Annotated in this window: 47 protein-coding genes (1 of these 47 running past the window's edge); 18 read left to right on the top strand and 29 right to left on the bottom strand. The window is 58.1% G+C overall.

The features are described 5' to 3' along the window. A protein-coding gene (gene serS / locus NQZ67_RS15030) for a serine--tRNA ligase (RefSeq protein ID WP_257447230.1) crosses the window boundary here: on the bottom strand, positions 1 to 1,177 show its 5' portion. 119 nt of this gene lie to the left of the window's left edge; 1,177 of the gene's 1,296 nt are visible here — the first part of the coding sequence; its start codon is at positions 1,175 to 1,177; its stop codon lies beyond the left edge, outside the window. A 393-nt stretch (positions 1,178 to 1,570) separates the two neighbouring features. Between serS and NQZ67_RS15025 the strand changes: the two genes are divergently transcribed. Further along, entirely contained in the window at positions 1,571 to 3,274 is a 1,704-nt protein-coding gene (locus NQZ67_RS15025) for a GAF domain-containing sensor histidine kinase (RefSeq protein WP_257447227.1), read from the top strand. Then, complete coding sequence (locus tag NQZ67_RS15020) at positions 3,249 to 3,914, top strand: response regulator (RefSeq protein ID WP_257447224.1); 666 nt, start codon at positions 3,249 to 3,251, stop codon at positions 3,912 to 3,914. The genes NQZ67_RS15025 and NQZ67_RS15020 overlap by 26 nt, the downstream gene beginning before the upstream one ends. 426 nt (positions 3,915 to 4,340) lie before the next feature. On the opposite strand, the gene NQZ67_RS15015 is transcribed toward NQZ67_RS15020, so the two are convergent. The 3 genes from NQZ67_RS15015 to aroC form a co-directional block, all read right to left on the bottom strand. Then, positions 4,341 to 4,877: a hypothetical protein gene (locus NQZ67_RS15015; RefSeq protein ID WP_257447221.1), complete on the bottom strand. Its 537-nt coding sequence runs from the start codon at positions 4,875 to 4,877 to the stop codon at positions 4,341 to 4,343. 49 nt (positions 4,878 to 4,926) lie between these two features. After that, positions 4,927 to 5,358: an NUDIX domain-containing protein gene (locus NQZ67_RS15010; protein WP_257447218.1), complete on the bottom strand. Its 432-nt coding sequence runs from the start codon at positions 5,356 to 5,358 to the stop codon at positions 4,927 to 4,929. Positions 5,359 to 5,503: 145 nt separating this feature from the next. Further along, positions 5,504 to 6,559 carry a chorismate synthase gene (gene aroC, locus NQZ67_RS15005; protein ID WP_257447215.1) on the bottom strand — a complete coding sequence of 352 codons (1,056 nt, stop codon included), beginning with the start codon at positions 6,557 to 6,559 and terminating at the stop codon, positions 5,504 to 5,506. Between the two features lie 110 nt (positions 6,560 to 6,669). On the opposite strand from aroC, the gene NQZ67_RS15000 reads away from it, so the two are divergent. Then, a complete protein-coding gene (locus NQZ67_RS15000) occupies positions 6,670 to 7,557 on the top strand; it encodes a LysR family transcriptional regulator (protein ID WP_257447213.1) in 888 nt (295 codons plus the stop codon). Positions 7,558 to 7,726: 169 nt separating this feature from the next. Beyond that, positions 7,727 to 8,281 carry an NADPH-dependent FMN reductase gene (locus NQZ67_RS14995; RefSeq protein WP_257447211.1) on the top strand — a complete coding sequence of 185 codons (555 nt, stop codon included), beginning with the start codon at positions 7,727 to 7,729 and terminating at the stop codon, positions 8,279 to 8,281. Between the two features lie 52 nt (positions 8,282 to 8,333). Here the strand turns inward: NQZ67_RS14995 and NQZ67_RS14990 are convergent, their stop codons facing one another. The 4 genes from NQZ67_RS14990 to NQZ67_RS14975 form a co-directional block, all read right to left on the bottom strand. Further along, complete coding sequence (locus NQZ67_RS14990; protein WP_257447208.1) at positions 8,334 to 9,050, bottom strand: hypothetical protein; 717 nt, start codon at positions 9,048 to 9,050, stop codon at positions 8,334 to 8,336. 32 nt (positions 9,051 to 9,082) lie between these two features. Then, positions 9,083 to 10,099: a DUF1835 domain-containing protein gene (locus NQZ67_RS14985; protein WP_257447205.1), complete on the bottom strand. Its 1,017-nt coding sequence runs from the start codon at positions 10,097 to 10,099 to the stop codon at positions 9,083 to 9,085. Positions 10,100 to 10,194: 95 nt separating this feature from the next. After that, entirely contained in the window at positions 10,195 to 10,728 is a 534-nt protein-coding gene (locus NQZ67_RS14980) for a YceI family protein (protein WP_257447201.1), read from the bottom strand. A 182-nt stretch (positions 10,729 to 10,910) separates the two neighbouring features. Continuing rightward, positions 10,911 to 11,144, bottom strand: a complete 234-nt coding sequence (locus NQZ67_RS14975) for a hypothetical protein (protein ID WP_257447198.1) — start codon at positions 11,142 to 11,144, stop codon at positions 10,911 to 10,913. Positions 11,145 to 11,376: 232 nt separating this feature from the next. On the opposite strand from NQZ67_RS14975, the gene NQZ67_RS14970 reads away from it, so the two are divergent. The 6 genes from NQZ67_RS14970 to NQZ67_RS14945 all read left to right on the top strand — a co-directional run bounded on the left by NQZ67_RS14970 (position 11,377) and on the right by NQZ67_RS14945 (position 18,920). Next, complete coding sequence (locus NQZ67_RS14970) at positions 11,377 to 13,548, top strand: multicopper oxidase family protein (RefSeq protein WP_257447195.1); 2,172 nt, start codon at positions 11,377 to 11,379, stop codon at positions 13,546 to 13,548. A gap of 62 nt (positions 13,549 to 13,610) precedes the next feature. Then, positions 13,611 to 14,114 (top strand): hypothetical protein, encoded by a 504-nt coding sequence (locus tag NQZ67_RS14965; RefSeq protein ID WP_257447192.1) that lies wholly within the window; start codon positions 13,611 to 13,613, stop codon positions 14,112 to 14,114. Between the two features lie 63 nt (positions 14,115 to 14,177). Next, entirely contained in the window at positions 14,178 to 14,672 is a 495-nt protein-coding gene (locus NQZ67_RS14960; protein ID WP_257447190.1) for a hypothetical protein, read from the top strand. 69 nt (positions 14,673 to 14,741) lie between these two features. Then, on the top strand, positions 14,742 to 17,030 hold the full coding sequence (locus NQZ67_RS14955; protein ID WP_257447187.1) for an ATP-binding protein: 2,289 nt from the start codon (positions 14,742 to 14,744) through the stop codon (positions 17,028 to 17,030). A 276-nt stretch (positions 17,031 to 17,306) separates the two neighbouring features. Next, positions 17,307 to 18,047 carry a futalosine hydrolase gene (locus NQZ67_RS14950; protein ID WP_257447184.1) on the top strand — a complete coding sequence of 247 codons (741 nt, stop codon included), beginning with the start codon at positions 17,307 to 17,309 and terminating at the stop codon, positions 18,045 to 18,047. Between the two features lie 12 nt (positions 18,048 to 18,059). Further along, positions 18,060 to 18,920 carry a 1,4-dihydroxy-6-naphtoate synthase gene (locus NQZ67_RS14945; protein ID WP_257447182.1) on the top strand — a complete coding sequence of 287 codons (861 nt, stop codon included), beginning with the start codon at positions 18,060 to 18,062 and terminating at the stop codon, positions 18,918 to 18,920. A 101-nt stretch (positions 18,921 to 19,021) separates the two neighbouring features. Here the strand turns inward: NQZ67_RS14945 and NQZ67_RS14940 are convergent, their stop codons facing one another. After that, complete coding sequence (locus NQZ67_RS14940) at positions 19,022 to 19,348, bottom strand: ArsR/SmtB family transcription factor (RefSeq protein ID WP_257447179.1); 327 nt, start codon at positions 19,346 to 19,348, stop codon at positions 19,022 to 19,024. After that, complete coding sequence (locus tag NQZ67_RS14935; protein ID WP_257447177.1) at positions 19,349 to 19,783, bottom strand: SRPBCC family protein; 435 nt, start codon at positions 19,781 to 19,783, stop codon at positions 19,349 to 19,351. It lies immediately after the preceding gene. Positions 19,784 to 20,020: 237 nt separating this feature from the next. Between NQZ67_RS14935 and NQZ67_RS14930 the strand changes: the two genes are divergently transcribed. Both NQZ67_RS14930 and NQZ67_RS14925 read left to right on the top strand, forming a co-directional pair. Beyond that, positions 20,021 to 20,599 carry a beta-class carbonic anhydrase gene (locus tag NQZ67_RS14930; RefSeq protein ID WP_257447175.1) on the top strand — a complete coding sequence of 193 codons (579 nt, stop codon included), beginning with the start codon at positions 20,021 to 20,023 and terminating at the stop codon, positions 20,597 to 20,599. A gap of 93 nt (positions 20,600 to 20,692) precedes the next feature. After that, positions 20,693 to 21,463 carry a hypothetical protein gene (locus NQZ67_RS14925; protein WP_257447172.1) on the top strand — a complete coding sequence of 257 codons (771 nt, stop codon included), beginning with the start codon at positions 20,693 to 20,695 and terminating at the stop codon, positions 21,461 to 21,463. 80 nt (positions 21,464 to 21,543) lie between these two features. Here the strand turns inward: NQZ67_RS14925 and NQZ67_RS14920 are convergent, their stop codons facing one another. The 9 genes from NQZ67_RS14920 to NQZ67_RS14880 form a co-directional block, all read right to left on the bottom strand. Then, entirely contained in the window at positions 21,544 to 23,310 is a 1,767-nt protein-coding gene (locus NQZ67_RS14920; RefSeq protein WP_257447169.1) for a glycoside hydrolase family 2 protein, read from the bottom strand. Positions 23,311 to 23,333: 23 nt separating this feature from the next. Further along, complete coding sequence (locus NQZ67_RS14915; protein WP_257447166.1) at positions 23,334 to 25,349, bottom strand: alpha-L-arabinofuranosidase family protein; 2,016 nt, start codon at positions 25,347 to 25,349, stop codon at positions 23,334 to 23,336. Between the two features lie 212 nt (positions 25,350 to 25,561). Then, complete coding sequence (locus NQZ67_RS14910) at positions 25,562 to 26,455, bottom strand: carbohydrate ABC transporter permease (protein WP_257447164.1); 894 nt, start codon at positions 26,453 to 26,455, stop codon at positions 25,562 to 25,564. 16 nt (positions 26,456 to 26,471) lie between these two features. Beyond that, a complete protein-coding gene (locus tag NQZ67_RS14905; RefSeq protein WP_257447162.1) occupies positions 26,472 to 27,428 on the bottom strand; it encodes an ABC transporter permease in 957 nt (318 codons plus the stop codon). A 33-nt stretch (positions 27,429 to 27,461) separates the two neighbouring features. Next, positions 27,462 to 29,063 (bottom strand): extracellular solute-binding protein, encoded by a 1,602-nt coding sequence (locus tag NQZ67_RS14900; protein ID WP_257447159.1) that lies wholly within the window; start codon positions 29,061 to 29,063, stop codon positions 27,462 to 27,464. 121 nt (positions 29,064 to 29,184) lie between these two features. Further along, positions 29,185 to 30,810, bottom strand: a complete 1,626-nt coding sequence (locus tag NQZ67_RS14895) for a response regulator (RefSeq protein ID WP_257447158.1) — start codon at positions 30,808 to 30,810, stop codon at positions 29,185 to 29,187. Between the two features lie 3 nt (positions 30,811 to 30,813). After that, positions 30,814 to 32,622, bottom strand: a complete 1,809-nt coding sequence (locus tag NQZ67_RS14890) for a cache domain-containing sensor histidine kinase (RefSeq protein WP_257447156.1) — start codon at positions 32,620 to 32,622, stop codon at positions 30,814 to 30,816. A gap of 30 nt (positions 32,623 to 32,652) precedes the next feature. Further along, complete coding sequence (locus NQZ67_RS14885) at positions 32,653 to 33,510, bottom strand: AraC family transcriptional regulator (RefSeq protein ID WP_371825308.1); 858 nt, start codon at positions 33,508 to 33,510, stop codon at positions 32,653 to 32,655. A gap of 210 nt (positions 33,511 to 33,720) precedes the next feature. Next, complete coding sequence (locus NQZ67_RS14880; RefSeq protein ID WP_257447154.1) at positions 33,721 to 40,110, bottom strand: Ig-like domain-containing protein; 6,390 nt, start codon at positions 40,108 to 40,110, stop codon at positions 33,721 to 33,723. Positions 40,111 to 40,391: 281 nt separating this feature from the next. Between NQZ67_RS14880 and NQZ67_RS14875 the strand changes: the two genes are divergently transcribed. From NQZ67_RS14875 to NQZ67_RS14865, 3 genes are read left to right on the top strand one after another with little or no spacing between them, the layout of a single operon-like run. Next, positions 40,392 to 40,850: a hypothetical protein gene (locus tag NQZ67_RS14875; protein WP_257447152.1), complete on the top strand. Its 459-nt coding sequence runs from the start codon at positions 40,392 to 40,394 to the stop codon at positions 40,848 to 40,850. Position 40,851: 1 nt separating this feature from the next. After that, positions 40,852 to 41,301: a hypothetical protein gene (locus tag NQZ67_RS14870; RefSeq protein WP_257447150.1), complete on the top strand. Its 450-nt coding sequence runs from the start codon at positions 40,852 to 40,854 to the stop codon at positions 41,299 to 41,301. Positions 41,302 to 41,318: 17 nt separating this feature from the next. Beyond that, complete coding sequence (locus tag NQZ67_RS14865; RefSeq protein WP_257447148.1) at positions 41,319 to 41,513, top strand: hypothetical protein; 195 nt, start codon at positions 41,319 to 41,321, stop codon at positions 41,511 to 41,513. Positions 41,514 to 41,642: 129 nt separating this feature from the next. Here the strand turns inward: NQZ67_RS14865 and NQZ67_RS14860 are convergent, their stop codons facing one another. The 10 genes from NQZ67_RS14860 to NQZ67_RS14815 all read right to left on the bottom strand — a co-directional run bounded on the left by NQZ67_RS14860 (position 41,643) and on the right by NQZ67_RS14815 (position 53,377). Then, positions 41,643 to 42,839 carry an anhydro-N-acetylmuramic acid kinase gene (locus tag NQZ67_RS14860; RefSeq protein ID WP_257447146.1) on the bottom strand — a complete coding sequence of 399 codons (1,197 nt, stop codon included), beginning with the start codon at positions 42,837 to 42,839 and terminating at the stop codon, positions 41,643 to 41,645. A gap of 86 nt (positions 42,840 to 42,925) precedes the next feature. Beyond that, the gene (locus NQZ67_RS14855) at positions 42,926 to 43,843 is read right to left on the bottom strand and encodes an N-acetylglucosamine kinase (RefSeq protein WP_257447144.1); all 918 of its coding nucleotides are present in this window, start codon (positions 43,841 to 43,843) and stop codon (positions 42,926 to 42,928) included. Between the two features lie 521 nt (positions 43,844 to 44,364). Then, entirely contained in the window at positions 44,365 to 45,507 is a 1,143-nt protein-coding gene (locus tag NQZ67_RS14850) for an exo-beta-N-acetylmuramidase NamZ family protein (RefSeq protein WP_257447142.1), read from the bottom strand. 228 nt (positions 45,508 to 45,735) lie between these two features. After that, entirely contained in the window at positions 45,736 to 46,440 is a 705-nt protein-coding gene (locus NQZ67_RS14845) for a PIG-L deacetylase family protein (protein ID WP_257447140.1), read from the bottom strand. After that, on the bottom strand, positions 46,440 to 47,411 hold the full coding sequence (locus NQZ67_RS14840; RefSeq protein ID WP_257447138.1) for a GNAT family N-acetyltransferase: 972 nt from the start codon (positions 47,409 to 47,411) through the stop codon (positions 46,440 to 46,442). Before NQZ67_RS14840 ends, NQZ67_RS14845 begins: the two co-directional genes overlap by 1 nt. Positions 47,412 to 47,522: 111 nt before the next feature. Beyond that, a complete protein-coding gene (locus NQZ67_RS14835) occupies positions 47,523 to 48,383 on the bottom strand; it encodes a carbohydrate ABC transporter permease (RefSeq protein WP_257447136.1) in 861 nt (286 codons plus the stop codon). An 18-nt stretch (positions 48,384 to 48,401) separates the two neighbouring features. Beyond that, positions 48,402 to 49,304 (bottom strand): carbohydrate ABC transporter permease, encoded by a 903-nt coding sequence (locus NQZ67_RS14830; RefSeq protein WP_257447134.1) that lies wholly within the window; start codon positions 49,302 to 49,304, stop codon positions 48,402 to 48,404. A gap of 152 nt (positions 49,305 to 49,456) precedes the next feature. After that, positions 49,457 to 50,908, bottom strand: a complete 1,452-nt coding sequence (locus NQZ67_RS14825) for an ABC transporter substrate-binding protein (protein ID WP_257447131.1) — start codon at positions 50,906 to 50,908, stop codon at positions 49,457 to 49,459. A 56-nt stretch (positions 50,909 to 50,964) separates the two neighbouring features. Then, complete coding sequence (murQ, locus tag NQZ67_RS14820; RefSeq protein WP_257447129.1) at positions 50,965 to 51,879, bottom strand: N-acetylmuramic acid 6-phosphate etherase; 915 nt, start codon at positions 51,877 to 51,879, stop codon at positions 50,965 to 50,967. A 634-nt stretch (positions 51,880 to 52,513) separates the two neighbouring features. Then, positions 52,514 to 53,377: a MurR/RpiR family transcriptional regulator gene (locus NQZ67_RS14815; RefSeq protein ID WP_257447127.1), complete on the bottom strand. Its 864-nt coding sequence runs from the start codon at positions 53,375 to 53,377 to the stop codon at positions 52,514 to 52,516. 217 nt (positions 53,378 to 53,594) lie between these two features. Here NQZ67_RS14815 and NQZ67_RS14810 point away from each other — a divergent pair, with 217 nt between their 5' ends. From NQZ67_RS14810 to NQZ67_RS30370, 3 genes are all read left to right on the top strand, one after another. Beyond that, the gene (locus tag NQZ67_RS14810; RefSeq protein WP_257447125.1) at positions 53,595 to 54,881 is read left to right on the top strand and encodes a 6-phospho-beta-glucosidase; all 1,287 of its coding nucleotides are present in this window, start codon (positions 53,595 to 53,597) and stop codon (positions 54,879 to 54,881) included. A 14-nt stretch (positions 54,882 to 54,895) separates the two neighbouring features. Continuing rightward, positions 54,896 to 55,897: an N-acetylglucosamine kinase gene (locus NQZ67_RS14805; RefSeq protein WP_257447124.1), complete on the top strand. Its 1,002-nt coding sequence runs from the start codon at positions 54,896 to 54,898 to the stop codon at positions 55,895 to 55,897. An 810-nt stretch (positions 55,898 to 56,707) separates the two neighbouring features. Continuing rightward, positions 56,708 to 57,010: a hypothetical protein gene (locus NQZ67_RS30370; protein ID WP_306812883.1), complete on the top strand. Its 303-nt coding sequence runs from the start codon at positions 56,708 to 56,710 to the stop codon at positions 57,008 to 57,010. Positions 57,011 to 57,671 lie beyond the last annotated feature (661 nt).

The raw sequence follows: 57,671 nt of genomic DNA, 5'->3' as shown, positions 1-57,671 counted from the left end.
AGATGCGCGGGCTCGCGACCGCCGTATTGTTGAGCGTATGGCAGAAGCGCAGCTTGCCATCCTCGTCGCGATAGCGGATGTTCGCCCGGCGCGCCTGGAAGTCGCCCAGGTTCGACGACGAATGCGTCTCGCCATACGCGCCGCGGCTCGGCATCCACGTCTCCAGATCATATTGCTTGTAGGTCTTCTGCGACATATCGCCGGTACAGACCGCCACTTGTCTATAGGGCAGCTCGAGCTTCTGCAGCAGCTCCTCGGCATTGGCCGTGATCTCCTGCAATAGCGCCTCCGACAGCTCGGGATCCGCGCGGCAAATGATGACCTGCTCCACCTTGGCGAATTGATGCACGCGGTACAGCCCGCGCACGTCGCGCCCCGCCGAACCCACCTCGCTGCGGAAACACATCGAAGCGGCCGCCAACCGGATCGGCTGGTCCATCTCCACCACTTCTCCCGCGTAATACATAATGAGCGGCACCTCCGACGTGCCGACCAAATAGCGGTCTTCTCCTTCGATTCGATAAGCCTGATCCCGCGCCTGGGGAAAATACGCCGTTCCCGCCATCGCCTCTTCTCTCGCCATCAGCGGCACTTCCAGCGGCGTAAAGCCTTTCTCCATCAGCAAATCCAAGGCAAGCTGCTGAACGGCCCTGTGCAGCAAGACGCCCGCGCCTCTCAAATAATAGTGCCGGCTGCCGGCCGTCTTCACGCCGCGCGGCACGTCGATCAAGCCATGCAGCTCTCCCAGCTCAAGATGGTCCCGCGCCGCAAAATCAAATACCGGCGGCTCGCCGACCCGCTTCAGCTCCACGTTATCTTCGTCCGACCGCCCGACCGGCGTATCCGGCGACACGACATTCGGCACCTGCTCGTATAACGCGGCGAAGATCGACTCGGCCTCGCGCAGCTCGCCCTCCAAGACCGCTAACCTGCCGTTTACGTCCTTCATCTCCTCGCGCAACGGTCCCGCTTCTTCGGCCCGCCGTTCGGTCATAAGCCGCCCGATCTCGCCCGACAGCCGGTTCCGCCTCTCTCTAAGCGCATCCGTCTCCTGCTTCAGCTTACGCTTCTCCTCGTCTCTAACTAGCAGCTCGCCGATCGAAACGGCGATTCCTTTCCGATCCGCCGCCAGCTGCACCTCATCCGCATGCTCTCTGATCCATTTCATGTCCAACATGTTCACCGCGCTCCTTTTTTTCGAATTGAAAAAAACACAAAAAGCGCCCTCATCCCAATGGGACGAGGAGCGCTTCTCTCGCGGTGCCACCCAAATTAACCGGACCTGTGCACGGGCCCGATTCTCTTGTCTCCGCTGTAACGGGCGGAAGTCCGGTAAACTTAGGAAGGCAAGCGGCTGTTGCGCCGGCTGCTTGCCTCTTGACGAGAACGCCTCCGAGTTGGATGCTCTTCAATGGCATAATGTCCGTATCGAATTTTCATGTATGATAGCATATGCCGCGATATCGGCGCAAGCGAGCCGTTCTGGCAAATTTTCCTCGCGCCGCTCTTTCGTCCTCCGCCCGTTTCGCGATATAGTGGGTGTACACGAGTTGTACGGGAGGGTTTCCCTATGAATAACATTTCGCATATTCAAGAGCTGACCACGATGAGGACGATCGCCGAGACGCTTAATCAATCGAATTGCATGACCACGATGCTGGACGCGGTGCTCGAGAAGCTGCTGGAGGTGACGGGCCTGCATTTCGGCTGGATTTTCCTCATGGACGAACATGACGAATTCGCCTTGGCGGCCGACCGCAACCTGCCTCCCGCGCTGCTTCACGACGATAGATCCCTCGTGCGGTGCGGCTCCTGCTGGTGCGTGGACAAATATTTCGAGAACCGGCTGAAGGACGCCGTTAACATCATGAGCTGCCGCAGGCTCAGTCAGGCCAAAGCCGAGGGGCTGCGGGACACCTGCGGCTTCACCCATCACGCGACGGTGCCGCTGCGGATCGGGGGCCGGAAGTTCGGGCTGCTGAACGTCGGGTCTGCTGGAAAGGATCATTTCCAGGACGAGGAGCTGGCACTCCTTCAGGCGGTCTCCTTCCAGATCGGCGTGGCCGTCGAGCGAATGCGGCTGCATCAAGCGGAGCAACGCAGGGCCGAGCAATTCGCCAAGCTCAGCGTATTCAGCCGGCAGCTTCATCAGGCGGTCAGCACGGGAATCGCCCAGGTGCAGCTGGCGGAGAAGGCCGCTTCGCTGCTTGCCGAGCATTTCGACTGGCCGGCGGCCGTCCTGCTGGAACGTGCGGGAGGACAGTACCGCGTGCAGGCCATGCATGTGGAAGGGGAGCCGGTGCGGACCGTCGTCAAGCTGTCCCAGCAGGCGGTACGCGCCTTAAACTCGATTTCGAAAACCACCCGCAGCGAGGAGCTGCAAGCTTCCGAGCTGGCCCCGCATCTCCCGGGCTGGTCCACGACCTCTTCTCGCGCCACAGCTGTCTGGGCTGCGCCGGTTATCCCTTACGTCGGACAATCGGAACGGCTGCTTCTCGTCAGCTCCTCGCAGCCGGCTTTCCTCGCGCGCGTCGAGAGCGAGGTGCTCGAAGCCGCGGCCGATCATATCGCGGCGGCAATGGATCACGCGCGTCTGGAGGAGAACCGCCGCGAGCTGGTCCGCGTCGAAGAGCGGAACCGCCTTGCCCGCGATCTGCATGACTCCGTTTCCCAGATGCTGTTCTCCCTCTCCATGTCGGCCAAAGGCGCCGAGGCCATGCTGAACGAGCAAGAGTGGGAAGCCGCACGGGAGACGCTTCGGGAGATTACGGGCGTATCCAAGGATGCGCTGAAAGAAATGCGTTCGCTGATCATGCAGATGCGTCCAGCCAATCTGGATGGGGGCGTAGCAACCGCGCTTCGGGAGTACGGCCGGCGTCTCGGCATCGACGTCAAGCTGAAATGCAACGGCTGCATGCGGCAGCTGCCTTCCGCCATCGAAGAAACGTTGTGGAGAATCGGGCAAGAGACGCTGAACAATGTCGCCAAGCATGCCTCTACCGATCAAGTAGATATGGCCTTGTACGTGCATGGCAGCGATCTCGTATACGTAGCGAAGGATAACGGCGAGGGCGCAGACCTCGAAGAAGCTGCCTCTTCCGGCGGAAGCCTCGGGCTGTCCATTATGCGCGAGCGGGTGGAGGCGGCGGGCGGACGGCTGAAGCTGACCAGCTCTCCCGGCCAAGGCATGCTCATCGAGGCGAGCTTCCCCCTCTCTCCAGCCGATATAGGAGGTATAACGGTAGAAGATGACGATACGAATTTTGATAGCTGACGATCATAAAATGGTGCGAAGGGGCCTTCAGCTGTTCCTCTCCTCGCAGAAGGACATCCAACTGGTCGGCGAAGCCTCGAACGGCCAAGAAGCCTTGGAGCTGGTCTCGGCGCTCGCACCCGACATCGTGCTGATGGACATTCACATGCCCGGCATGAGCGGAATCGAGGCGACGCAGCGGTTAACCGCCTCGCATCCGAACGTGAAGGTCATCGTGCTGACCTCCTTCACCGACCAGGACCACGCCCTTCCCGCGATCCGCGCGGGGGCCAAAGGCTACCTGCTCAAGGACCTCGAGCCCGACGAGCTCGTGCAGGCCGTGCGCCGGGTGCACGAGGGCAAGGTCGAGCTGCATCCCGACGTGGCGGGCCAGCTCATGAATCAATACGTGAGCTTGTACCAAGGAAGCGCGCCTGCCGCGGAGGAGCAGATGGAGAACGAGCCGCTAACGAAGCGCGAGCTGGAGGTGCTCCGCCTGATCGCCTGCGGCATGAACAACCGCGCCATCGCCGAAGCGCTCGTCATCACGGAGAAAACGGTCAAAACCCACGTCACCCACATCCTCGGCAAGCTGGACCTCGAGGACCGCACGCAGGCGGCGCTTTATGCGGTCCGGCATGGGCTGGATAAGGAGGGGTGACGGCTGGCGCCGCGGCTTGCCGCATTGCAGGCCTGGCTGGGGCGGTGTGGCTTCGGGGGGCCGGCGGTGCCGCTTGTCTCGGCGAGGATCGTGAGATGGGGCGAATGAAATGTTTAATAGCGGAGTGACGATCTCGCTGCGGCTCCATTACTAGCGGAACTCACAGACCTTATTAACGCTAAAAGCCGCAATTCTGGATTGTTACGGAACTACACGCCCTTATTCATCCAAATGACCCTCTTCCACTATCAAAATGGTGCAAATAACGGCGGGCAGTTCCGTTAGGAGCCACAAACCGCCAGAAATCTAGCGAATAGCGTCTGTGAGTTCCCTTAGGATACTTCATTCTGCAGCTCAGTGGTTATATCAAACGGTCACGTCATAGGTTAGACAACCGCCCGGCACTCCCCAAGCACCGTCGCCCGCTCACTTCCGCAGCGCTCCGCGCTGCAAGACGGCAACAAGCACGATAATCCCCAGTCCGCAAAAAACAGCTAACACTGCTTGAGCCGCCGTCTTCCCCGTTCCGGCTCCGTCTCCAACGTCCGCCCCGGTTCCCGTCTCCGGCCGAGTCGTCTGAGCGGTCAAGACGTCGCCTTCCTCCCGCACATAGATGAGTTCGATTCCCGCATCGCGGAATATTTGCTCATGAGAGTCGTACCACGGGCCCGTACGACCGCAAAGATTCATGCGGAGCTCGCCTTCGCGCTCGGCCCCGAACACGAGATAACGTTCGCCGACCTCGAAAGGATCCCAGCCGTTATCGTAGATCTCCATTTCCGGTCCCGTAACGCCTTTCCACGCTTTCTCCACGCGGAAGACGGCGAGCCCCTCCTGATTGGCCTTGAGCACCTTTCCCATGAACACGACGGAGCTGCTCCCGAGCTCCTCTTCTACAGGCGGAGGAGGCGCGCAGGACAAGGCATCGGCAATCGGAGCCGCATGAACAAATGCGCCAATCACCACAGCCGCCAGCAAGAGCGTCCACGCCGGTAACCGCCGAATCCGCAGCCTACTCAATCCACTGCACCGGGCCGATCACGTGAAACCGGTCCCCCTCTTCGCTTCGGAACGCGTCCATAATCCGGTTATACGTAAAGTCCTTCATCGGCCGGGGCAGATCGTCCACCGCAAAGTAGCCGCACTCCAGAATTTCCGGCGAACACGGCTCCGGCTGCCTCGTGCCATCATGGCGCGCGCGGAACACAAAATGATGCATGTCGTACCGCGGATCGTAATAGATGCCCGTCAGTTCATCGGCAGCTGCGACGATCCCCGTCTCCTCCAGCACCTCTCTCTGCGCCGTCTCCTGCGCGGATTCGTTCGCTTCCGCTTTGCCGCCGGGCAAATCCCAGTTCAGCCTGCCGTAGCTGTGTCTCACCAGCAGTACTCGCCCTTCCGAATCCGTTATAATAGCCGCCGCCCCAATGAGCTTGTTTGACATGCATGAGTCCCCCCTGCTTCCATTTCATTTAACACCCCTAGAGACGTTGCCAATTGGAGAAAGGTTACCCTTAAGTGCGCGCACGAAAAAAAAAGCGGGGCAAGCGCGGTCTCATCCCGCTCTTGCCCCACAGCCGTTGCCAATCTTACCCCATCATCGCCGCTTGGCGTTTGTAATGATCCTCCAGCACCAAGCAGGCCATCGCCTCCACGACGGGAATGATGCGAGGGCAGATGCTCGGATCATGCCGGCCGATCGTGCGGATCTCCTGCTCCTCGCCTCTCACGTTCATCGTCTGCTGCGGCAGGGAGATGGAAGAGGTCGGCTTCACCGCTACGCGGAACACGATCTCCTGCCCGGTGCTGATGCCGCCGATAATGCCGCCGGCGTTGTTGGTGACGAAGCCGTCCGCGTTCATCTCGTCGTTGTGCTCGCTGCCCAGCATCTCGGCCGCCGCGAAGCCCGCTCCGAATTCGATGCCCTTGACGGCGCCGATCGACAGCATCGCTTTCGCCAGCTCGGCGTCCAGCTTGTCGAACACCGGCTCCCCAAGTCCTGGAACTACGCCGCGAATCCGGCATTCCACGATGCCGCCGCAGCTGTTCCCTTCGGCCGCGAGCTGCTCGACCCTTTTCACCATCTCTACGGCCGCAACCGGATCGCAGGCGCGGACCGGATTTTTTTCGATCGATTGCTCGTCGAAGGTTTGGCACTTAATGCCGCCCAGCTCTTTGGTGTACGCCACGATGCTCACGCCCCTGCGCTCCAGCAGCTTGCGCGCCACGGCGCCTCCGGCAACCCTTGCCGCGGTTTCCCTGCCGGATGCCCGTCCGCTTCCGCGGTGGTCGCGGATGCCGTACTTCTGCAGGTAGGTGAAGTCCGCGTGTCCCGGACGGAACGCCTGCTGGATGTCCGAGTATGCCTCCGGCCGCATATCATGATTGTGCAAAATAACGGCAAGGGGCGTGCCCGTCGTTTTCCCTTCGAATACGCCCGACAGAATATGCACGGTATCCGACTCTTTACGCGGCGTCGTTACCGAGGACTGCCCCGGTTTTCTGCGGTCCATCTGCACCTGAATGTCTTTCTCGTCAATCTCCACGCCCGGCGTTACTCCGTCGATAATAACGCCGATCGAAGCGCCGTGCGATTCTCCGAATGTCGTAATTCGGAACGCGTCTCCAAATGTATTGCCTGCCATGCTGCCACTCCTCATTTCGTTGTTCTTTTCTATTATTCCAAGTATAATCCATGTAATGAAATAAGTGAAATTGCATTTTCCGACTCTTGCGATAGAGGTGATCTATACCAATGTTTCAACTTGAGTGGTACCGCATCTTCCTGCACACCGCCCGGAGAGGCAACCTGACGAAGGCCGCGCAGGATTTGCATATAACCCAGCCGTCCGTCAGTTATGCGGTGAAGCAGATGGAGGAGGCGCTGGGGCTTAAGCTGTTCCACCGGTTGTCCAAAGGCGTGGAGCTGACCGAGGAGGGGCGCGTGCTGATGAAATACGTCGAGCAATCCTTCTCGCTTCTGGATGCCGCGCAGAGGCATCTGCACGACCTGAAGCAGCTGACGGAAGGGGAGATTCGGATCGGGGCAAGCGATTCGTTGATCAAATATTTGCTCCTGCCCCAGCTGAACGCGTTCCATCGCGACCATCCCGGCATTCGCATCCGGCTGACCCCCGGCAAGACGCCGGAAATCGCGCGCAAGCTGAAGGAAGGGCAGATCGATCTGGCGATCGTCAGGCTCCCCATGGAAGACCCGATGTTGAACGTCCGGAAGCTGGCGGAGCTGGAGGACTGCTTCGTCGTCGGCGAGGCCTACCGCGAGCTTGCGGATCGGATCTTGACCGTCCGGGAGCTCGCGAAGCTGCCCATGCTCTCCCATTCTCCCGGCAGCAGCACGCGCATCTTCGTCGAACGGTGGTTCGCCGCGAGCGGGCTGACCGTCAATCCCGATATCGAGCTTGGCAGCATCGATCTGCTGACGGAATTCGCCAGGCTGGGCTACGGCGTCGCCTTCGTCCCGCGTCCGTTCGTCGAAGCCGAGCTGCAGTGCGGCCAGCTGTTCGAGCTTCGGCTGGACGCCTCCCTGCCGCCACGCAGCATCGGCATGGCCATTCGGAACGACACGCCGCTGTCCATTGCCGCGGAGCGGTTCGTAGCAATGCTGATAGACCGCGAAGGGTAGTTTTACTTACCTATTCTGCTCCCTCTCTCAGACTATAGTCGTATTCGCCTCCGACCGGAGGATGGCGTCCCCCCGCGCCAAAATCAACCAGAAAGACGACGCGGCGCCTTCCTGCGGCATGGTACGATAAGGTCAGATCAAGGAACAACGATTGAAGGGATGATTCGATATGAACGTTATGATTATTGCCGGAAGCAACCATAAAGCAGCGACAAGCACGCGCCTGGCCGAATATGTGAGGGACGTCATCGCAGGGGAAGGCCACGAGGCACAGCTGTTCGACCTGTACCGCAAGCCGCTGCCGTTCTATTCGCCGGACGGCGGCTACGGCAGCGAGGAGCTGGCGCGCGTCAAAGAACTGCAGCAGGGCATGAACGCGGCCGACGCGATCATCCTCGCGACGCCCGAATATCACAGCGGCATCTCCGGCGTGCTGAAGAACGCGCTTGACCATCTGGGGCAGGATCATTTCCGCGGAAAGGCCGTCCTGTCGATGAGCTCCGCCGGAGGTGCGGTAGGCGTAAGCTCGCTGACGCAGCTGCAGACGATCGTGCGCAACCTGCACGGCATCAACTCGCCGGAATGGGTCTCCATCGGGGGAGCGCAGCGCAACTGGTTCGCGGAGCCGCATACGGACAACGAAGGAGGCGGCGGCGAAATCGTGGAACGGATCAAGCGGGTCGCTCGCTCGTTCCTCGACTTGGCGGCACGCGTCCGGGGTTAAGGAGCATAGGGAAGGGGAGCCGGACATGGTCCGGCTCCCCTATTTTTACTAGTCATGGCTGCTGCCCCCCTCCCGGTCGGACAACATCGACGGATAACGGGGTTCCTTCCGTATCCATGTCGCCGTCGCTCACATGCCTAATTCGTCCCGCAATATATTGGCCGTCTGCCTCCTCATACTCCACTTCCAAGTAACCCGCGTATTGCTCCGCTCGTCCATCGCCGATTCTGACGCTGCCGATCAGCTTGCCGTCCGCCACTTTATAATGGATCCAATCCTCGTAGTACGGTTTCAAATCGCCATATTGAGATGCCTCATAGAGCACTTTCTCTCCGACATACACTTTCTTGCCCGAGAATATCACCGACTCGTTAATAATCTCCTGCACGGGCCGAACCTTAAGCTCCTCTAATTGATTGTCTAAAACATGGGCTTCCGAGAGGACGATGCCCGTGCCGTGATCATGAATGGTAACCACCACTGTTTCCCCAAGCCCGTCTTGATCGATATCCGCGTCATAGATGACCGGTTCTCTAAGCGAGCTTTGTTCCCATGCGTAAGGCCCCGCTTTCCTTCCGTTCCGCTCGATCGTAAACTCGGATATGCGATCTCCCTGCTCCGATAGCCGCCCGCTCACCCTGATATCGAACGGCTCGTTGATATACTCGATTCTCGCTCCAGCTTCCGAGTCCTCCACCGCCATGATGGAGGGACTTCCGCTGTATCCGGCAATCATAAACCCAACGAGAAAAAGCAATAGGTGAAGCATGGAATGACACCTCCGTCCGAATGTCGCTAATCTTATTGCCCGAACCCCGCCTTGATCACGAACCCATTCTCCGCATCCCAACGCCAGCCATTGCTCGTGCGTACGCATACGCCGCCCAGCCACTCCGTTCGCTCCTTGTACTCCAGCCAATCCATTCGTCCGGCAAGCACGTCTTGTCCTAGGGCCGTCATGCGGAGTGCGGCGCCTGAGAAGTCCGGAGCAGGACCGCCATAGCCGGGCAGCCGCAGCGGCGCTTCCTCCAGCGGCTCCAAGAGAGGCGCCTCCCGGCCGATCATGCCAGACAGCCAGTGCCAATATTCCAAGTCGCCGAGACCTAGCAAGCTTAGCCGCCCGCTCACCTCCTGAAACAAAGGGATAGGCTGCCCGATCCCGCTAGCCACGGCTTCCAGCGTCGCCTGCTCGATGCTTCCCAGTCCGTTCCGCGACGAAGGCAGCCTCGCGAGATGCGCGCGGAAGGCGGCATCGGCATAAGGGAGCGTGGACGTATCGCTCTCCAGCAGCCGCATTAGCGCAGCCGGCTCCGACGACGCGTACGCTTCCCACAGCCGCGAACCGAGACGCAGCATCCCATCGCTCACGGGAATCCGGCTTCCGAGCAGCCCCGCCAGCTGCGAAGGCTCCAGCTCGCCAAGCCCGCGGAACGCCGGCTTGCCGGGATATTCTCCGATGCAGATCAAACTCAGCTTCGACATGGTCTGCCCTCTGGCTGCTCCCAGCCTTTCGTACCGGTGAAGCAGCAAGCTTAGCATCGTCTGGTCGAACAGATCATGCTCGAACCATAAGACGATCTCGCCTTGAAACTCATCGGCCCATCTCTCCTGCTGCTCGCAGAACCGTAAATATTCCGCCTGCGGAATACCCAGCGTCTCTTCCAAATAATCCGCGCGAAGCTTCCGGTGTGCCGGTTTCTCCATCTCCGCGAACGCGGGTCCGTGCGTATAGATCTCCCGCCATACGAGAATATCGCCTTCGACTCCGGCCCGCTTCAACTTCTCGCCCACGACGTCTCCGTTCACCAGATGCAGCATGTCCCGCCTCATCCCCTTTCATATAACCAAATTATAGCAAACCCAAATAAAAAAGGACCAACGGTTTATTCCCGTCAGTCCTTCCTTCTGCCTTATTAACCTTGCTGAACCGCTTCGATCTCGAGCGAAATTTTCACTTCGTCGCCGATCAGAACGCCGCCCGTTTCCAGCGCCGCGTTGTACGTCAGGCCGTAGTCGCTGCGTTTGATCGCGCCCGTCGCGCTGAAGCCTGCTTTCTCGTTGCCCCATGGATCCTTGGCCGCGCCTTCGAACGTTACCTCGAAAGTCTCGGAACGCGTTACGCCGTGCAAAGTCACGTCGCCTGTTACCGCGTATTCGCCTTCGCCCGTTCTCGCGATAGCAGTCGCCTTGAAATCAAGCGTCGGATACTGCTCGACGTCGAAGAAGTCTGCCGTCGTCAAATGCGCGTCGCGGTCTTTGTTGCGCGTGTCGACGCTGCTCAGATCGATCTTGAACGAAATAACCGCGGATGTCAGGTCGTTAGGATCCGCCTCGATGTTGGCCTCGAATGCGTGGAACGTGCCCTTCACCTTCGCGATCATCATGTGTCTAACCGAGAAATCCACCGCGCTGTGCGATGCGTCGACTACCCATTTTGTTTTTGCCATGTTTACCAGCCTCCGTTTTCATGTTTGCTTACATTTAATTATTAACTAACTTTTATTTATAAACTTATCTTAATCTAAAGATATTTCATTGTCAACACCTTTTTGTGCCAAAAAAAACCGCCGGCTATCGTTCATGGGAACGACCGCGCGGCGGCTTTGCTTCTATTTGAAAATCGTAATGATTATTCCGCTTCTTCTTCAGAGTCTTGCTCTTCGTCCGCTTCAGCCTCGGCTTCTTCTTCCTCCGACGCCGCCGCTTCTTCAGCCTCTTCTTCTGCTTCCGCTGCGCCCGCAGCTTCGGCAAGGGCCTCTTCTTCAGCCTCTTCTACCGCTTCTTCCGCGGCAGGGGCATCCTCCGAGATCAATTCCACGATTTCTTCGGCGCTCTCTTGAACAATTTCTTGTTCTTGGCTCATACTTCTCACCTCCTACCATTTAGTACCTTAATTGTAGCGCTTTCATAGATGATGGTATAGAGGTGTAAAATGTCGTTTCATAGGAAGTTTTCGACTGGAGGCCGCGTTTTTGCCGGGTACCGCAGGTCCCCCGACCGAGGTCTAGGGCGAGATGCGTCTGTCGAAGGTTACCAGCCCTCCGCTCTCAGGATACGATAGATAACGAAAGATACGAACGGGAGGAATCGCCAAGGTGATTAGTTTGTTAATCCACATCGAGCAAGCTTCTCTTGTGCTGCTGCTCATCATCGGCTTAATAGGTGCCAATAAAGCGTCCAAGCTCATTTACAGCCGATCCGAAAAAGAACTGAACCGGAAAGCGCGCAAGCTTCGATTATGGGCCGTTCTCCCGACGGCGCTTGCCTTGATTGCAGCCGGCTCGGACATCGCCCTCGCATCGAACGCGCATCCCGTCTTCTGGATGGACCGTTTGCTCCTCCGCGCTCCGCTCGCGCTGCTGGCGGTGTCGGCATTATGGTTGTTCGCTTGGCCTAGACTTCGCATGCTCCTGCAGCGAACGAACGCCAAGACCGAGCATGAGCTGGATACGGCGCGCAGAAGGCATGCGACCGACCCGGCGCTTGTCGTCCCTTTCAAGCTGCTGGCCTTGATCGCGGCGGGCAATATCTACTTCGTGTTGTCGCCTCCGGTGCCGTTCCGCTGGTTCGAAGCCGCCTTGCCTTTGACGGCGCTCGTGTTCTTCGGCACGCTGCTGTGGATGCACCAATCCAGCCGCAACGGCGCAGCAGCCGCTTCCGCCAACGTCACGGTTTACCGCCCCTGGATCAGGCGGGCGAAGGTGACCGGCGCGCTCGCGGCGGTCGGCGCGATGCTGAGCGTCCCGCTTCTGCTCGCGATGGACGGCAGCCGCTTGCCCGGAAGGCTCAGCATGACGGCCGGCACGCCCGAATACGGCATGGTCCGGAACGAGCAAGGCAAGCTGGTTCAAGCGAACGCTCCCGCTGGCTCCCATGACCATGCTCATGCCGCTATTCATGCGAACGCGACAGTTCCGGCGGCTGGCCCCGCGAACGCGGATACCGCGACGCAAACGTTGCTGTCCGTAACCGAGCTGTCCGGACCGAAGGAAGGCGAGGCGGATCGGCGTTTCGAGCTCACCGCCAAGAAGGCAAGCGTGAGGCTCAGCTCCGGCAAGACGGTGGAAGCATGGACGTACGACGGCCAAATTCCCGGACCCGAGCTTCGAATGCGCCAAGGCGAGCTGATCGAGGTAACGTTGCGCAACGCCGACATCGAAGCCGGCGCCACGCTGCACTGGCACGGCCTGGACGTACCGAACGCCGAGGACGGGGTAGCGGGCGCGACGCAGGACGCCGTCATGCCCGGCGAATCTCACACCTATCGATTCGTGGCGGAGCAGGTCGGCACGTTCTGGTACCACTCGCACCAGCACTCCAAGGAGGCCGTCGAGAAAGGTTTATTCGGAGCCCTTGTCGTAGAGCCGGCCGAGCCAGCGCCTCCCCCTCCTGGCGAAGACATCATCGTGCTGACCCATAATTGGGACGGCGCGGGAACCGCCGTCGGCAGCTTCGACACGCTGCAGCGCAAAGCGGTAAAACCGGGAGAGCAGGTAAAGCTTCGGCTGATCAACACCGACAATTGGGTTCGCCGCGAGTACGCGCTGACCGGCGCCAGCTTCCGCGTGACCGCGGTCGACGGCGTCGATCTGAACGAGCCGCAGGAGCTCAGCGACGTCAAGCTGGTGCTGACGACGGGCGGCAGGTACGACGTCGCCTTCACGATGCCGGACCGGCCGGTCTATCTAAGCGTGGACGACAACCGCGAGCTTGGCCTTCTCCTAAGTCCGGACGGCAGAGGCGAGGCACCGGTGGTGGCGCAATCAAGCGAAACGTTTGATCTAACCCATTATGGCAATGCGGCTCCGACTCCGTTCGATGCCGACAGCCGCTTCGACCGGGAGTTCAAAATGATTCTCGACAATCGCTTCGCTTTGTATAACGGAGTACCGGCTCTCTATGATACAATCAATGGGAAAGTATTCCCAGAAACGCCCATGTTTATCGTGAAGGAGGGCGAGCTGGTCAAAACGACGATTATTAACCGCAGCGCGGTTGACCATCCGATGCATCTTCACGGCCATCACATGCTGGTGCTGTCGCGTAACGGCGAACGGGTGACCGGCAGCCCATGGTGGTCCGATACGCTGGACGTATCGCCAGGCGAAGTATACGAGGTCGCGTTCCTTGCGAACAACCCGGGATTGTGGATGGATCACTGTCACAATCTAGTCCACGCCGCGGCGGGCATGACGATGCATCTCATGTACGAAGGGGTCGCTTCCCCGTTCGAGATCGGACTCGAGGCGCATAATCACCCGGAGTGACCGGTTTATTTTGAAAGCTATCTCTAATCCTATATACTAATGAGAAATGGAGTGTTATTCAGATGAACATTAAATCGATAGGCGGCGCGGTTCTGCTGCTGCTCGGCATCATCCTGCTGCTGAATCAGGGGGAAACATTCGGCCCCGCGCAAATTTTCGGCATGTTCTGGCCCACGATTTTCGTCATTCCGGTCGGCCTGTTCTTCCATTGGCTGTACTTCGGCATGACCGGCCGCAAAGGAGTCGGCCTTCTTATCCCAGGAGGTGTTATCTTCACGGCCGGCTTGGTCTGCCAGGCTTCCATCCTGTTCGACAGCTGGCAGTACATGTGGCCGGGCTTCATTCTGGCTCCCGCCGTCGGCTTGTTCGAATTCTACTGGTTCGGCAACCGGAATAAATGGCTTCTCATTCCTATTAATATTCTCACGGTGGTCTCGCTCCTATTCTTCGCCGTCTTCTCGCTCGGCTCGCTCATGAACCAATTGCTCACGAAATCGCCGTACATCGCGATCTTGCTGATCATTTGCGGCGGCGCCATTCTGACGATGCGGAAGAAAGCCGATTAACCGCCGTGCGCATGGCTCGGATACAAATCGAGGCCAACATCCAAGGAGGGTTAACCCCGCATTATGCTGACATTCGAACAAAAGCTTGCTATTATTACGTCCTTCCCGGAGCTTCAGCGGAAGGACGTTTCGCTTGGGCGCGTTAACTTCCACTATGAAGAGAGCGTCCACGAGAAAAAAACGGTCGTCTATCATCTCCATCCGAACGGCAACGGATTTGTGTATGCCGGTCTGCTGAACGACGTCGAGACCGATGCCAAAGGACTCGTCAATATTCGCGATTACGGTGAAGACGAGCTCCGAGCGTTAGTTGCCCGCTCCATTGAATCGCTGTCCGAAACAGAGACTCCGGAAGAGGAGGCTTCGGCAGACGGCGAAGAGTCCGGCTACCGGCCATCCCGAGCCGAGTTTTGGCGAGGCGCCGGCGGCACCCGCCTCACGCTTATGTTCCAAGACGATTTATGGTACGTATACGCGGGCAGCGAGCTCGACATGGCATTCGAAACGCACGCGGAGGCCGTGCAATATTTGGCAGATGAAGGATTCAGGCGGGAGTAGACAGGATTTTCCCCTTGCGTTGTCTAATTGTTGTAGGTAGCAACTTAGAATCCGCAGGGAGGGACTTTCATGTCCATCAAAGCCAAGCTCTCCGTCTCCATCTCCATCATCGTGGCTGTCATTCTGGCCCTGAATATTATATTTTCCTATCTTTCTTCGAAAGCCGCTCAAGAGTCCGCTCTCGATCAGCGTACGCAGTCGATCGCCAAGCAGCTTGTGCTGACGCTCGAGACGCTCGAGGAGGCCCGCGTCTCTATGGACGCCGAGCTCGGCGAGAAGCTTCGCATGGCCGCTATAGCCGCCCAGCTGAAGCTGGATCCGGATATCGGACAGGTTAGCAGCGAGCAGCTTCGGGAAGTCAGCGAGGAGCTTGGCCTCGACGACATTACGCTCTGGCAGCGCATCGACGGCGAGGTGCAGTCGGTCAAATCCTCTAATCCCGACGAGGTCGGCATGCGGTCCGCGACTTGGGATTATTGGGATAGGGCTTTCCATCAGCTATTCGATCGGAAGCCCGTCGATGTCGGACGCGGACAGACGCTGCCGCATTATTGGTCGGGCCCGATCAATTTTGCCGTGTCGGATCCGTCGGAGATCAACAAGTGGGGCTATTACTATGACGGCAGCGCGAATTACATGATCAACACGATCGTGAACGCGGCCGACAATTTCAGCTACGATATCGTCAACGGGACGAACGAGGTCATCCAGAAGCTCGCGGATCAGCGCAAGAGCGTGCTCGAAATCGCGGCCTTCGATCCTCAGTATTTCGGGAGTAAGCCGATCATCAAGATGAAGAAGGGCATTCCCGTCTACAATCTGGACGTGCGCGACATTCCGTTCGGCAGCTATACGTTCAAGAATCCCTCCGGGGATACAGTCGACATCCAGAATGCCCTGAACAGCGACGAGCTTGTTACTTCGACATTCGCCGCCGGCGGCAAGGAGCTGATCCGCGCGTTCGTCCCGATTCAGGCGGACAAGCCTTACGTCATCGGGGTTACGTTCGACAGAAAGGAGCTGGAAGCTCCCCTTCGCGATCAGCTGCTCGTTCACTCCATGATCTCGATCGGCCTCGTGTTGTTTACGATGGCGGCGAGTTATTTTATCGCGGGATATATGCTCCGATCGATGAATCAGATTATCCAGAAGGTTAACGCGATCGCGGCCGGCCATTTCGAGGCCACAATCACGATCCGCAACAAAGACGAGCTCGGCACGTTGGCCGCGCGCGTCAATTCGATGGGCGTCAATTTGCATAAATATACGACGCAGCTGCAAGATGCGGCTCGCGAGCTGCAGCACACGAAGCAGTATCTGGAATCGTTCGTGGGACACACGTCAGATGCGATCCATGTCGTGAATTTGGATGGCCGCATCCAGCAGGTTAACCATGCGTTCGAAACGATCTACGGATGGAGCGCGGCGGAAGCGGTCGGCTGGATTCCGAATTACGTGCCTCAGGAGCATCTCGCCGCGCATAAGGAGCTGTTCGAAGCCGTGAAGAACGGCGGCTCCGTCACGGATTACGAGACGGTCCATTATACGCGGGATGGCGGGAGCATCGACGTCAGCATGACCATCTCCTCCATTCGCGACGAGGAGGACCGAATCGTGGCGATCGCGACTATCACGCGGAACATCACGTCGAGGAAGCAAGCCGAGGAGATGATCCGCCGCTCCGAGAAGCTTGCCGTCGTCGGACAGCTCGCGGCGGGCGTCGCGCATGAGGTTCGCAATCCGCTGACGACGATTCGCGGCTTCGTTCAGCTGCAGAAGCAAGTCGGATCCATCTCGCCCTCGCATCTGGATGTCATGCTGTCCGAGCTGGATCAGATTAACCGGATCGTCAGCGAGTTCCTTGTATTCTCCAAGCCGGCGGTGACCCGCACGGACTCCTTCCAGGTAAGCTCGCTTATAAGCGATATTTTGATGCTGATGGACTCGGAGGTGAAGAAGAACGGAGTAGGGTTCGCGGTACATGAGCTGTCGGATTCTATTCCGGACGTCGCGGGCGTGGGCAATCAGCTGAAGCAGGTGTTCGTCAATGTGGTCAAAAACGGCCTCGAATCGATGGCCGAACGCGGCGGCGAGCTCCGGATCGAGATCGGCGCGGCCGAGAACGGCGGCGAAGTGCTGCTGCGCTTCATCGATCAAGGGGTCGGCATCTCGCCGGAGGACCTCTCGCGAATCGGCGAGCCGTTCTTCACGCGCAAGACTCACGGCAATGGACTCGGCGTCATGATCTGCCAGCAAATCATCGCGGGTCACGGCGGCACCATGACCTTCGCCAGCAAGCTGGGCGAAGGCACCTGCGTCGAGATCCGGCTGCCGGCCCGGATTGAGGCGGCGGCTTAGGAGCAGCATGGGGAGCGGCGGCGCTTCCCCTGCTGCTTTCGTCGTTGTTGCGCCTTCCGTTGGTGGCGCCGCCAGACAATAACGATGTTTGGCATCGTTATTGACGACAAAGACGGGCTGGCGGGGGCGGTAACGATGGCTTATGTCGCTATTGCGCAGGTTAGTCGGCGGAATCGATCTACTCGTGCGCGTAAGCGCAAGCCAAACGGCGGTTAGGCGAAGGTTATCTGCCGGTTGACTTGCAAGTATCATCATGTGTTGAAAGGAGTGTACGATATGACGTTTGAGGATTCCCATCCTTTAGCGGGTTCGCCCTCTGCGGCCGGATCCCGCGAGCCGGCAAAGCCTCGCATTCTCGTCGTGACCGCGGTCGAAGCGGAGCGCGATGCGGTGCTTCGGGGTATAGCCGGAGCTCCCGGCGGCTCCCCGGCCGCCGCGTTCGACGCCATCGCTGCCGGCGTCGGCCCCGCGTCGGCCGCCGCGAGCACGGCGCTCGCGCTAGCTCGGGCGGCCGCGACTTATGACCTTGTCGTCAGCGCCGGCATTGGCGGCGGCTTCGTCGGCCAAGCGGAGATCGGCTCGCTCGTCCTGTCCGACCGCATCGTGTCGGCCGATCTCGGCGCAGAGACGCCGGAGGCGCCAGGCTTCCTCAGCGTAGACGAGCTCGGCTTCGGGTCGGCCCGCGTAGATGCCAATCACGCTTGGAACGAGCGCCTGCTCGCCGCTCTGCTACGCGCCGGGCTCGGAGCCATTCACGCGCCGGTCATCACGGTGTCGTCGGCTACCGGCACGGCCGCGACGGCAGCTCTCCGCGCCGAGCTGGTGCCCGGCGCCGCCTCCGAAGGCATGGAGGGCTTCGGCGTCGCCACGGCCGCCGCGCAGCTTGGCATTCCCGTGACGGAGCTGCGCGCCATTTCCAATGCCGTAGGTCCAAGAGACCGCGCGGCTTGGCGCATCGGCGAAGCGCTTCAGGCGCTCGAAGCCGCTTTTCGCGCCATAGCAGTCCACATCAAGTAAGGAGGCATCAGCATGAGCATCACCAGCAGCAAGACGTTACCGATCGCATTCTCTCCCTGTCCGAACGATACCTTTATATTCCACGCGTGGGCGCATGGGCTTGTCCCCGGAGCTCCCCCGCTCGACGTCACCTACGCCGATATCGATATTACCAACCATCTGGCCGCGCGGCGCGAAGGCCCGGACGTTATGAAGATTTCGTACGCCGCCCTGCCCTGGGTACTCGAAGATTACCGGCTGCTGCCTTGCGGCGGAGCGCTCGGCCGCGGCTGCGGTCCGCTCGTTCTCGCGAAAGAAGCGGCGGACGCCTCTTCTCTATCCGGCAAGCGGGTAGCCGTTCCGAGCGAGCGTTCCACCGCGTACCTGCTGTTCCGGCTGTGGGCGGCTCAGCAAGTGCCGGGCGGCGTTGGGGAAATCGTCGTCATGCCGTTCCACGAGATCATGCCTGCCGTAAGAGACGGCAAGATCGACGCGGGGCTCGTCATACACGAGGCCAGATTTACCTACCAGCAGTACGGTCTGCAAATGCTGCAGGACCTTGGCAGCTGGTGGGAAGCCGACACCGGCTTGCCGATCCCTCTCGGCGCGATTATCGCTCGCCGGTCGCTTCCGATCAACGCCGAGACGATTAGCGGCTGGATCCGCGCTTCGCTCGACTACGCTTGGGAGCATCCGGAAGCTTCGGCTGCCTACGTCATGGAGCACGCGCAGGAGCTGTCCGTCGACGTCGCCAAGTCGCATATCGAGCTGTACGTGAACGCGTTCAGCCGCGATCTGGGCGAGGACGGGTATGGCGCCATCGAAGCGCTGCTCGGCCGAGCAGCCGAACAGGGGCTCGTGCCGGCATTCGATCTCGGCTTGCTGCGAGCGTAGCTTTGCCGCCGCAAACCGAAAAGACCCGCCGTTGCGACGCGCTTTTGACTCACAAAAGCGCGTTGCCCGCGGGTCTTTCCTTTTTTTTGATCCACACGACTCTATTCCTCGCCGTCCTCCACGAACAGCTTCAGCGCCATCAGCTTGTTATCCCAATACTGCTCGAAATAACGCAGCCATCGCTGCAGCTCGCGGAGCGGCTCCGGGTCCAGCCTGTACCTCGTCTCGCGTCCGACCTTGCGGTCCTTCACCAGCCCCGCCTCCGCGAGAATCCGCAAATGCTTGGACACCGCCGTGCGGCTCATCGTGAATTGACCGCTAATGGCGGTGACGGGCATCTCGCCGTCGCTTAACAGATGAAGCAGCCTCCGCCGCGTCGGATCGGCGATCGCCTGGAAGACGTCGTGCTTCTGCAGCGCCTCGCCCATTTAACCTTCAACCACCGTAACGAGCTTCTGCACAATGCCGACCCAGCCGCCTGCCATTCTCTCTCTAACAACCGAATGCTTCTCGCCGAAGGCCGTCGCCGTGTTCTCGTCCCAGCCGCCGTGCGTAAGCGTGAACCGCGTGCCCTCTTCCGTCTCCTCTAGCTGGAACGTTACCGTCCAATCCTTGTCCCATGAGAAAACAAGCCGATGCGGCGGATCCAGCTCCAGCACTTTGCAAGGCGACTGGCCGAACGGTCCCGCATTCAAGTGGAATTCGTGCCCGAGCACCGGCTCGAAGTCGTTCGGCATGAACCATGCCGCTATGCCATCCGCCGTAGCAACGGCATTCCATACTTTTGCGATCGGCGCCTTCATGGTGACCGTCTTGACCACATCCTCCAGCTTGCTCGGCGATTCTTGATTAGGGTTTGTCATCGTTTTCCATCCTCCATATTTTGAAATCCCTGTTTATACTCGCGTCTAACCCAACATTATTTCATTTCATTAGGCGCCATTGCGAAACCATTTGGTTTCACGTTTTTGATTATACGAAACCCTTTGGTTTCATGTCAACCCATCTTCATTTGACGAAAGCGGACTTTATATGAATAATAAATAAAAAAAGATATTGCTTTAGCGTATTGCCCCAATGGAGAAGGAGGAGATTTACCTATGTCTACTTTGCATGACATGCTTTCGTTCAACAAGCAATTCGTCGAAGAAAAGCAATACGAAGCCTATTTGACGGACAAGTTCCCGGAGAAGAAGCTCGCCATTCTCACCTGCATGGATACCCGTCTCGTGGAGCTTCTGCCCAAAGCGCTTAATCTTCGGAACGGCGACGCGAAGTTCATCAAGAACGCCGGCGCCATCCTGACCCAGCCGTTCGGCAGCGCGATGCGGAGCATTCTTGTCGCCGTATACGAGCTTGGCGCGCGCGAGGTGCTCGTCATCGGCCATCACGGCTGCGGCATGACGAACCTGGATGCAAGCGGCATGGTAGCCAAGTTCAGCGAGCACGGCATCGACCCGCTCGCGGTCGAGACGCTCGAGAAAGCCGGCATTCGCATGGACAAATTCCTGAAAGGCTTCAACAGCCCCGAAGAAGGTGTCATGCACAGCGTCCGCATCATTCGCAGCCATCCTTTGCTCCCGAAGAGCATTCCCGTACACGGACTTATTATTCACCCGACAACCGGCGAGCTCGAGCTGCTCGTCGAGGATTACAGGGAAGAAGCAGAAACGAATTAACCGCAACAAGAAGAAGGCTGCACATGCCGGAGCCCCGCGCTCCGCTGCGCGGCTTTTTGTTTTCCAGCCTGTATACCGGTCAAGGAGGACCTTATGCTCTTACGCAAAGCGCTCAGCGCATACCTCACGTCGTTCGCCATAGTCATCTATTACTCGCTGCTGCTGACGGGTGCGGATCATCCGGACATGTTCCCAAGGTTCGGCGAGCTGATGCAGTGGATCTCCTTCATCAGCCTGTACGTGTTCCCCATCGTGCTCCTATACGGCTCGCTCGTATCCATGGCGATGGACTTCGTCACGCGCAGATGGGTTCGGAACGGCAGCACGGCACGCATGCTGGCGTCATGCGCGGGACATATGCTCTTCGGCGCCTTGTTCGCGCTTCCCTTCGGATCGACGGGATTCATTCTGTCGTGCGCGGCCGGGGCGCTGCTCTTCTTCGGGGCGGATCGCCTGCTGGAAACCGTCTTCGCCCGAGGCTGGCGGAAGCCGGCGATCACGATCGCGATCGCCGTCCCCATCGCGGCTATCGCCGGTCTTGGATTCTTCTCCAGCCTAGGCGACGGGCCCGGGGAGCAGGCTCCGTTCACGGAAGCGGACGCCGTCGCCTTCGCAACCGACGGTCAGGGCACCGTAACGGACGTCTTCCCCAAGCAAGCCGGCTCGGCGCAAACCGTGCTCAGCGGCTATACGGTAACGAGGGAAACGAGCGTCGTCACCACGGGTCGCGAGAAATACGAGGTGACGTTCCGGGAGCAATGGAACAAGGATGGACAAGACGAAGGCAGCCGATGGTTCACGTATGTGGTCACGCGCAGGGGCATGGCTTCCAAAGGCAGCGGCGGCGACGCGCCTCCGTACTAGATCCATTGCCTAGCGTTACCAAATCAAAGAGCCGGATCTGCCCATCGCAGACCCGGCTCTTCTCCTCTCGGCGAGGATGGTCAGCCGAGATTCACTTCTCTTATTTGCTCCAGAGGCACCTTCGGCTTGCGATCCTCCGTGAGCAGTCCATTAATCTCTTGTTGTACGTCGGTCACCTGCGTATAGCAGTATCCGCAAATATAATCGACGGATTTGATCGCCTGCGTGATGCCCCGGAACCGCTCCATGAACGCCTCCTCCGAGGCGACCTGCTCGCCGTAGCCCCAGCCTTTGTCCGACTGGAACGCGATGCCGCCGAATTCGCTGATGATGATCGGCTGTCCTTTGTACTCGTAGCCCTCGGCCAAAGCGTATTTCCATTGGTTGCAGGTCGTTTCGCGGGACATGATCGCATCCTTGTTATCCGCATAACGCTTCAGGAACCCTTCCCCGGTCGCGACGTAATCGTGCAGCGTAATGATATCCGAGACGGTATGCTCCCAGCCATCGTTCGTAATGACCGGCCGATGCGGATCGAACGACTTGGTCAGGTGGTAGATGCCTTCGGTGAACTTCTGCTGCCGCTTGTCGCGAAGGATGTTCCCGATGCCCCACGACTCGTTGAACGGCACCCACGTGATGATGCTCGGATGGTTATGCTGCTGCTTGATAATCTCGAGCCATTCCTTCGTGAACGCGTTCACCGCGCGGTCGTGGAATTCGAAGGTCGCCGCCATCTCCGACCAGACGAGCAGCCCTTTCACGTCGCACCAGTACAGGAACCGGGCGTCCTCGATCTTCATATGCTTGCGCACGCCGTTGTAGCCCATCTGCATGATCAAGTCGATGTCCTCGATCAAGGCTTCTTCGCTAGGCGGGGTCAGATGGCTGTCGGTCCAATAGCCCTGATCCAGGATAAGACGCTGGTACACCGGCACGTTATTCAGCAGCACCTTGCCGTTTTCGATCGATATTTTGCGCATGCCGAAATACGAGAGCACCCGGTCTACGACCCTTCCGCCCGAGGTCAGCACGAACTCCACGTCGTACAGGTTCGGCCGGGCGGGCGACCAATACGCCCGCTTCCACGGACCGTTCGCCTCATGGTGAAGGTCGACCTCCACGGAGAGGCACGGACGGTCGATCGCCAGAGCGACCCGCTTCACCGGCTTGCCCTTGAACGTCACGACCGCCTCCAGCGTCAGATCGCCGCCGCCTCCTTCGACGCCGTTCACTTCGTAATCGAAGCGCACGATATGGCGGTCGAGATCCGGCGTTATTTTCACCGCGTCCAGCCGCTGCTCCTCCACGTACTCCATCCACACGGTCTGCCAGATGCCCGTCGTCTGGACGTAGAAGCATTCGAAATTGTCCGGGGTCCAGCGCTGCTTGCCCCGAGGCTGGTAACAGCTGTCGCTGTCCGCGACCTTGACCGTAATCCGGTTGTCGGCCCCGAACGCGAGGTACGGCGTCATATCGACCGAAAAAGCCGCGTAGCCGCCTTGATGGCCGCCTGCCAGCACGCCGTTCACCCACACTTTGGCGTCGTAGTCCACCGCTTGGAAATGGAGGATCGCCCGCTTCCCTTCGGCTTCCTTCGGCACGGCGATCGTCCGGCTGTACCAAACGTAAGGATGGAACTCTTGGGTGCCTATGCCGCTCGCTTTCGTCTCGTACGTGAATGGAACGTTGATTTTGTGCGTTTCCTGGAACGTCTCCTGCCACTTCTCGCGTTCGCCGGCATTGGCGTCGTCGAAGCGGAAATCCCATTCGCCGTTCAGATTATGCCAATCGCCGCGCACGAACTGCGGCCTGGGATAGTCTTTGATGTAGGACTTGGTAGCCATGCTATGCCTCCTGATTCTAACCCCTATGATTTCGTGTTGATTTCCAGCGCGTAGACGGACGATGGACGCAGCGGGAATCCGCGCCGCCATTCTTCCGCGCTGACCGTGCTCTGCTTGCACCTAATATGCTCCGGCTCGAAAACGGAATTAATCTCGTCGTAAGAGTCCCCGGTAATTTCATATAGCGTCGTTTCTTCCGACGCATGGAAGGCTTTCAGCTCCAGCTCGGCCTTTACCTCTTCCAAGCTGCGGTTGACGATAAACAACGTGATCGTGCTCCGATCGCCGTTCGTGCCGGCGACGATATCCAAATCCGGCAAATTGTCGAGGGCGACCGGCGTCTCCTTCAGCGCAGGAACCGCGAAGGTCCCGCACTCCGTTTGGACAGGCAATAGATGCTTAACGCCGCGGTTCGCATACAGCTTCATGACTTCATAAGTCGGCGTGCCGTATACGGTAAGAGCGTGTCCGCTCCAGCCGGGCTCCTTGCCGCAATATTGGTCGGCGTAATAGTCGCCTACGCGGATACATCCGCCGAGCCAGCCGTTCACCAGATCGGAGAAGCTGCCGATGTGAACCAGATCGCTGCGGCGAATCATTTCGTTCAGGTTGGCGGCATTGGCAACCGCCGCGCCCAGCGTATGCTCGTTCGGCAATCCCTTGCGAACCGTATTCGGGTAATACATCGTGTTGTATTCGGTTATCGCCACCTTGACGTGGCTGTGCTTCTCGTTCGAGCGTATATGCTCCTCCGTCCCCGTCAGATGATGACGGGTGAACTCCGGATAAGCGGCGATCGCCTTGTACCGATCCTCCGCCGGCGTATTCCGATTCATGCCGAACAGACCGTAACCGTGGTACAAATGCAGCGTGAGATAATCGAAATGCTCGCCCGCGATGTCGAGCACGGCCTTATTCCAGTCCTGCTCGAAGTGTCCGCACGCCAGCAGCACGATCGAAGGATCGGCCGCCTTCATGGCTGCCGCGAATCCTAACGTCCGCTTCGCGAACTCTTCCGCGGTGCAGGTGCCGACCTGCCATTGCCCCCACACCTCGTTGCCGATCTCCCAGTAGCGAACATTGTACGGCTCGGGATAGCCGTTCGCCGCGCGAAGCGCGCCCATCGGCGTGTCCGCGCCGCCATTGCAATATTCGATCCACTGCGCCGCTTCCTCGGGCGTGCCCGAGCCGTCATTGACGCAGATGAGAGGCTCGACCCGCAGCTCCCGGCAAAATTGAATAAATTCGTCCGTGCCGAAATATTTGCTCGTCCAGCCGCCCCACGCCTCGTTGTACATGACCGGCCGCTCGAGCACCGGACCTACGCCATGCTCCCAGTGGTAAGCGCTGATATAGTTGCCGGCAAGCCGCATCATCCCCGCATTCAGGTCGCGCGTCATGTCGATCACTTCGCGCTTCACCATCGCGATGCTGTCCTCGGGGAGCAGAGACACGTGGTCGATCCAGAGCATGCCCGTGGATACGTGGTCGACCCATCTCGGATGGTCGGCCGGAATGTACACGCGAAGCTCCGCATCGACGCAAGCGCGGGCAATCGGCAGCTGCGCCTCATATTCCCGCCAGTTGTGGCTCGCAAGCTCGAACCGGACGGATCCGAGCTGCTCCTCCGTCCGTCTGTCCACCGCCTCGACGATGAGAGCTTTAAGCTCAATGGAAGCCCGCGCTACAAGCTTGACCGTATAAGTTGCCGGACCCTTAAGCGCGGCCTTCTGCGCGATGCCGGCGTAAGCTTCGTCATCGCTTAGCAAGCGGATGCGCTGTGCGCGTCCCGAATGCTTCGGAGCCGGCGCCTCGAGCGCGTATTTGGTGTTCCGTCCGTTCGTATAAGCGTACCAGCTGCCGGATACCTCTTGTTTCGTCACCGATTCGCTTTCGAAATCCATATCCTTAAGCGGGAACGCGAGCATAGCCTCCATATGATCCCGAATGTCTTCAACGAAATGGCCGAACAAATAAGGATTAACCTCATGCTCGCTCGCCCTGCTGCAATCGACTGTAATCTTCGCGTTTTTGTTCAAAACGGACCTCCAATGAGATATAAATTATAAATAATATAAAGGTTCAAAAAGTCCGCTTTTCAGCACCGAGAAGATTGGATGAAGCTAGAAACTGAGAAGCGGAGCGTAGTGGAGCTACGTGAGCATCGGAAGTTTCGGCTGAATTCAATATTCGATGTCGAATAGGCTACCGGGCATACTTCGTGATCAAAAGCGGACTTTTTGAACAACCTCTAACCTTTGATAGATCCGATCATAACTCCTTTGACGAAATGCTTCTGCACGAACGGATACATGATCAAGACCGGCAAGCTGGATATGATAATGACCGCGAACTTGATCGTCTCGGCAAGCAAAATCTGCTTTTCCAGCCCGATGCTGCCTCCTTCGAACGCGGATTGACTGATCATTAGAATCTCGCGCAGCACAAGCTGAAGCGGATGCAGCTCTTCGTTCTGAAGGTAGATCAGCGCAGGGAAGAAGGAGTTCCAATGCCCTACCGCGTAGAACAGCACCATAACGGCTATAATGGGTTTCGATAACGGCAAAATAATGCTAAGCAGCAGGCGCCAATTGGAGCAGCCGTCCATATGGGCCGCTTCCTGCAGCTCCCACGGGATGGACGTCTGGAAATACGTCCGCATGACGATCAAATTATAAGTAGCGATCGCCCCCGGAATAATGAGGGCCCACATGGTATTCACCATTCCTAAGTCCTTGACCAGCAAATACGTCGGAATAAGCCCGCCGCCGAAAAACATGGTCAGCGTGATCAAAACCATAAATCCGTTGCGGCCGGGAAGATCCGGCCGAGACAGCGGATAGGCGGCGAGCAGCGTCATGAGAATGTTAATAACCGTGCCGACTACCGTGTAGATGATAGAATTGAGATAACCTCTCCAAATCTTGTCGTTATCCATAATACTGGTATAGGCATCAAGCGAAATGCCTTTCGGCAGCAGCCAGACATCCCCGCTCAGCACCTTGGAAGGATCGCTGAACGAGGCGCTGACGACATAAACCAGCGGATACAGCACGATGATCATGATAACCGCGGCAATCGCGTACACAATGGCGTCGAATACTCGTTCATCCGATTTACTTTTTAGAGTCTGTTGCTTCGACATCCTCTCGTCCTCTCCTTTACCATAAGCTTGTCTCCGACGTCTTGCGGGCGAATCGGTTCACCATCAGAAGCAAGATCAGATTGATGACCGAGTTGAACAGTCCGATTGCTGCGGTATAGCTGTACTCCCCCTTCAAAACGCCTGTCGTGTAGACAAACGTGGAGATGACGTCGCTGGACTCCAGATTCAAGTTGTTCTGCATCAGCAAGATTTTCTCGAAGCCTACATTCATGAAATGGCCGATATCCAGTATAAGCAGAATAACGATGACCGGAGCGATACCCGGCAGAGAGACATGCCATATGCGTCTTAGCCTTGAAGCCCCGTCCATCTTGGCCGCCTCGTACAGCTGCGGATTGACTCCGCTGAGCGCCGCAATGTAGATAATCGATTGCCAGCCCATGTTCTGCCAAATATTCGAGCCGATAAAGATCGTCTTGAACCAGCCGGCCTCCTCCAGGAAGCGGGTCGGCGTGCCGCCGAGCGCCTCGATCAGCATGTTGATCGGCCCAGTTGGCGAAAGCATGGCGTTCAGGATGCCGACAATGACGACAACCGAGATGAAATGCGGAATATACGTAATGTTTTGCAGCCATTTGCTGAAGTGTTTGCTTCGGATTTCATTGACAAGCAAGGCGAGCAGAATCGGAATCGGGAATGCGATGAGCAGCGAGAACAAGTTGATGGATATCGTATTCCACAGCAGTCTCCAGAAATAATAGGAATCGAAGAACCGTTCGAAATGGCCGAATCCCTCCCAAGGGCTTCCGAAGATGCCCTTGGCCGGATTAAAGTTTTTGAAGGCGATTTGCAGCCCGTACAAAGGGCCGTAATGAAAGATCAAATACCAGGCGATCGGCAGCAGCAGCATGAGATACAGATCATATCGTTTCGCTATTTTCCTAGGCAGGCCGGATCCGCGCTTTGGCTGGCTGGGGGTCAGAGAGGCGGCACTTGTCTGCGCGCTCTTCATGAACATCCACTCCTTCTCTATGCTGTCTCGGCCTTATTTCGCCATCTTGTCGTAAGCTTCTTGATAGATTTTCTGCAGCTCTTCGAGATTCATCTTCTTCAGAGTCGCTTGGAACTCATCCCACTTATCGAAGCTGAGCGCGCCCACGATGAATTTCGTGCTTTGCTCTTCGAAATACTTGTCGATATCGTTGCGCAGCACATTGACCTGCTGAGCGGTTGCTTCATCGAACATCGGCGCCGCGTAACGGATTTCCGGCATGTACGGCTCCAGTTGCTCGTACGCCTCTTGTACCTGCGGCGGGTTGATGAAGGAAGCTACCTTGTCGTTGATGATGTGCGGCGCTCCGCCGCCGGCGTATGGCGTCATTTTCCCTTGCGCGCCCTCGATAGCCAGGAATTCTTCCGTGTAGTACGGAATGCCGTCTTTCATCTCGTAATGCTCGCCTTCTCTGCCGAAACGCAGCAGGGTGGAGCCTTCGTCGCCGTAGAAGTAGTCAATCCAGCGCATCGTCGCTTCCGGATGCTCGTTCACGGACGTGATCGCGAATGCTCCGAAATCGCGAGGAACCGGCGCGACGTTGCTTTGCAGCCGATCGTCATGCGGGCCGGCTTGCGGCGCTATGCCGACGTATTGATCCATGATCGGCAGGAAGTTATTATTCGTTTGGTCGTAGAAGAGGCCCGTATTCCCCGTTCCCTGCTTAGCCAAATATTGCGCCTCTGTGTGAGAGAAGAGCTCTTGGTCCAGAAGCTTCTCCGAGTACAACTTGTTCAGGTACATCAGCAATTCCTTATGTCTCTCGCTGCCGCTCCAAATTTCCACCTTGCCGTCATTGATGTTGATATTGTAGCCAAGCTGCAGATCAAGACCGAATGATCCCGCCATGAAGTTTACGATCTGAAGCCCTTTGCGAGCGGTCATTGGAAGCTCATCCGGCTGGCCGTTGCCGTTCGGATCTCCATCCCGGAAAGCAAGCAGCACATCATAAAGCTCGTCCGTCGTCTCCGGAACTTCCAAGTTCAGCTTCTCCAGCCAAGACTTGTTGATCCAGCGTTTATCCGTGCGCGCCGAACCCAGCGTGACAATGCCCGGAATCGAATAAATATGGCCTTCCGGCGATGTAATGCCTGCGCGAATCTCCGGATATTCTTCCATCAGCGCTTTCAAATTAGGAGCATACTGATCGATCAGATCCTCCAGCGGGATCAGCTGGCCCGCCGAACCGTATCTAACCGTCTCAAGCGGCGACAAGGCGGAACGATACAACGCGTCGGGAAGCTCGTTGGACGCGAACAGCAGGTTTTTCTTCTCCGGGAATCCGTCGGTCGGGGATTCGATGAATTCAACCTGAATGTTGCTCATCTTCTCATAATCCTGGAATACCGGCATTTCCTTGAACGGTCCGTTCGCAGGCGCGATACGAGTGAACATCTTGAGCTTAAGCGGTTCATCCACGATCGGGAATCCGTCTGTTTTTACAGCGCTTTCACCAGCAGCGGCAGAGGGCGTGTTCTCTTTCTCTGAGCCCGAATTGCTATTTCCATTACCGTTGCCGTTGCCGCTGCAGCCCCCAAGAATCAGACCGGAGACGATCATCATGGTCATGGCCTTTTTACCCCAATGTTTGCGCATAAATCTGTGACCTCCATCGTTTCATTCACCGACTTGTAAGCGTTTGCCTCGGTGTTCACTCATTATAATTCACCGCTTCCGCCGCAAAATTATAATATTATGACTAATTACTCCACATATTTTACGGCTTTGCGTTCATGCCGCTGCCGCCGAGTCCATGCAAGTAGGCTTGCGGCGTGACGCCGGTATATTCCTTGAACACCTTGAAGAAATAATTGTGAGTGGAGAAGCCCGCTTGATCGCTGATTTGCTTAATCGAATACCGACCGCTCTCCAGGAGCTTGCGGGCCGCTTCGATTCGTATGCGATTCACGTATTCGGAAAACGTCGCTTTCGTCTCTTCTTTGAAAATTCGGCTCAAATAGGACGGGTTCAATCCGATAGCGGACGCGGCAAGCTCCAACGTGACGCCGCCCGAATAATGCTCCAGGATGAACGCGACCGCCTGCGATACATGACGCGAATAGGTTCCGACCGTCAGACGCGATTTCAACGAGCCTAGCAAGCCTTCGTAATACGCCTGCATCCACAGCCCCAGCTCCCGGACGCTGCCTAGACGGCCGAGCTCGCTCCGCGACGGAAGTCCTTCCAGGACGGACTCGTCCGTCAGCGCTCCCTTCTTCATCGCCTTCTCGCCGATCAGGAATAATTCGCTGACGATTCTCTGCACGGCGACGGAATGAAGAGGCTGCTCCCGGATGGAATCGAATATGGAGACAATCGATCGATGCATGCCTTCGGGGTCCAATCTCTCGATGGAAAGCAGCAGCATCTTCTGTTCTTCAAGCGTTAGCGACAAATGCTTGCCATGTCCGCTTGCCTTCGGCGACACGGCAGCCGGAGCGGCGGCGTCCAGAGTCCGCTCGGCGGACTCATAGCTTGCCGCGAGCTGCGATAAGCTGCCGCATACATGCCCGACGGCATAGACGCATTTCAGATTCAAGTACAGCCCCAGCATGTGGCTGATCTGGCTCATCTGTCTGCCGATTTCGCTTGAAGCGGCAAGCTCGCTTCGCTCCTTGAATCCAAACACGACAACCAGACGTCCGTTCTCCACATAGGCGGCTGTATGCTCATGGATGTCGCCCAGGCTCTGCTGCATCATATCCACCGTTTGCTGAACCAGCCGATTCGTCTGCACGTCGGAGTAGGTCTCCGTCAGCAGCAGGAACGGAACGATCTGCACGGCCGCCGCCGCGTAGCTGACTGCCTCGGCATACAAGCCATTCTTCTTCATGTAGGTCTCCAGATGCCGAGCCGCGTCCTGCTTCCCTTTCACCAAGTCGGCGATATAACCCCGGATCAGCACGGGGTTCATCCGCTCCGCCATTTCCTTATGAGCGTTGCGGTCCTCCATCAGCCGATCCTCTTGCCGCAGCTCCAGCACCGCCTTGTTCAGCAGCGTCAGCAGCGTCGTCCCGTCAAGCCGATGCTTCAGCAAATAATCGACGGAGCCGTTCTTCAAGCAATCGCGCACGTAATCGTAGTCATCGTAGCTGCTTAACATGATCGTTTTGATAGAAGGGTACCGTTTCCTGATCATTTGGTTCAGCTCCACGCCGTTCATCTCCGGCATGTTGACGTCAATAATCGCAATTTGAGGCCGAGACTGTTCGATCATCTCCAGCGCCATTACCCCGTTGCGGGCTTCTCCGCAAATTTCGAATCCATGCTTGCGGAAATCGATTAGCGTCCGAATGTCGTTTCGAGCCAATGGTTCATCGTCGACAAGCAGCACTTGAAACATGGTCTAGATCACCTCTTGATCGGATTTGGGCTGATACTTCATGAATGGAAATCTAATTTCGACCTTCGTATACAGGCCTAGTTCGCTATACAGCTTGACGCCGTATGGCTCGCCGAACATTCGGGCCATTCGCTCATGCGCATTGAGCACCCCTATCCCGCTGAAGCGCGATGTCGCTTCCCGTTTGCCTCCTTCGTTCATCATCCGATCCATTTGCTGCTGTGTCATGCCCTTGCCGTTGTCGAATACTTCAATGACCAAATCGTTCTTCTCTCCGCGTACCCGAATCGTCACGGCTCCTCCTTGCTCGCGCGAACCGATCCCGTGAATAATGGCGTTCTCCACGATCGGCTGCAGGGTCAGCTTCAGCACGCGAGCATCCAGCAGCCCCTCATCCTCGATCTCCTCATGCACCTGTATCGGTTCCATATACTTATACTTCACGATGGAGACATAGCTGCGAACGTAGTCCAGCTCCTCCCGTACGGTGAGAAATTCATTCGAATTGCCCAGGACCCCCCGCATAAGCTCGATCAAGGAACCGGATACCTCCTCGATATTGGGGGCGCCGTTCAGCCTGGCCAAATATTTGATCGTATTCAGCGAGTTGTACAGGAAATGCGGCCGGATTTGCGCCTGGAGCGCGGTCAATTCGGCCTCGCGCTTCTCCTTCTCGCTGATCCGTATCCCCTCCATCAGCCGCTTCAGCTCTTCCACCATGCTGATAAACACATGATACAGCTGGCCGACTTCATCCTTCGTTTGAATCTCTTTTTTAGGGAACGTCAAGTTTCCGTCCTTTACCAGCATCATCATCGATTTCAGTCTCCGAATGTTGATCGTGATTCTGGAGGAGACCTGTAACGAGCCGATGAGAACCACGATCAAGACAATCGCCGACACCTCAAGCATAAGATTCCGGAGCTTGGTCGATTCGGTAAGCAAGGAATCGAGCGGGATGAGCGCCAGGGTCGTCCAGCCCGTATAGTCGGAAAGACGGCTGACAACGATATAGGGCCTGCCGTCAATGGTCTGCTCCACCGCGTCGCCGTTGCCCGCGAGCTCCCGCTTCAAACCGACAATCCTTCGTTCCGGCGGTGCGAAATCCGGAATGTCATCGGACCTGTATACGAACCCGTCCTGCTTATCCAGCACGTACAGCATGCTGTCGGCGGTAGGCTTCACGCCGTACGTCTTCCGGATGAAATCATAATTCAAATCGACCATGACCACGCCGATCGCTTTGCGGTCATACCGGATCTCGCGCCCTACCGTAATCGTCTCGTACACGCCCGTCTGTCTGAGATAAGCATGGCGCGAGCCGTTGCGCAGAATATAATCGATCGTCGGGGTTCCAAGAATCGTACGGTCTATCCACGGGTCTCCGGAGAAGAACACTTTGCCGTTCAGGCCGACGACGGCGATTCGCGAGATGTAGGGCTTATAGTCGGTCAGGGACTTTAGAAATTCCTCGATCCGCTTCTGCTCCATAAACCATTCGTAGCTGATCTCCTCCGATGGACTGAGAATCGTATCGATTACCGTATTTTTGTTGGTCACCACCACGGTGTTCAAGCGGTCTATCTCCTCCAGCATAATCTTCAGGGATTCGTCCGCCTGGCGAATACTATCCGATACGGAGGTTACCGCGTTGTCCTTGATGGTCTCCCGCATGTTCACGTAGACGATGCCGGCAATGGAAAGAATGGACAGCAGGGCAACCAGGCTGAACGCGATGAATATTTTGCCCTGAATGCTTAATTGAGGTGAAATCCATCGTTTAAAGGCAGACAGCTTCGACTTCAGCTTCATAACGGAAATCTCCTTTCCGAATTTTGCGGGTTAATCCCTTGCTGCGCGTCCGGCTGCTGGGGGCTCCTTGTGATAGGTCCTGTACGCTCTGGTGAACGCGTATAAATTCGGGTAACCCAGCGACAAAGCCACCTCCGTCATTGTCGCATCCGACTCGCCGAGCAGCCGCCTCGCTTTCTCCATGCGGACCTTCTGCAAATATTTCATGGGCGACAAGCCCGTCTGGCTTGCGAACGTCTGGGACAAATAGGAACGGTGCACGCCCGCGAAATCCGCCACCTGCTGTACCGAAATCCCTTCCGTAGCGTGCAGCTCGATATAGCTCATGCAGGCGCGGACCCAATCGGCTTGTCCCGATTCGCGCGTCGACGTCGCAGCCTTCGTCAGATCGGCGAATAGCCCCCATATAAGGCTTTGCAGCTCGATCGCCGCCGCGGCTGTCCACTGTCCGGCCGCCCCGAGCGCATTCACTGCGCGTTCGGCGGACAAACCGACCTGCGGCGTATTGGCTGTCCTGCGGTAAGGCCTCTCCTCGGTCAGTCCCGCCAGCCCCAGTAGCGGCCTCGCCCTGTCGCCGCCAATCGCCAGCCAGCTCATCCGAAGCGATTGCTCCGACGGTATTCTTTCGTAGCAATAAGTCCGCTCCGGGAACAAACAGAAGATATCGCCCCGCTGCAGCTCAATCTGCTCGTGATCGAATTGCAAACGAAGCTTCCCTTCCTGTATGAAGTGAATGCTGTAGCATTCGATCCGTTTAGGCCCCACCTTATAATTGGGCTTAGCCTTGGTGCGCCCCGCCCGAATGGGCCAAATTCCCGACTCCATATCGAACGGCCCAGGCGTATAATAGAAAAACTCCGCAAATTCGTATTCGTATTCCTGCAGCACGGCTCCGTTCGCCCTCCATTCTTAGTCGTATCTTCTTACAAATTGCAAATTACGGGATGGTTATATTTCCAAATAAACCGCTTTCTTATTAGCTTCATCATAAACTTATCCATTCATTTTTGTCGAGTAAATCTAACATTTTGTGAATATAAAATAGACAGAGACCATCACCGTAAGATAATGGCCTCTGTCCGAGGGTTTAAGGTTATGCTAGATTCCTAAGGCAGCCAACAGCTTGTAAATCATCGCGGCAGCTTCCCCTCTTGACGTGAATTGGCTCGCGCTGAAAGAGCCATCGTCGTAGCCATTAAGGATGCCCGCAGACAGAGCCTGATCGATCGACGGCTTCGCCCAGGCCGGAATGTCCGAGGCGTCTTTCCATTCCGGCGCTTTGTCCGTCAAGCCGACGACGCTGGTTGCGTAGAGGTTCAACGCTCTTGCCGTCATAACGGCAGCTTCCGCACGCGTCACCGTTCGGTCGCCCTTGAAGCTAGTCAGGCCGTCTTCCTCGTAACCGAGAATCAGGCCCGTTTGGGCCGCGGCCGCGACGTGCTGCTTCGCCCATGACGGAATATTCTCGTCATCCGAGAAGCCCGTGCCGCGGGAAGCTGCTTCAAGACCAAGAGCCGAGGTCAGCATCTTCGCGAATTCGAATCTCGTGACGAAGCCTTCCGGCCGGAAGCTTCCATCCGGGTATCCGGCTGCGACATTCATCCCCGCGAGGCGGAGAACGTAGCTTGCCGCCCAGTGCTTCGCCATATCCGTCATCGTGGCCGCTTCATAGGCAAAGACGGCAAATTTCGTAAAGTGATCGACATTCACGCGGACCGTTCCTTCTTCTTCATTGACGGTTCCGCCGATGAAGATCCAGCGCTTCTGGCTTTCATGGTAATAGTACACGGCCGGCTGACTACCTGATTTCAATTGCTTGGCATCGTAGACGAATGAAAGCACAAGCGGCTTGGAGAACCGGCTGCCCGCCGTACTGGACATTTCGAAAACCCGGCTGACGGCTTGCAGATCGCCGCTTGCAGGAACCTGGTCCGGCTCGACGACCGAGACGCTAATCGTTCCTTTCGTCGAGACGGCGCCTGCAGGAATATGAATCTTCACACCTTCTTCCAGCTCCAGTTGCCGGCTTTGTTCCGGACTTACATCCGTCTGCCGTTCCTTGCTTCCCGGTGTCGGCGCGGTGCCTCCACCCGCAGGAGGTCCCCCCGGCCCGGAGCCGCCATCAGGCACCCCGGTCTCGAGATCGTCTGTTGTTAGCGTCCCCGATACGTCAAAGCTGGTCAAGGCGTTATAAGTCGCCTGGATTCCATCCGTATACAGGCCGGCCTGAGCGGGTCTGTCTTCGAAAGGATCCTCCGCGTCGAAGATCAGTTTGTTATTCACCCAAACGTAGATTTTCCCCTTCGAACGGACAACCTTATAGAAGTTTTGCGAGCTGATCTCTTCCCGCACTACGAATGTAAAGGGACGATTCGATTCCGAAGGTACGCTCAGCTTCAGCTGCTTGGTTGTGACAGGGTTCTCGAAATCGGCGATATGATAATCGCCCCTTCCTTTATCTTGATACGAGAACGGTACGGCGTTCCATTCTTCCTTCCAGCTGTCGAGCTTGAAATCCGCCGAGTTCGAATCGGGAAGCTCGAAGAACCTGTTCATGTATTGGAACGGACCGTGGGTCCATAAAATCTTGGCCGACGAAATCTCCGCTTCTCCGCGCAGATCGTACACATACTCGCGCTGGCCGCCCTCCTCGTAGTTGATGTGTCCGTAGATTGTATCTCTCGCCGCGGAAGCTGCTTCGATAGTCTCCTCCCGGCCGTTTACGACCTTGCGCAGCTCGAATTGTTTGGTCTCGTAATTCGTAACGGCGGCCACGTAATTCCGATCATCGAAATACGCGAGAATAACGCCCGCTTCGCCCGATTCCGGCAAAGCTTCGGTATTCACATTGACCGAAAATTCATGCTCGAGCAACCGATCGCCTTTGGCCGTGAGCGCCTTCCCGGTCGCCGGAGACTGCAAGCCCTCTTCGGATACTGACCATGATTCGTCCCAACCGCCCATGTAAGTGCCATATTCGCTCCACCCGGTCGTCACCGTCACGTTATCCATTCGAACCTTCGCCTTGTTGCTGATCAAGCCGATTTGTCCTTTAGCCGCGATAGCATCATGCTCGAATACCGGCCGATCGTCGTTCAGCGTATAATGATCCAGCTCCGCAAACACCTTAGACCCGTTCTTATACACCTGAAGCGTATGATATTGCTCCCCAAAGTCCGCCGCGCGCGGGTCATCATGCAGGAAGGAGAACGTAGACGGCAAATCCGTTGCCGAGCTATCCGAAACTCCGTCAATGCGGGACTCGATGACAAGATTCCTCTCATCGCGGTCAATTAACAGATTCATATAATTGTCTTCATCCTGATGCCATACGACGATACCGGCCTGCCCCTCGTCTCCGAAATCGTTGTCGTCGAACCGAATGTTGGTCTCCATGTAGAAGTTTTCCGCTTCATACCCTTGCAGCAGCACCCGTTGCGAATCGCCAGGCGCGCCCAAGTACAACGCCCCGTTATCGATCGATACATCCGCCTGGGGGATTTCGTAATGCCCTAGGCTGGCTTCCGAATCGAAACGGTCCTGGAACGTCGGCGTCCAGGCATCCGGATGAAGACCCTCGGAATCATAGCCGGTCGGTCCATCGGCAACCATCTCCTGATCCCAGAAGTAAATGCGATCCTTCCCTTGCCCTTCGCTGCTGTTCCAGAATGCTTTATAGGTCACCCAAGTCTCGAACCCGTTCGGCCCTTTGATCACATTCGGCTGGGACGGCCCGACGATGTCGGATTCGACCGGATGACTTTTCGTATCATACAGACCGAAATCCAGATGGTAGAAATTGAGCGGAGCGCTGGTGTTCTTGCTGATCTCTACGGCGATTACGTTCTCCCCGGTCCGCAGCATGCCGGCGGGAACCTCTACCATACTGTAAGCCCGCTGCTGGCCGTCAAACGCGAGCAGCTCCTTGCCGTTCACATACAGCTTGCCGTTGCCCTGCAATCGGTAACGCAGAGCCGTTGTCTCCGGAACGGAATCCAGTTCGAAGGAACGTTTCGCCCACATGGCGGCCGGACCTTCCGGATGCGCCCAAATCTCGGCTCCCGTCCTTTTGCCGTCGTTATAGATGCTTGGAATTTTGGCCCGGTTCTCTTCCGGCCAGCCGAAGCCGCCCTCGCCGAACACCCAGCCTTCCTCATTGGAACCGGCGCCGTTCCATCCTGCTTGAGGCCTGGTAAAGGTGTATTGATACGGCTGACCGCCGTGCTCCGCCGTCGGCAAGATCACGCGGTATTTCAGGATCAACTCTTCGACATTGCGGGCGAGCAGCTTGCCTGGATATTTGGAATCGTTCGTGATTTCATTGTAATCGCCGGCCTGCGCGACCCCGGTTTCATAAAGACCCGTTTCCGGGAACATCTGATTGCCCACGTACAACATGTAATACTGGCCGTTATGGTAGTAGAGCTCCGCCCCTTCGAAATTGACGAAGTTAATATTAGCCCAGTGGCCCTTCTGCGTCGTCACGGTCTCGATCGCTTGGCCGCGTGCCGGATTGCCCCTTTCATCGAAGAACGATTTCACGTTCCAAAGCCATGCGCCGGCGCGCCCCGGCTTAGCCGCCCCGGTATTCGGGTCCGCCTCGTCCGGATTCACCTTGCGCTGGAACACCAAATTTCCGTTATGCGCGATGAACAGCTGCGGATCGATTCCGAGGTCATACCTGTTCTCCCAGTAGGGATGACGGAAATCGGGCTTCGTGTTCATCGTACCCGGGTCGCCGTAGATTAACGAGGTTCCGTTGAACGTATAGAACATAGCCCCGTTATGGAAGAGCATATCCGAGGCTCCGTACTCGAAATAATTGGGATCTACCGGGGTTGTCGGGTAAGGACTCCAGATCATTTGATAAGGGCTTTCCCAATGAATCATGTCCTTCGAGCGATAGACGTACCCATTCGTGCCGGTTCCCATCGCATAGTAGTAGCCGTTATACTTCTCGATCGTTCCGTCGTAGAGAGTTGCCTTCTTGCCTAGGTCCGGTCCCGACTGGACGCGGAACAGATTATCTACTTCCTTGACCGCGAACGCATTGACCGTGACTTCGCTGCTCGCCGCAAAGCCTCCGTCTACGGTTGTCGCCGTAATGATCGCAACGCCTGGTCTTTCGGCCGTCACCCAGCCGCTCGCATCGACCGTTGCCACGGAAGAATCGGACGACGACCATGTGATGTTAAGATTGGATGCGTTACTAGGCTTGATTGTCGCCGACAACAGATGTGTACTGTTCATAGCCAACGTGATTTTCGGGTGGTTCAGAGAGATCTCCCGGACCGGTATGCTCCTGACTGTGACATTCACGGAAGCAGCATGACTCCCATCATCCGTCGTAACGGTGATCGTTGCCGTTCCCGCTTGAAGCGCCGTAATGACACCCGATTCGTTAACCGTTGCGACGGACGTAACATCGGAAGACCAGCTTACCTTCTGATTCGTCGCATTCGCCGGCGTGAACGCCGGCTTCAGGACCTGCGTCGCTCCCACCAGCATATCCACGTTCGCAGGCGCGAGGCTAACCCCTGACACCGGGATATTCGAGACGGTCACGTTGCTCGCAGCCGAATAGTTCCCATCGACAGTCCTCACGGTGATGATCGCCGTCCCTTCCTCTAATCCTTGTACGACCGCCTTCAGGCCGCCGCTCGGCGTAACCGCTGCGACGGACTCATCGCTGGAGGACCAGACGACATCCTGATTCGTCGCATACCTCGGGAGAACCGTCGCAACAAGCTCCTGCTCGAGGCCCTTGCCCAGCGTGACCGCCGTCCGATCCAGGCTGACGCTTTCCGCATGAACCACGCCTATGACGGGCTGGACGGCAGCATTGTACAATCGAACGTCATCAATAAACCCGTGGAAATAAGCCCCTGTCTCCATCCCCTCGAAAGCATCCACGCTGAATCTTGCTCCGATCGCGCCCTCGTTAGCCGCAGCGGCGACTTGGTCGAAAGGCGTAGCCGCCTCTTCGGCCAAATGACCATCCAAGAACAGCTTGAAATCGCCGTTATTGAAAAATACCGCGACATGATGCCATTCTTCCGCGCCGGTCAATTCCGTGGACAGAGTCATTCGCCCGGCTTGAGGCGTGTTATTCGCAACTGCAGCCTCGAGCTTGCCTTCATTGATTTGAATCGCCAGTCCTGCCCCATTGCCCCCGCGCTCGAACAATACTTGTCTGGCGTTCAAGTCTTGAGGCTTGAACCACATGGCGGCGGTGAATTCGGCAAACTCGTCCCTTAGGAAAGAGACATTCGTCGTGTTGAGTTGAATGATGTCCGATGATCCATTAAGAGAAAAGGCGCCCCCGTCAACTCCGCCGCCCGGCAGCCAAGTGCCCAGAGCGGTTACGGAATGATGTGCATTTCCAGTGGAATCCTCCGCAACCTGCTTGTCGGCAAGCTGCAACGGCGCGTCCAGCTTATACCAAGCCTCCAAGTTCTCGAGAGGCATGGAGATCAGCTCCGGAAGTACGATGATTTCGCTGGAAGCCATAACCCCCCCATCCACCGACCTCGCGGTAACCGTCGCGCTCCCCGTTTTTTGGGCTGCAATGACCGCTTGCGCCGAATCGTTGCCGGAGACCGTCACTACGGATTCATTGCTCGAAGTCCAGATGACGTCGCGGTTCGTCGCGATGGCCGGCTGGAAGGAAGCTTCGAGCAGCGCCGTACCGCCGACCTTCGTGACCAAGCGCGTCTTATCCAGGCTGACCTCGGCCACTTCGATCGAAGGCGACATCGCCTTGTTATACACGCGCACGTTATCGATCATCCCGTTGAACCAGGCTCCCGTCTGATTGTTTCCTCCGAATGCATAGACCGCGTATTTGGCGCCGATCGCAGCTTCGTTCAGCGCCGCGCTCACCTGCCTATAAGGCGTGCTCGCGCTCGCAGTTTCCTCCCCGTCCAAGTACATGGTAAAGCTCCCATTGTCGAACGTAACCATCACGTGATGCCAGGAGGCGGTATCCGTGAAATCGACCGATAGAATGGTCCTTAAGCTAGCGCTGACAACAGCAGCCTCCAGCTTGTTCGCATTCAATTGAATCGCCAAGCCCGCCGCATTGCCTCCGCGTTCGAACAATACCTGCTGCGCTTGCGTATCGTTTGCTTTGAACCATAAAGACACGGAATGCTCCGTGAAGGCATCCTTCAGGTACGACCCCGTCGGGGCCGATCCCAAATTCAGCTGAATCAGATCGGTAACGCCGTTGAACGACAGGGCCCCGCCGTATACGCCGCCATCCGGCACCCACGTACCGATTGCGTCAACGGAATGATTATTGCTGCCGGAGGAGTCCTCTGCAACCCCCTTGCCAGCGACATCAAAAGGCGCGTCCAGCTTGTACCAGCCCATTAACCCTTCTTCCACGCTATTCTCCAAAGCATAGGCCTTGCCTCCGGGAATGGAGGCGCTTACAAGCGCCGCGATGAGGATGAACGTAAAAAGTTGCCGAAAGCTCCTGCTCATTTTGCTTCTCCCCCTTTGCTTCATTTACCTGTAAACCAAGCTCGATCCCCCTGATCGCTCATAAATGCTGCGGGGACGTTCCAGGAACGTCTCTTCCGCAGCGGCATGCTTATCACCACAAGAAAAGTAAGCGCTTTCCGAGGGATGTTTAGATTATAAACAATTGATCTTTCCCGGCCGCTCTAATATTATGACTTTCCACTCTAAATTTTTGACGCACTAACTAATCCCATGCTCGCAACGTTATAGGAAAAAAGGATACAAGTTGAGGAGGAATGGGGATGCGATACGGGCTCCGAACCATGCTGCTGATTGTTCTATTGATGGGCGGGATGGTTTCATCTGTATTTGCGGACTGGGCGGCAAGCTTCGTCGTGTATAACGGCGGGATGTACACGGTGACGGAGGAAGAGCTTCCTTCGGAGTCGATCGGAGATCGAATCGGCCAGGTGACACATTATTCAGATGAGGAGGGAACCTATTCCGGAAACTTCTCGAACCGATTCCCGGAAGGCACGCCGTATTATGCCATTCAGGATGGCCTCGAGCGGGATCGGATCGCGGTGAAAACGGAGGACGGCACGTTCGTGGCGGCGGTTTATTCGGGTCCTTACGGCGCTTCTGTCAGCAAATGGGCCACGGCGCCTATCTGGATCGGCGTTTCCGCCGTTGTGGCGGGAGTAGCGGTCGCCGTATGGAGACTGATTTCCGCAAGATCGGGACGGAAAGAGGGCGTCTGACATGCGAATGTTCGCCCGCAAAATGATTAGCGCTTACGGAGCGACCGCCGCTATGGCCTTCTTTATGGCCTATACGATGTCCGACGGCTATGGTGCGGGATCCGGGCTCTTGGCCGTAGTCGGCATTACCGCTCTTACGGCCTCGCCCGTCGTCTTTTTGTATGGCTCGGTTATATCCGTATTTTTCGAGCTGGCGACGAAACGAATTCCGAATCGCCCGGTCGGCCTCGTCATTTCCGGTCTAGGCCATGCTGGCTTTGGCGCTCTCTTCGCCTCTGCAGTCAACCTAACACCGTTTTTCAACCTGGCCTTTGCGGCAACCGCCCTCGCCTATTTCCTTATTGATCTGCTGCAGCAGCTGACGGAGGGAGGCCCGCATTGGGGAAAGGTTATTGCCGCCTTGCTGGCTTGGCCGATTGCCGCGGCAGCCGTCGTTATTCTGACTTATTAATCGGAGGATGGATTTGCATGGAAGGATTTATTGTCTACTCAGCTCTCTTATTAATGCCTCTATTCGCCGGTTCGTTCATGGGCGGTTTCATTACCATTCTGAAATGCTTGAAGAAAGACGAGCCGATCTCGGGCCCCGCTCTCTTAGCCAGCATCTCGTTCGCGCTCATGATGTGGACGCTTAGCGCCACGATTTTGTTGAGCGCGGAGTGACCTCCATTGCGCAATCACGCAAAAAAGCACTCGCATTGAAATAGCCGCTTATTGTTCGCCGCTATTTCTCGCGAGTGCTTTTCTATGGTTCGCCTTCTGTATATTCGGACTCGCCTCAGACATTATTCGTCAAGGCAGCGCCAGCTTGCCCATGACTGTCTGGCGGCTTGCGCCAGTTGCCGCGGGCACATTGTTGGGAATGCCTCGCAGGAAGTCGTTGCCGAGCACGGCGAAGATGACGGCCTCCTTGGCGTCGTCGGCAAGCCCAAGCTCGCCCGCGGTCAGCAGCTTCTGTTCCGGGAGCAGCTCCGCCAGCATCCGGAGCAGCGTCGCGTTATGCGCGCCGCCGCCGCTGACGATCACTTCGTCGACGCGGCAGCGCGGCATGACGAGATTCCGGCAAGCGTCCGCGATCGTATGCGCCGTGAAGGCGGTCGCGGTCGCCACGATATCGGCGGCAGCCAATCCGCGCTCCTGCGCGTGCGCCAGCAGCTCGGATGTGTAGGCGGCGCCGAACAGCTCGCGGCCGGTCGACTTCGGAGGCGATTGGCCGAAATAGGGATGCGCCAGCAGCTCGCCGAGCAATTCCTCGTCCGGCTGGCCCATCGCGGCCCAATCTCCGTTCGCGTCATAGCTTAGCTTGCCGCCGCTGAGCGTCTGGACGACTTGATCGATGATCATGTTGCCAGGCCCCGTATCGAACGCGAATAGATCGTCTAAGCCGGCATTCGGAGGAATAACCGTGCAGTTGCCGATGCCGCCGATGTTCTGCAGCAAGCGTCCTTTGGAGGGATGCCGGAACAGAATGAGATCGCCGTATGGCACGAGCGGGGCTCCTTGCCCGCCGACCGCCATATCGGCCGGACGGAAATCGCCGACCGTGAGTCTTCCCGTTTTTTTGGCGATGACGGTAAGATCCCCGATCTGCAGCGTCGATCGCACGAGGTACGGGTCGCTCGGCGATGACTCCGGCATATGCCAAATCGTCTGTCCATGCGAGCTGACGAAAGCAATGTCGTTCATGGAAAGACCTGCCTCCCCGATGGCTTCGATCGCGGCGTCCGCGAATCGCTCAGCCAGGAAGACATTCATCCCGCAAATGCGCGCCGCGTCTGAGGTTGACGGGTCGCACAGCGCTTTCAGCCGTTCGCGCAGCTCTTGCTCGTACGGACGGGAGTAATAGTGGAGGAGCTGCACCTTAGAGTCCAGTCCGCTCCCTTCGATGCGCACGACGGCGGCATCGACGCCATCAAGCGAGGTGCCCGACATCAGCCCCACCGCATAAATATAGGGTTGATTCAGTTGATTCATTATCGCATGAAACATCGTTTCCAGCCTCCCTGTACGAAGCAAGCCGACCGTTTATTCTGCCGGCATTCTTATTCTTTCTTGCCTCTGCGCGTAAGACCGCGCTATGGATGAAGCTTCTCCAGCGCAAGCAGCACAGCGCCGTACGACGCGTCGCGCCGCGGCTCGATGCAGCGCAGAAGCGGCTGGCGCCAGCCCATGCGCTCCACGAACGTCTCGCGCATAAGCCGGCTTTTCGTCAGCACGCTGCCGAGCAAAGCCAGCTCGCCGTCCTTCAGCCCTAGGCGGCTTACGACCGCCGACGCCGTCAGCGCCAGCGCATCGGCATTGTCCCGCACGATGCGAAGCGCCGCGAGATCGCCCGTTTCGCACGCTTTGAACACGAGCGGCGCGAGGGCAGCGATATCTTTTTTGCCGCGGTCCTTGTCGTAGACAAAGCCAATAAGCTCCGGGATCGAGCTGATGCCGAGCTGCTCGAAAGCAAGCTCCGTCAAGACCGTCGGCTCCTCCCGTCCGTCGGCCGCCCGCACGACGGCGGACAGCAAGTCGCGTCCCAGGCTGTAGCCGCTGCCCCCATCGTCGATCAGATGCCCGAACCCCCCCGCGCGATGGGTTTCTCCGCTGCCGTTCCGGCCGTAGGCGATGGAGCCCGTTCCCGCGATGAGAATCGCCCCCGGCCGTCCTTCAAGCGCTCCGCTCAGCGCGGTGACGTGATCGCCTACAAGCACGAGCTCGCCCGCATAGCCGTTCTCTCTTAAGCCCGCGGTAAGCAGACCGCTTACGGCCGGATTGCTGATGCCGGCCGCTCCGACGCATAAGGCGGCGCAGCCTTCGATGCCGCCTGGGCTCACCTGCCCTATCTGGCTGCATATGTCCGCGAGCGCCTGCCGTACACTACTCTCAGGTTGACCGTTCAAGTTAATCGGGCCGGCCTCGAACGCATGCAGCACCGCCCCGTTCTCATCCGCAACCGTCACCGCCGTTTTCGTGCCGCCCCCATCGAGCCCCGCGACCACTCTCATCTCATTCACACTCCGAATCTATGTCGTCTTCGCCGAACCGCATGCTCAGGGTAACGGCGATTAGTTTTTTGCCGCTGGCCAGCCTTCCCCGCGATAGCAGCGGTCAGCTCTTTGCGCTTGCCTGCCTGCGATTCCCGCCTCCGCTGTCTGCTCTTGAAAATAGCGGAAATAGTACCGCTATTTCGATACGATTCATGGTTATCTCATACAATAGCGGCGATTCTACCGCTATTTCCTCACCAATCGTTCGAAAAGGGAGGGCCCGGAAAAAATAACTCCAATTTCGCCGCTATTCCGTCCAACCTGGGTGCAGCTTGAACAAATAACGCCGTTTTTGCCGCTATTACCACGAGCCACGGGCCACGAGCCATGAGCCGCGCCCCGTCGACACGAGCCCCGGCCAGCGACACACACTCCGCCCATCACTGCCCACGACCCGCGCTCACGCCTTCGCCATGCAGTCCTCGCACAACGCACGGCACGACACGGCTCGGCAAGGAGGGTACGTACATCAGCCCTGCCTAATACAAATGAAACGCCCGCTTCCGCTCCGCGAACGTGCGGCTCTCCTCGCGGAAGGCCTCCAGCAGCGCGGGCACGTCGACCGGCTCGTCGCGGTAGACGCTGTCCCCGCCCAGCAGGTCGATGAACGGCCGGCCGTTCTCGCGCACCGGCGGGAGGAACGCAAACGCTTCGCCGAACAGCCGCTTCACAGTGAACAGCAGCGCTACGCCAAGCTCCACCGGGCGCAGCGCTCGTTCATCCAGCACGTGGACGTAGACGCCGCGGCACAGCTCGCCCTCGTGCTTCGAGAACGTCGGCTTGAAGTATGCGGGGCGGAAAAAAGCGCCCGGCAGCTTCTTCGCGTTCATCTCCCGCGCGAGCAGCTCCGCGTCGACGAACGGCGCGCCGATGAGCTCGAACGGCGCCGTCGTGCCGCGTCCTTCCGACAGGTTCGTGCCCTCGAACAGGCACGTGCCCGGATAGAGCAGCGCCGTATGGAAGCGCGGAATGCCCATGGACGGCGGGATCCAGGCGCGACCCAGCTCCGCGAACGTCATCTCGCGCGACCAGCCGTCGCAAGGCACGACATACAGCTCCGCGCCCCAGCCCTGCTCGGCGTTCGCCATTGTCGCGACTTCGCCGGCCGTCAATCCGTAGCGCACCGCAAGCGAATAGTTGCCGACGAAGGAAGCGAAGCTCTCCTTCAGCACGTTGCCCTCGACCGTCGCTCCGTCCAGCGGGTTCACTCGATCCAGCACGACGAACGGCTTGCCCGCCTTCGCGCAGTCCTCCAGCGCATACAGCATCGTATAAATAAACGTGTAGTACCGCGTCCCGACATCCTGGATATCATAGACGACCATATCGACGGCGTCCAGCATCTCCGGCGTCAGCCGCTTCGAGTCCTTCCGGTACAGACTGTACACCGGCACGCCCGTCGCCGGATCCACGTACGTATCCACCAGCGCGCCCGCCGCCAGATCGCCTCTGACGCCATGCTCGGGCGAGAACATCGCCGCGAGCTCGAAACGCTCGTGCAAAATATCGATCGTCGAGCGGAAATCCGCCGCCAGCCCCGTCGGCGCCGTGATAAGCCCCAGCCGCTTGCCCTTGAACAAGCCGGCATACGCCTCTATATTGTCAATGCCGTTCCGAATCATCCTATCCCTGCGCCTCCCCGAGCAACCATTCATCGCCCTTATACTTACAATGCGTGTTCAAAAAGTCCAGTTTTCAGCACCGAGAAGATCGGATGAAGCTAGGAAATGAGGAGCGGAGCGTAGTGGAAACTACGTGAGCACCGGAAGTTCCGGCTGAATTCGATATTCGACGTCGAGTAGGCTTCCTGATACGCTTCGTGATCAAAAGTGGACTTTTTGAACTACCTCTTACAGCTCCGACTGCCTCAGCTTCATGTTTTCCGGCGCCACCATGAACGTCTCCGCGTACTCCTTGCGCGCCTCGAGTCCTCTCACGCGAGCCAGCGACTTGTAATAATCCATATAGTTGAACGACTTGCTGCCCGTCACGAACCAATGCGTCGACAGCGCCTCGATCCACAGATCGAACGCCTGCTGGTCGAAATCGACGTACACGTACGGCACGTAGCCGACCGCGTCCTCCCAATTTTCCCCGTAATACAGCTTAGCGGCAAAATGAGCCGGCAGCTCCCGCTCGAACGTCGGAATCGCCGCGAAATACCGCGCGTCATTCACGATACGATGCGTTGTTGCGTGATCCTTGTGCATGCTATTGCAGTGATGCGTAATGATGATGTTCGGCTTCACGAGCCGAATGACGTCCGCGACGCGCATGCGGATGTCCTGATCGTCCGGCACTTCGCCGTCCTCATAGTCGAGCACGTACGCCTCGCCGCCCAGCATGCCGGCGAACGTGTGAGCCTCGCGCACCTTCTGCTCGCGGTACTCGTCTTTGTCCCGTCCCGCCGGCACGCCGCGTTCCCCAGCGGTCAGCGCGAGCGTCGCGATCTTGTCGCCTTTCAGGTAGTGGCTGGCCATCACGCCTCCCGCCACAAGCTCCATATCACCCACATGGGCGCCGATGCCCAGAATCGTAACCGGTTGTCTCTCCATTATGCCGTAAGCTCCTTCCTCATGATCGCGAATGTTTTGACCGTCCGAAAGCCTGCCTTCTCATAGATCCGAATCGCCGGATTGTTGCTCCCCGTGTACAGCGACATATAATCCGTCCCGATGCTCTGGAACGCCTCGCACAAGCGGAAGAACAAGCTCGACCCGAGCCCGTGCCCCTCATGCTCGCTCCGCACGCCAATCCCGGCAAAATACCCCCTGCCGTTCGGCTGCCGTACGACCGGCCCCGCGAACCCGACGGCTTCGCCGTTCAAGGCCGCGATAACGACGGGCGTCCCGTCCTCGAAGCTCCGGCCGATCTCCCGCTGCCACAGCGGGTTGCCGAGCGCCTCCAGCATGCCGGACACGCCTCTATGCTTCGCGGGATTCAGCAGCTCCACCGTGTAGCCCTGCGCCTCCGCCAGCTCCTCCTTCACCAGAATGCTGCCCGGCACGTAGAACCCGCCCAGCTTCAGATACATCGCGCATTGCGTCGCCCGCTCCGCATACCCCTGCTGCAGCAGAAAGCCGTGCAGCGCGCTGCCAATCGGCACCCCGGGCGCATTGTTATGCTCGTGACGGTCCGTATCCGGGATATACCACGGCAGCTGCATCGGGTTGAAAAACAGCACATCCGCCTGCCGCTTTCCCAGCTCCGCGAACCGTTGCTCCAAAGCGCCAAGCAGGGCGGCGTACCGTACTTCGCTCGCATGCCGCGACTCAAGCACGATGCAAGTGATGTAGCCGGCAACGTCTCCCAGCGGCAGGTCGTCCCCCGCGCAGCCGCACGCGAACCCGACGACGCTTCCCTCCTCCAGCCAGACGAACGCGCATTCCCGGTCGAAGTAAGCGTTATCCAAAAACACCCGAGAGAAGCTCGTCTCGTCCATTTCCTTGTAGCCGTCCTTCACCGCTTCCTTATTCCACAAAGCGATAGTCTCCGTCTTGTAACGATCTTCCCACACTGTCAGCATCCGGCTTCCTCCCCCGATCTTCGCCAAAAAAGAAACCTCCCTCCGCTCCGGTCCCCCGAAAACGGTCGGCCGCAGCTAGAGGGAGGTTGTTTCCTCGTTATGAAGCTAAAGTTACCCCTTCACCGCGCCGACCGTTACGCCCTCGAGGAAGTAACGCTGCAGGCTGAAGAACAGGATGAACATCGGCACCGCCGAGATCGTCGCGCCCGCCATCATCGGAGCGAAGTACGTCGTGTTGGCGAAGCGGAAGTTTTTGAGCCCGACCTGGATCGTCTGCATATCCATCGTGTTCGTCACGAGGAACGGCCAGAAGAACGTATTCCACGTATCCATGAACGTCAGGATCGCCATGACGGCCATAACCGTCTTCGACAGAGGCATAATGATCGTGAACAAAATTTTGCCTTGGCTCGCCCCTTCGACCTTGGCGCTCTCCAGGATTTCGTTCGGGATGGAGCTCATGAACTGCTTGGCCAGGAAAATATTGTACACTGTAACGATCGACGGCAGGATTAAAGCGCTGTACGTATTCTGGATTTCGAAAATGTTGACGATCAGAATGTACAGAGGCACCTGCGTCACCTGGTACGGAATCATCATCGCCGCCAGCAGCACGGCGAACAGAATGCCGCGCCCCTTGAACCGGATCTTCGAGAAGGCGTAGCCCGCCATCGTCGCGAACACGACGTTCGATACCATGACGACCGACGCTACAACTAGCGAGTTCCACAGCCAGCGGTATGAATATTCGCTGAACTCGAAGAAGAACTTGTAGGATTCCAACGAGATCTTGCCGGGCCAGATCGAATAGCTGACCGCGCCCGCCTCGATCGGATCGCCGAAGGAGGACATGATCATGAAGTAGATCGGGAACAAAGTCGCCAGAGCGAATAGCAGAAGGAAGACAACGATGATCGCGTTTCGCGTGTACCGAAGTCCGCGATTTCCTAAGTGTTTATTAAACAAGCCCACGTGTAGTCCCTCCTTCTACTAGTATTCGACGTCTTTGCCGAGGAACTTGAATTGAATAAACGCGATGATGCCGATGATAAGAGCCAGCACAAGCGATTGAGCCGCGGCCGCGCCGAACTCGAAATATTTGAACGCCGTATCGAAAATAAGAAGGCCGACCATCGTCGTGGAGTGGTCCGGACCGCCGCCCGTCATCAGGTAAGCGTTCTGGAACACCTGGAACGAGCCGATAACGCCCGTTACGAGCAGGAACAGCGTCGTTGGCTTGAGGCAGGGAATGACGATATGCCACATCTTCTGCCAGAAGGAAGCTCCGTCGATGTCCGCGGCTTCGTAGTAGCTCTCGTCAATGCCGAGCAAGGCCGCGACGTAAATGATGATGCTCGTGCCGTGGCTGGACAGCCAGGACATGAAGACGAGCGAGAACATCGAAGTTTTGCTCGACCCCAGCCAGTTCTGGTTCTCGATGCCGAATACGGAGATCAATTGGTTCAGTATGCCGCCCTGCAGCGGATCGAAGATCCACAGCCATACGACCGACAGCGCGACGCCCGAGGCGACGGCCGGCAAGTAGTAGATGGCTTTGAAGGTCGTCTGAGCCCATTTTTTAAGCGGCATAATCATGATCGCGACCGCGAAGGATAGGATCAGGGCTACCGGTACCGTCAGCAGCGTATAAACGACGGTATTCCAGATCGCTTTCCCGAACAGCTCGCTCTTGAATGTGTCCGCGTAATTGTCCAATCCATTGAAAGTAGAGCCGAGTGGCTTATACTCCTGAAAGCTGATAATAAAGGCATTAATGACAGGATAAGCGGTAAACAGCGCGTATCCGCAAAGCGCGACCGCGATGAACGCGTATGCCCATGCGTTATCGCCCCGGTTCAAGCGATTCCTGGTGTTCGATGCCGTTCGTGCCATCGTGCAGCACTCCTTTCCTTACCGCATGCTTCTCCGAAAACATAGATCGGATAGCCCCCCCTATCAGGAGGCGGCTATCCGAGCGTTAACCTGCGTTCGCTTAATCGTCGCGCATCCTCGTCATGCTTCGAACAACATGTTGTTTATCTTGTTTATTGAACAACGCCGTCCGCGCCGAACGTATCGACAGCCGCTTTCTTGACGTCTTCGAACATTTGCTCCGGCGTGATCTCCCCCGCCAGCAGCGCTTGAAGCTTCGGAATGATGACCTCGTTCTCGATCTTGATCGCTTCCGATCCAAGATCCGACGGGATTTCGCGCATGGCCGGCGCTTGGCTCAGCAATACCGCGGAAGCCGCCTGATTGTCCGGATCGAGCGCCACTTCCATGCCTTCGGACGCTTTGCGCGCGCTCTCCGTAATATGCGACAACGCAATTTCGTTATTCGTCGTCGCCGCTACGCTGCCGCTCGCCAGGAAGTAAGCCGCTTTGGCCACGTTAGCCGCATGCTCCGCCGTCGGTTCTTTCTTGCCGCGGAATGCGACATATCCGTCGACAACCGCATGGGATACCGCGGGCTCTCCCGCGAAGGATGGCATCGGCAGCACGACGTAGTCGACCGGAATGCTGTCCGCAACGGCGCTGCCGTCGTTCGCCTTCAGCTTCTCGTTGTTCAGCTTAGCCGAATTTTCGAAGCCCGCCAAGCCTTTGCCCGTAATCATCGTCTGGCCCGTCAGGAACATGTTCCAGCGTTTGCCCGCATCGATCGAGCTTGCTTCCTTCGGCATCGAGCCGTCGTCGATGATTTGACGAATCGCTTGCAGGACCGTCAGGTATTTCTGATCCGTGTACGCATATTTCAGGTCTTCGGTGAACGGATAAGGCATGCCCGCGCCTTTGACCAGAATGCCAAGATAGTCTTTGGAGGCTACGCCCGAAGTCGCGAACACGAAGCCGTAACGTTTGGTCGTGTCGCCTTCCTTCACGACGCCGCTCTTGATCGCTTCGCGGAACTCGTCGTACGTCCAGCCCTCTTGCTGCACTTTCTTCCAGTCTACGCCAGCTTCCTCCAGAAACTGCTTGTTGCCGCCGATGGAGTGGACGGCCAGGTAAGCAGGCAGACCGTATTGCGCATCTCCTCTGGCCATGTAGCCGAGCGGCACTTCATCGAAATCGGACACCATCTCCGGAGTCAGATGAGGCTTCAAGTCCATCAGCATGCCCAGCGGCTCGTATTTCGCGACGCTCTCGGAGTTAATGAAAGCAAGGTCCGGAGGGCTGCCCGCGTTCACTTGCGTGTCGAGCTTCTGCGTCATGTCCTCCCAGCTTGCCGGTTCGATCTTGAGCGTGAGGTTCGGGTACAGCTTGTTGAAATCGGCGGCCATCTGCTCGAAGTTGGCTTGGTAGTTCGCCGAAACCGGAGGCAGCAGAGCCGTAATGGTATCCTTCGCCGCAGGCGCTTCGCTGGATGCGGAAGGGTTAGAGCTAGGAGCGTTGCTTGGATCCGCGTTGCCGTTATTCCCGTTGCCGGAACATGCGGATAATGCGCCTACGGATAACATGAGTGCCAAAACAGTTGAAGCAAATTTTGTTTTTCTTTTCATTGCCAAGATCCTCCCTTAATTATAAATTCTATATACCCACATCCCACCAAGCAACCTTACATGACTTTGGTGCAAACGCGAATAGCCCTCTTCAGACTGCCGCCGCATTCCCGCAGCACCTTCGCCGCCGCCTCGGCATCCAGCCCCGACTTGATCATCATGATCGCGAGCTTGCAATCCAGGGATGCTTTCTCTAAGATGTCCTTCGCCGTCTGGTGGTCTACGCCCGTCGTTGTTCTAATCATGCGAAGCGCCCGGTCGTAGAGCTTCTTGTTGCTCGCCTTCATGTCGACCATTAAATTGTTGTACGTCTTGCCCAGCTTCACCATCGTGCCCGTCGACAGCATGTTCAGCACGAGCTTCTGAGCCGTTCCCGCCTTCAGTCTCGTGGAGCCCGCGATCACCTCCGGTCCGACGACCGGCGCGATCGTAATGTCGCTCACTTCCTCCAGCTTCGTGCTCTTGTTGTTGACGACGCAGATCGTCGTCGCGCCAAGCTCTCTTGCCCTGCGCAGACCTTCAATGACAAATGCCGCGCTTCCGCTGGCCGATATCCCGATGACCGCATCCTTCGCCGTGACGCCGATGCGCTCCATCAGCGCTATGCCTTCTTCCCCGTCGTCCTCGCAGCCTTCCACCGCGACCCGCAGCGCCACGTCGCCTCCCGCGATATGGCCTTGAATCAGCAAAGGGTCCGTCCCGAAGGTCGGGGGACATTCCGAGGCGTCCAGCACGCCAAGCCTGCCTGACGTTCCGGCGCCGATATAATACATTCTTCCGCCGCCTGACAGCGTCCGATAAAGCGCTTCCACAGCTTCCGCTATGGCAGGCAGTTCAGCCGCTACCGCCGCCGGGACCGTCGCGTCTTCCTGATTGATGAGCGTCAGCATCTGCTCCGTCGTCAGTTCGTCGATCATGGCCGATCCGGCATTAATCCCCTCCGTCGTTAAACGTGCTAGATAGTCATTCATAGTGATTCCCCTTACGTGATCGTGGCATGGGTTCGTTCTCTGGAGCGCCTAGTGCCGCTGCCTTATAACGAGTAAACGTGTACTTCTTGTCAGCCCATCTGATCGTGTCATCTGATCTTGCTTTGCTTTACTTTGCTTCGCTGTTTGCGTCTTGCTTAGCTCTATATTAAACACTTTATTTCATGTTGGTCAATACATTTTGAAATAAATTTTTAACATGAAAATTATATTTGGCATTTTGTATCAGTATTTGTGTACTTTGCACAGACGGTGTCGAACGGCGCGAAGCCAGGCTGGGCGCGGGCTTTGAGTGTAAGCGCATTCAGAAATGCGAGGATTTCGCTTGCTCTTTTCATGGTGAATTTTAGTTGGGGTATTGCAGCGTGTCCGAATGGTTGACGAAAAATTTCAGGTTCGCGAAGTTCTGGACGGTAGCACGATTTTCTCGGCCTATTGCTCCCTCAGCCCGCCACTCCGCGCCGTTAGCGACACGTCGAATCGGTAACGCGTACTACGAGCCCCGCTTCGCCTCCATAACTTCCCCTGGCTCTGACTCGGGCAACTAAAAAAACAGGCATCCGCCTCCCCAATAGGGGCTGCGGATGCCTGTCTGGACGCGATTCCGGTTCGCGCGTTATTTCCTTCGCTTGTTCGCGATGATGCTGTGGCTCTTGGACAAATATTTCTTCACCTGCTGGTAATCGGCGCTCGCGACGCCGGCGAACAGCATGTCGATGATGGTAAGCATAGCGATGCGCGAGCCCATGGCTCCGCTGCGGATCGAAATTTCCGGCGTGGAGATGCTGAGCAGCGTGTCCGCCTTCTCCGACAGCTCGCTTTTGCTGTACTTCGTGATAGCGATGACATGCGCGCCGTTCTTCTTCGCCATATCCAGCGCGTCGAGAATTTCGAGCGTATCGCCGGAATTGGAGACGAAGATCGCGACGTCGTCTTTGGTCAGCAGCGTAGCTGCCGTCAGCTGGCTGTGGCCGTCGACGAACGCATGGCAAATTTTATTAATGCGCGTGAACTTCTGTTCCGCGTCCTGCGCGACGAGTCCCGAGGCGCCAATGCCGAAAAACATAATCCGATTGCTCGTCCGAAGCGCCTGCACGGCGCGTTCGACCGCCGACCGGTCGAGCACGCTGAGCGTATCCTCGATCGAGCGCATGTTGTTCCTTCCAATATTCGAAATAATCGTCATCAGCTCGTCACCCGGCTGAATATCCGTATATTGATCGCCCGATTCCTCGTCCATGGAGCCAAGCGACGCCGAGATGCTGACGATGAAGCTGCGATAACCGCCATACCCCATGGTTTTGCAGAAGCGCAGCACCGAAGCGTCGCTCGTTTTGCTAGCCTGCGCCAAGCTTTTAATAGAGAGATGCGGAATTTCTTCTTTATTGGATAGGATATATTCCGCGACCAACCGCTCGACAGGCGTCAGACTGTCCTTGCGTTCCCGGATTTTGATCAGCACGTTATCGTTAATCGCCATGTCCGCTCCCCGCCCGTTTCATATTTTCGCAACTAAATAGTATACGTAATAGACAAAAAATACAAGTAGAATCCCAGTTGAGTGCTTACACCCATTGTAAGCTACTGAAATATAATTTCATAGTGTTTTTATCATTATGAATAAAATATTTAAAATATTACTGTCGCATTTATTATTCCATGCTATACTCACGTTAAAACGGCAAAGGATGAGCGCAATGGACAAACGCATCAAAATCGCGATAATCGGCGCGGGCAGCACCTACACCCCCGAGCTGATGGAAGGAATCATCAAGCGGAAGGAGTCGATCCCGCTCGGCGAGCTGGCGCTGATGGACATCGACGGGAGAAAGCTTGATATCGTTGGCGGTCTATGTGAACGAATGGCTGAGGCGGCGGGCCTGGACTGTCCCGTCGTGAAAACGGATCAATTGGACGACGCCCTCCGCGGCGCCGACTTCGTGCTGTGCCAGATCCGCGTCGGCAAGCTGCCGGCCCGCGTTCTCGACGAGCAAATCCCGCTGAAATACGGAATGATCGGCCAGGAAACCTGCGGCATCGGGGGCTTCTTCAAGGCCATGCGCACGATCCCCGTCATGCTCGACCTGGCCCGCCGCATGGAGGAGCTGTGCCCGGACGCTTGGCTTATTAACTTTTCCAATCCGGCCGGCATCATTACCGAAGCGATCCTGAACCATTCGAACGTCAAGATGCTGGGACTCTGCAACGTGCCCTACAATATGTTCAAGAGCATTCGCGAGACGCTTTCCCTTCCCCAAGCGGACTTTACCTATATCGGCTTGAACCATCTCAGCTGGATTACCGGCATTGAGCAGAACGGCAAAGATTATTTGAAATCGGCGCTCGAGATGGGCCTGAACAGCGAAGCGATGAAGAACATTCCGTCCAGCGGCTTCGACAAGGAGCTCGTGCAGCTCGTGGGCGCCATCCCTTCTTCTTATTTGGAATATTATTATTTCAAAAATAAAAAGCTGAAGCTCCTCCAAGAAGCCGAGCTGTCCCGCGGCGAAACCTGCATGCGCATCGAAGAAGAGCTGCTCTCGATCTATTCGGACGCGGAGCTGCACGTGAAGCCGGAGCTTCTGGCCTCGCGCGGCGGCGCCAACTATTCCGAGGTGGCGATCAGCCTCGTCGACGCGATCTGGAACGACAAGCAGGAGAAGCATGTCGTCAACCTGCTGAATCATGGCGCGCTCCCGTTCATGGAGGACCAGGACGCCGTCGAGGTGACGGCCGTCATCGGCAAGGACGGCGCGAAGCCGGTTGCTGTTTCGGACGATTTTGACAACCGGCATATTATCGACTACATGCGCATGGTGAAGGCGTACGAACGCGAGACGGTCGCGGCCGCCGTGGAAGGAAGCACGGAAGCCGCGATGCGCGCGCTGATGATGAATCCGCTGGTCGGCGATTATCAGGCGGCATACGATTGTTTCCAGGAGATGAAGGAAGCGCACAAGGCGTATTTGCCACAATTCCAGTGAAGGGGCATGGCGTGATGAAAGGAAATTATGTCATCGGCGTAGACGGCGGCAACAGCAAAACGGACTATTATTTGTTTGACCTTAGCGGGGGCTTGGCCGACCATATTCGAGCTGGCACGTGCAGCCACGAGCAATTCCAGGATGGATATGCGAGCGCGTACCGCGTCATGAACGAGCAGATCACGCTGCTGCTTTCGAGAAACGGGCTGTCCATCAAGGACGCGGCGGCAGGCGCGTTCGGTCTCGCGGGGGCGGACGTTCCGTCTCAAAAGGCAAAGCTGAACGAGGTCGTCGAGCAAATCGGGTTCACGCGTTACGCCCTAGATAACGACTCCTTCCTGGGGATCAAAGCGGGCAGCGAGCGCGGCTACGGCATCTGCTCGATTAACGGCTCCGGCGTTTGCACCGGCGGCATCTCCCCGAGCGGCGCCCGGCTGCAGATCGGAGGCGTCGGCAGCGAGGTGTCCGGCGACGAAGGCGGCGGGTTCTACCTCGGAAGGCGCGTCATTCGCGCGATCTACGACGGCTTCTATCGGCTTGGGCCCGAGACGGTCATGACGGCGACTGTTATGGAGCTGCTCGGCGCTCCCGGCAAGGAGTCGTTCATGGAGTCGGCGCTGGAGGCGATGTGGGCGAGAACGCTGCCTTATACCGAGCTCGTGACGACGCTGCTGAAGTCCGCGGAGAACGGCGACGCCGTCGCGATGGGCATCGTCGACCATTCCGCGCGGCAGCTGGCATATTCGACGGTCGGCTGCTTGAGCCACCTGGACTTTGCGGACGACGAGCCCGTCGACATCGTCATGGCCGGCTCCGTCTGGGTGAAGGCGGCGTCGCCGGTCATGCGCGACCGCTACAAGCAGATCGTGAGCGAGCTCACGGGACGCAAGTGCCGCTTCATTCTGCTGCAGGAGCCGCCCGCCGCGGGCGCGGTGCTCTGGGCTCTGGAGCTGGCGCATGGCGGCGGCCCGCTTGACGCGGAGCTGCGGCGGAAGGTCATTGAGGCGGTGCAGTGAGACGCGCGCGGGTCTGAGTGGGAGTGTTGCCGCGCGGAAGCGGTCAGCCGCAGGTGACGAGCGCGATCGGCGTGACGAGTAAGGTTAACGTGAGAGAGAGTTCTACTGCGAATAAGCGCTCCTCCCCTAGCTAGCGACAGCGAAATAATAAGGCCGTCCTTGGAGGCGGCCTTTTCCTATGCGCGTAACCGCACGCAAGCGAGAAGACTGCCGCGGACGGGACGGGATTAACAGAAGTAAGTCCATATTTCCGCTAGTTATTTCAGTCAACGGAACAAGTATCCATTCTTTTCTCGCCCGACTGGACACCTGCCCAATCCGGCTCGTCAACGTGACATAAGCTATGAGGAGGAATGTGAGGTGAGTCGATCATGCAGAGAAAAAAGGACAACCAGCTTGGCCGCAAACGTCCGCTCAACGTATTAAAACATAGATGCGGATGCGGCTGTCATAAATCGGCGGAGCATCCGCCGCATTCCAAAAAGAAAAAGTGTGCCCGCAAATCGCCCTCTTGCCGCTGCAAACGCAGGATCATCGTATGCAAACGCGGCCCTCGAGGAGCGACCGGGCCGGCAGGGCCGCAAGGGGATCCGGGGGCCGCAGGTGCGGCGGGGGCTACTGGAGCGACGGGCGCCACGGGAGAACGCGGAGGAAGAGGGCCTGCTGGCGACGACGGCGCAAGAGGGCCGGCGGGGCCGCAAGGTGCCGATGGCGTGAGAGGGCCGGCGGGACCGCAAGGTGCCGATGGCGTGAGAGGGCCGGCGGGACCTCAAGGTGCCGATGGCGTGAGAGGGCCGGCGGGGCCGCAAGGTGCCGATGGCGCTGTCGGACCGCAAGGACCGGCGGGACCGCAGGGTGCCGATGGCGCTGTCGGACCGCAAGGGCCGGCGGGACCGCAAGGCGCCGATGGCGCTGTCGGACCGCAAGGACCGGCGGGGCCGCAAGGCGCCGATGGCGCTGTCGGACCGCAAGGACCAGCGGGGCCGCAAGGTGCCGATGGCGCTGTCGGACCGCAAGGGCTGGCGGGACCGCAAGGTGCCGATGGCGCTGTCGGACCGCAAGGGCCGGCGGGACCGCAAGGCGCGACAGGGCTGCCGGGTGCTGATGGGTTAGTTGGGCCGACGGGACCGCCAGGACCAACGGGTGCGGATGGCGCAGTTGGCGCGACGGGGCCCGCCGGGCCGACCGGAGCGGATGGCGCCGCTGGCGCGACGGGGCCCGCCGGGCCGACCGGAGCGGACGGCGCCGCTGGCGCGACGGGGCCCGCCGGGCCGACCGGAGCGGACGGCGCCGCTGGCGCGACGGGGCCCGCCGGGCCGACCGGAGCGGATGGCGCCGCTGGCGCGACGGGGCCCGCCGGGCCGACCGGAGCGAACGGCGCCGCTGGCGCGACGGGGCCCGCCGGGCCGACCGGAGCGGACGGCGCCGTTGGCGCGACGGGGCCCGCCGGGCCGACCGGAGCGGATGGCGCCGTTGGCGCGACGGGGCCCGCCGGGCCGACCGGAGCGGATGGCGCCGCTGGCGCGACGGGGCCCGCCGGGCCGACCGGAGCGGACGGCGCCGCTGGCGCGACGGGGCCCGCCGGGCCGACCGGAGCGGACGGCGCCGCTGGCGCGACGGGGCCCGCCGGGCCGACCGGAGCGGATGGCGCCGCTGGCGCGACGGGGCCCGCCGGGCCGACCGGAGCGGATGGCGCCGCTGGCGCGACGGGGCCCGCCGGGCCGACCGGAGCGGATGGCGCCGCTGGCGCGACGGGGCCCGCCGGGCCGACCGG

Source organism: Paenibacillus soyae, from assembly GCF_024623455.1.
Taxonomy (GTDB): Bacteria; Bacillota; Bacilli; order Paenibacillales; family Paenibacillaceae; genus Pristimantibacillus; species Pristimantibacillus soyae.
Note: the sequence above shows the minus strand (reverse complement) of the source record. Positions and strands in the feature narration are given on the sequence as shown.

Coding starts and splice junctions, on each gene's coding strand:
- NQZ67_RS14945 (WP_257447182.1), top strand. CDS start 18,060: ATGAGCATCACCAGCAGCAAGACGTTACCGATCGCATTCTCTCCCTGT.
- NQZ67_RS14980 (WP_257447201.1), bottom strand. CDS start 10,728: ATGGCAAAAACAAAATGGGTAGTCGACGCATCGCACAGCGCGGTGGAT.
- NQZ67_RS14940 (WP_257447179.1), bottom strand. CDS start 19,348: ATGGGCGAGGCGCTGCAGAAGCACGACGTCTTCCAGGCGATCGCCGAT.
- NQZ67_RS14995 (WP_257447211.1), top strand. CDS start 7,727: ATGAACGTTATGATTATTGCCGGAAGCAACCATAAAGCAGCGACAAGC.
- NQZ67_RS14930 (WP_257447175.1), top strand. CDS start 20,021: ATGTCTACTTTGCATGACATGCTTTCGTTCAACAAGCAATTCGTCGAA.
- NQZ67_RS14895 (WP_257447158.1), bottom strand. CDS start 30,810: ATGTTTCAAGTGCTGCTTGTCGACGATGAACCATTGGCTCGAAACGAC.
- NQZ67_RS14855 (WP_257447144.1), bottom strand. CDS start 43,843: ATGAGAGTGGTCGCGGGGCTCGATGGGGGCGGCACGAAAACGGCGGTG.
- NQZ67_RS14875 (WP_257447152.1), top strand. CDS start 40,392: ATGCGATACGGGCTCCGAACCATGCTGCTGATTGTTCTATTGATGGGC.
- NQZ67_RS14810 (WP_257447125.1), top strand. CDS start 53,595: ATGGACAAACGCATCAAAATCGCGATAATCGGCGCGGGCAGCACCTAC.
- NQZ67_RS14865 (WP_257447148.1), top strand. CDS start 41,319: ATGGAAGGATTTATTGTCTACTCAGCTCTCTTATTAATGCCTCTATTC.
- NQZ67_RS14880 (WP_257447154.1), bottom strand. CDS start 40,110: ATGAGCAGGAGCTTTCGGCAACTTTTTACGTTCATCCTCATCGCGGCG.
- NQZ67_RS14925 (WP_257447172.1), top strand. CDS start 20,693: ATGCTCTTACGCAAAGCGCTCAGCGCATACCTCACGTCGTTCGCCATA.
- NQZ67_RS14815 (WP_257447127.1), bottom strand. CDS start 53,377: ATGGCGATTAACGATAACGTGCTGATCAAAATCCGGGAACGCAAGGAC.
- NQZ67_RS14905 (WP_257447162.1), bottom strand. CDS start 27,428: ATGAAGAGCGCGCAGACAAGTGCCGCCTCTCTGACCCCCAGCCAGCCA.
- NQZ67_RS14990 (WP_257447208.1), bottom strand. CDS start 9,050: ATGCTTCACCTATTGCTTTTTCTCGTTGGGTTTATGATTGCCGGATAC.
- NQZ67_RS14850 (WP_257447142.1), bottom strand. CDS start 45,507: ATGATTCGGAACGGCATTGACAATATAGAGGCGTATGCCGGCTTGTTC.
- NQZ67_RS14935 (WP_257447177.1), bottom strand. CDS start 19,783: ATGACAAACCCTAATCAAGAATCGCCGAGCAAGCTGGAGGATGTGGTC.
- NQZ67_RS15000 (WP_257447213.1), top strand. CDS start 6,670: ATGTTTCAACTTGAGTGGTACCGCATCTTCCTGCACACCGCCCGGAGA.
- murQ (WP_257447129.1), bottom strand. CDS start 51,879: ATGAATGACTATCTAGCACGTTTAACGACGGAGGGGATTAATGCCGGA.
- NQZ67_RS14830 (WP_257447134.1), bottom strand. CDS start 49,304: ATGGCACGAACGGCATCGAACACCAGGAATCGCTTGAACCGGGGCGAT.
- NQZ67_RS15025 (WP_257447227.1), top strand. CDS start 1,571: ATGAATAACATTTCGCATATTCAAGAGCTGACCACGATGAGGACGATC.
- NQZ67_RS14870 (WP_257447150.1), top strand. CDS start 40,852: ATGCGAATGTTCGCCCGCAAAATGATTAGCGCTTACGGAGCGACCGCC.
- NQZ67_RS14845 (WP_257447140.1), bottom strand. CDS start 46,440: ATGGAGAGACAACCGGTTACGATTCTGGGCATCGGCGCCCATGTGGGT.
- NQZ67_RS14955 (WP_257447187.1), top strand. CDS start 14,742: ATGTCCATCAAAGCCAAGCTCTCCGTCTCCATCTCCATCATCGTGGCT.
- NQZ67_RS14960 (WP_257447190.1), top strand. CDS start 14,178: ATGCTGACATTCGAACAAAAGCTTGCTATTATTACGTCCTTCCCGGAG.
- NQZ67_RS14890 (WP_257447156.1), bottom strand. CDS start 32,622: ATGAAGCTGAAGTCGAAGCTGTCTGCCTTTAAACGATGGATTTCACCT.
- NQZ67_RS15010 (WP_257447218.1), bottom strand. CDS start 5,358: ATGTCAAACAAGCTCATTGGGGCGGCGGCTATTATAACGGATTCGGAA.
- NQZ67_RS14840 (WP_257447138.1), bottom strand. CDS start 47,411: ATGCTGACAGTGTGGGAAGATCGTTACAAGACGGAGACTATCGCTTTG.
- NQZ67_RS15020 (WP_257447224.1), top strand. CDS start 3,249: ATGACGATACGAATTTTGATAGCTGACGATCATAAAATGGTGCGAAGG.
- aroC (WP_257447215.1), bottom strand. CDS start 6,559: ATGGCAGGCAATACATTTGGAGACGCGTTCCGAATTACGACATTCGGA.
- NQZ67_RS14985 (WP_257447205.1), bottom strand. CDS start 10,099: ATGCTGCATCTGGTGAACGGAGACGTCGTGGGCGAGAAGTTGAAGCGG.
- NQZ67_RS14910 (WP_257447164.1), bottom strand. CDS start 26,455: ATGTCGAAGCAACAGACTCTAAAAAGTAAATCGGATGAACGAGTATTC.
- NQZ67_RS14975 (WP_257447198.1), bottom strand. CDS start 11,144: ATGAGCCAAGAACAAGAAATTGTTCAAGAGAGCGCCGAAGAAATCGTG.
- NQZ67_RS14900 (WP_257447159.1), bottom strand. CDS start 29,063: ATGCGCAAACATTGGGGTAAAAAGGCCATGACCATGATGATCGTCTCC.
- NQZ67_RS14950 (WP_257447184.1), top strand. CDS start 17,307: ATGACGTTTGAGGATTCCCATCCTTTAGCGGGTTCGCCCTCTGCGGCC.
- NQZ67_RS14965 (WP_257447192.1), top strand. CDS start 13,611: ATGAACATTAAATCGATAGGCGGCGCGGTTCTGCTGCTGCTCGGCATC.
- NQZ67_RS14805 (WP_257447124.1), top strand. CDS start 54,896: ATGAAAGGAAATTATGTCATCGGCGTAGACGGCGGCAACAGCAAAACG.
- NQZ67_RS14860 (WP_257447146.1), bottom strand. CDS start 42,839: ATGTTTCATGCGATAATGAATCAACTGAATCAACCCTATATTTATGCG.
- NQZ67_RS14825 (WP_257447131.1), bottom strand. CDS start 50,908: ATGAAAAGAAAAACAAAATTTGCTTCAACTGTTTTGGCACTCATGTTA.
- NQZ67_RS14920 (WP_257447169.1), bottom strand. CDS start 23,310: ATGGCTACCAAGTCCTACATCAAAGACTATCCCAGGCCGCAGTTCGTG.